The sequence below is a fragment of the Emticicia sp. CRIBPO genome, from assembly GCF_009905725.1.
Classification (GTDB): Bacteria; Bacteroidota; Bacteroidia; order Cytophagales; family Spirosomataceae; genus Leadbetterella.
On record NZ_JAAAKV010000004.1, the window covers coordinates 115,343 to 171,506 of the forward strand.

Annotated in this window: 59 protein-coding genes and 1 pseudogene (1 of these 60 only partly in view); 33 read left to right on the forward strand and 27 right to left on the reverse strand. The window is 43.8% G+C overall.

The features are described 5' to 3' along the window. Positions 1–176 precede the first annotated feature (176 nt). Entirely contained in the window at positions 177–1,190 is a 1,014-nt protein-coding gene (locus GVN16_RS09460) for a 2-hydroxyacid dehydrogenase (RefSeq protein ID WP_166563641.1), read from the reverse strand. A gap of 10 nt (positions 1,191–1,200) precedes the next feature. Further along, positions 1,201–1,461 (reverse strand): hypothetical protein, encoded by a 261-nt coding sequence (locus GVN16_RS09465; RefSeq protein WP_166563642.1) that lies wholly within the window; start codon positions 1,459–1,461, stop codon positions 1,201–1,203. Between the two features lie 886 nt (positions 1,462–2,347). Here GVN16_RS09465 and ppsA point away from each other — a divergent pair. Both ppsA and GVN16_RS09475 read left to right on the forward strand, forming a co-directional pair. Further along, on the forward strand, positions 2,348–5,017 hold the full coding sequence (gene ppsA, locus GVN16_RS09470; protein WP_229244112.1) for a phosphoenolpyruvate synthase: 2,670 nt from the start codon (positions 2,348–2,350) through the stop codon (positions 5,015–5,017). A gap of 207 nt (positions 5,018–5,224) precedes the next feature. Continuing rightward, positions 5,225–6,418, forward strand: coding sequence for a PQQ-dependent sugar dehydrogenase (locus tag GVN16_RS09475; RefSeq protein ID WP_166563643.1), 1,194 nt, complete (start codon positions 5,225–5,227; stop codon positions 6,416–6,418). Between the two features lie 295 nt (positions 6,419–6,713). Here GVN16_RS09475 and GVN16_RS09480 read toward each other — a convergent pair whose 3' ends face one another. Beyond that, positions 6,714–7,631 (reverse strand): AraC family transcriptional regulator, encoded by a 918-nt coding sequence (locus GVN16_RS09480; RefSeq protein ID WP_229244113.1) that lies wholly within the window; start codon positions 7,629–7,631, stop codon positions 6,714–6,716. Positions 7,632–7,759: 128 nt separating this feature from the next. Here GVN16_RS09480 and GVN16_RS09485 point away from each other — a divergent pair, with 128 nt between their 5' ends. Continuing rightward, a complete protein-coding gene (locus GVN16_RS09485; protein ID WP_166563644.1) occupies positions 7,760–9,049 on the forward strand; it encodes an MBL fold metallo-hydrolase in 1,290 nt (429 codons plus the stop codon). A gap of 70 nt (positions 9,050–9,119) precedes the next feature. Further along, positions 9,120–9,485: a putative quinol monooxygenase gene (locus GVN16_RS09490; RefSeq protein ID WP_229244114.1), complete on the forward strand. Its 366-nt coding sequence runs from the start codon at positions 9,120–9,122 to the stop codon at positions 9,483–9,485. 5 nt (positions 9,486–9,490) lie between these two features. Here GVN16_RS09490 and GVN16_RS09495 read toward each other — a convergent pair whose 3' ends face one another. After that, the gene (locus GVN16_RS09495; protein ID WP_310587423.1) at positions 9,491–10,378 is read right to left on the reverse strand and encodes a helix-turn-helix transcriptional regulator; all 888 of its coding nucleotides are present in this window, start codon (positions 10,376–10,378) and stop codon (positions 9,491–9,493) included. Positions 10,379–10,605: 227 nt separating this feature from the next. Here GVN16_RS09495 and GVN16_RS09500 point away from each other — a divergent pair, with 227 nt between their 5' ends. Genes GVN16_RS09500 through GVN16_RS09515 form a run of 4 tightly spaced genes read left to right on the forward strand, consistent with a single transcriptional unit; the run spans position 10,606 to position 14,384 of the window. Beyond that, positions 10,606–11,115 (forward strand): (2Fe-2S)-binding protein, encoded by a 510-nt coding sequence (locus GVN16_RS09500; RefSeq protein ID WP_166563646.1) that lies wholly within the window; start codon positions 10,606–10,608, stop codon positions 11,113–11,115. Between the two features lie 4 nt (positions 11,116–11,119). Further along, the gene (locus GVN16_RS09505; RefSeq protein ID WP_166563647.1) at positions 11,120–13,303 is read left to right on the forward strand and encodes a xanthine dehydrogenase family protein molybdopterin-binding subunit; all 2,184 of its coding nucleotides are present in this window, start codon (positions 11,120–11,122) and stop codon (positions 13,301–13,303) included. Next, positions 13,300–13,869 carry a sugar O-acetyltransferase gene (locus GVN16_RS09510; RefSeq protein WP_166563648.1) on the forward strand — a complete coding sequence of 190 codons (570 nt, stop codon included), beginning with the start codon at positions 13,300–13,302 and terminating at the stop codon, positions 13,867–13,869. The genes GVN16_RS09505 and GVN16_RS09510 overlap by 4 nt, the downstream gene beginning before the upstream one ends. Positions 13,870–13,907: 38 nt before the next feature. Continuing rightward, positions 13,908–14,384: a cyclophilin-like fold protein gene (locus GVN16_RS09515; RefSeq protein ID WP_166563649.1), complete on the forward strand. Its 477-nt coding sequence runs from the start codon at positions 13,908–13,910 to the stop codon at positions 14,382–14,384. 502 nt (positions 14,385–14,886) lie between these two features. On the opposite strand, the gene GVN16_RS09520 is transcribed toward GVN16_RS09515, so the two are convergent. Continuing rightward, positions 14,887–15,828 (reverse strand): alpha/beta hydrolase, encoded by a 942-nt coding sequence (locus tag GVN16_RS09520; protein ID WP_229244115.1) that lies wholly within the window; start codon positions 15,826–15,828, stop codon positions 14,887–14,889. Positions 15,829–15,886: 58 nt separating this feature from the next. Continuing rightward, on the reverse strand, positions 15,887–16,801 hold the full coding sequence (locus tag GVN16_RS09525) for an AraC family transcriptional regulator (protein ID WP_166563650.1): 915 nt from the start codon (positions 16,799–16,801) through the stop codon (positions 15,887–15,889). A 179-nt stretch (positions 16,802–16,980) separates the two neighbouring features. On the opposite strand from GVN16_RS09525, the gene GVN16_RS09530 reads away from it, so the two are divergent. From GVN16_RS09530 to GVN16_RS09580, 11 genes are all read left to right on the forward strand, one after another. Continuing rightward, positions 16,981–18,612: a carboxylesterase/lipase family protein gene (locus GVN16_RS09530; protein WP_166563651.1), complete on the forward strand. Its 1,632-nt coding sequence runs from the start codon at positions 16,981–16,983 to the stop codon at positions 18,610–18,612. 66 nt (positions 18,613–18,678) lie between these two features. Further along, on the forward strand, positions 18,679–19,530 hold the full coding sequence (locus GVN16_RS09535; RefSeq protein ID WP_166563652.1) for an aldo/keto reductase: 852 nt from the start codon (positions 18,679–18,681) through the stop codon (positions 19,528–19,530). A 42-nt stretch (positions 19,531–19,572) separates the two neighbouring features. Beyond that, the gene (locus GVN16_RS09540) at positions 19,573–20,004 is read left to right on the forward strand and encodes a nuclear transport factor 2 family protein (RefSeq protein ID WP_166563653.1); all 432 of its coding nucleotides are present in this window, start codon (positions 19,573–19,575) and stop codon (positions 20,002–20,004) included. Positions 20,005–20,042: 38 nt separating this feature from the next. Beyond that, a complete protein-coding gene (locus GVN16_RS09545) occupies positions 20,043–21,104 on the forward strand; it encodes an alpha/beta fold hydrolase (protein ID WP_166563654.1) in 1,062 nt (353 codons plus the stop codon). Positions 21,105–21,288: 184 nt separating this feature from the next. Continuing rightward, positions 21,289–22,293, forward strand: a complete 1,005-nt coding sequence (locus GVN16_RS09550) for a sensor histidine kinase (protein WP_166563655.1) — start codon at positions 21,289–21,291, stop codon at positions 22,291–22,293. A 6-nt stretch (positions 22,294–22,299) separates the two neighbouring features. Then, positions 22,300–23,052 (forward strand): LytTR family DNA-binding domain-containing protein, encoded by a 753-nt coding sequence (locus tag GVN16_RS09555; RefSeq protein ID WP_166563656.1) that lies wholly within the window; start codon positions 22,300–22,302, stop codon positions 23,050–23,052. Between the two features lie 249 nt (positions 23,053–23,301). Further along, the gene (locus GVN16_RS09560) at positions 23,302–23,751 is read left to right on the forward strand and encodes a nuclear transport factor 2 family protein (RefSeq protein WP_166563657.1); all 450 of its coding nucleotides are present in this window, start codon (positions 23,302–23,304) and stop codon (positions 23,749–23,751) included. Positions 23,752–24,040: 289 nt separating this feature from the next. Then, complete coding sequence (locus tag GVN16_RS09565; RefSeq protein ID WP_166563658.1) at positions 24,041–24,496, forward strand: (2Fe-2S)-binding protein; 456 nt, start codon at positions 24,041–24,043, stop codon at positions 24,494–24,496. 45 nt (positions 24,497–24,541) lie between these two features. Then, positions 24,542–26,788: a molybdopterin cofactor-binding domain-containing protein gene (locus GVN16_RS09570; RefSeq protein ID WP_166563659.1), complete on the forward strand. Its 2,247-nt coding sequence runs from the start codon at positions 24,542–24,544 to the stop codon at positions 26,786–26,788. 41 nt (positions 26,789–26,829) lie between these two features. Then, on the forward strand, positions 26,830–29,079 hold the full coding sequence (locus GVN16_RS09575; RefSeq protein WP_166563660.1) for a xanthine dehydrogenase family protein molybdopterin-binding subunit: 2,250 nt from the start codon (positions 26,830–26,832) through the stop codon (positions 29,077–29,079). Between the two features lie 127 nt (positions 29,080–29,206). Beyond that, positions 29,207–29,833 carry a flavodoxin gene (locus GVN16_RS09580; protein WP_166563661.1) on the forward strand — a complete coding sequence of 209 codons (627 nt, stop codon included), beginning with the start codon at positions 29,207–29,209 and terminating at the stop codon, positions 29,831–29,833. 131 nt (positions 29,834–29,964) lie between these two features. On the opposite strand, the gene GVN16_RS09585 is transcribed toward GVN16_RS09580, so the two are convergent. Together GVN16_RS09585 and GVN16_RS09590 are read right to left on the reverse strand one after the other, a co-directional pair. After that, entirely contained in the window at positions 29,965–30,579 is a 615-nt protein-coding gene (locus GVN16_RS09585; RefSeq protein WP_166563662.1) for a bifunctional 2-polyprenyl-6-hydroxyphenol methylase/3-demethylubiquinol 3-O-methyltransferase UbiG, read from the reverse strand. An 11-nt stretch (positions 30,580–30,590) separates the two neighbouring features. Beyond that, positions 30,591–30,839 carry a hypothetical protein gene (locus GVN16_RS09590; protein WP_229244116.1) on the reverse strand — a complete coding sequence of 83 codons (249 nt, stop codon included), beginning with the start codon at positions 30,837–30,839 and terminating at the stop codon, positions 30,591–30,593. Between the two features lie 305 nt (positions 30,840–31,144). Here GVN16_RS09590 and GVN16_RS09595 point away from each other — a divergent pair, with 305 nt between their 5' ends. Both GVN16_RS09595 and GVN16_RS09600 read left to right on the forward strand, forming a co-directional pair. Next, a complete protein-coding gene (locus GVN16_RS09595) occupies positions 31,145–31,564 on the forward strand; it encodes a response regulator (RefSeq protein ID WP_166563663.1) in 420 nt (139 codons plus the stop codon). 103 nt (positions 31,565–31,667) lie between these two features. Then, entirely contained in the window at positions 31,668–33,290 is a 1,623-nt protein-coding gene (locus GVN16_RS09600) for a PAS domain-containing sensor histidine kinase (protein ID WP_166563664.1), read from the forward strand. An 83-nt stretch (positions 33,291–33,373) separates the two neighbouring features. Here GVN16_RS09600 and GVN16_RS09605 read toward each other — a convergent pair whose 3' ends face one another. Next, positions 33,374–34,105 carry a DUF72 domain-containing protein gene (locus tag GVN16_RS09605; protein ID WP_166563665.1) on the reverse strand — a complete coding sequence of 244 codons (732 nt, stop codon included), beginning with the start codon at positions 34,103–34,105 and terminating at the stop codon, positions 33,374–33,376. Next, complete coding sequence (locus tag GVN16_RS09610) at positions 34,102–34,833, reverse strand: DNA-formamidopyrimidine glycosylase family protein (RefSeq protein ID WP_166563666.1); 732 nt, start codon at positions 34,831–34,833, stop codon at positions 34,102–34,104. Before GVN16_RS09610 ends, GVN16_RS09605 begins: the two co-directional genes overlap by 4 nt. Positions 34,834–35,000: 167 nt before the next feature. On the opposite strand from GVN16_RS09610, the gene GVN16_RS09615 reads away from it, so the two are divergent. The 3 genes from GVN16_RS09615 to GVN16_RS26100 all read left to right on the forward strand — a co-directional run bounded on the left by GVN16_RS09615 (position 35,001) and on the right by GVN16_RS26100 (position 38,613). Further along, positions 35,001–36,500 carry a serine hydrolase gene (locus GVN16_RS09615; RefSeq protein ID WP_166563667.1) on the forward strand — a complete coding sequence of 500 codons (1,500 nt, stop codon included), beginning with the start codon at positions 35,001–35,003 and terminating at the stop codon, positions 36,498–36,500. A gap of 648 nt (positions 36,501–37,148) precedes the next feature. After that, complete coding sequence (locus GVN16_RS09620; RefSeq protein ID WP_166563668.1) at positions 37,149–38,405, forward strand: hypothetical protein; 1,257 nt, start codon at positions 37,149–37,151, stop codon at positions 38,403–38,405. 19 nt (positions 38,406–38,424) lie between these two features. Further along, on the forward strand, positions 38,425–38,613 hold the full coding sequence (locus tag GVN16_RS26100) for a hypothetical protein (protein ID WP_229244117.1): 189 nt from the start codon (positions 38,425–38,427) through the stop codon (positions 38,611–38,613). Between the two features lie 138 nt (positions 38,614–38,751). On the opposite strand, the pseudogene GVN16_RS26330 reads toward GVN16_RS26100, so the two are convergent. Further along, positions 38,752–38,868, reverse strand: a pseudogene (locus GVN16_RS26330) (winged helix-turn-helix transcriptional regulator); the annotation flags it as partial. Positions 38,869–39,133: 265 nt separating this feature from the next. Here GVN16_RS26330 and GVN16_RS09630 point away from each other — a divergent pair. Then, positions 39,134–39,652, forward strand: a complete 519-nt coding sequence (locus GVN16_RS09630) for an ester cyclase (protein ID WP_166563669.1) — start codon at positions 39,134–39,136, stop codon at positions 39,650–39,652. A gap of 268 nt (positions 39,653–39,920) precedes the next feature. Further along, positions 39,921–40,775 (forward strand): pentapeptide repeat-containing protein, encoded by an 855-nt coding sequence (locus GVN16_RS09635; protein WP_166563670.1) that lies wholly within the window; start codon positions 39,921–39,923, stop codon positions 40,773–40,775. A gap of 49 nt (positions 40,776–40,824) precedes the next feature. On the opposite strand, the gene GVN16_RS09640 is transcribed toward GVN16_RS09635, so the two are convergent. Beyond that, positions 40,825–41,304 (reverse strand): VapA/VapB family virulence-associated protein, encoded by a 480-nt coding sequence (locus tag GVN16_RS09640; RefSeq protein WP_166563671.1) that lies wholly within the window; start codon positions 41,302–41,304, stop codon positions 40,825–40,827. 259 nt (positions 41,305–41,563) lie between these two features. Here GVN16_RS09640 and GVN16_RS09645 point away from each other — a divergent pair, with 259 nt between their 5' ends. Genes GVN16_RS09645 through GVN16_RS09660 form a run of 4 tightly spaced genes read left to right on the forward strand, consistent with a single transcriptional unit; the run spans position 41,564 to position 44,192 of the window. Next, a complete protein-coding gene (locus GVN16_RS09645; RefSeq protein WP_166563672.1) occupies positions 41,564–42,070 on the forward strand; it encodes a hypothetical protein in 507 nt (168 codons plus the stop codon). Positions 42,071–42,089: 19 nt separating this feature from the next. Continuing rightward, complete coding sequence (locus tag GVN16_RS09650) at positions 42,090–42,743, forward strand: hypothetical protein (protein ID WP_166563673.1); 654 nt, start codon at positions 42,090–42,092, stop codon at positions 42,741–42,743. Beyond that, positions 42,719–43,531: a sensor histidine kinase gene (locus GVN16_RS09655; protein ID WP_166563674.1), complete on the forward strand. Its 813-nt coding sequence runs from the start codon at positions 42,719–42,721 to the stop codon at positions 43,529–43,531. The genes GVN16_RS09650 and GVN16_RS09655 overlap by 25 nt, the downstream gene beginning before the upstream one ends. After that, on the forward strand, positions 43,524–44,192 hold the full coding sequence (locus GVN16_RS09660; RefSeq protein ID WP_166563675.1) for a response regulator transcription factor: 669 nt from the start codon (positions 43,524–43,526) through the stop codon (positions 44,190–44,192). The genes GVN16_RS09655 and GVN16_RS09660 overlap by 8 nt, the downstream gene beginning before the upstream one ends. An 18-nt stretch (positions 44,193–44,210) precedes the next feature. On the opposite strand, the gene GVN16_RS09665 is transcribed toward GVN16_RS09660, so the two are convergent. The 14 genes from GVN16_RS09665 to GVN16_RS09730 form a co-directional block, all read right to left on the reverse strand. After that, positions 44,211–44,774, reverse strand: coding sequence for a dihydrofolate reductase family protein (locus GVN16_RS09665; protein ID WP_166563676.1), 564 nt, complete (start codon positions 44,772–44,774; stop codon positions 44,211–44,213). Positions 44,775–44,804: 30 nt separating this feature from the next. Next, positions 44,805–45,185: a hypothetical protein gene (locus GVN16_RS09670; protein ID WP_166563677.1), complete on the reverse strand. Its 381-nt coding sequence runs from the start codon at positions 45,183–45,185 to the stop codon at positions 44,805–44,807. 106 nt (positions 45,186–45,291) lie between these two features. Next, entirely contained in the window at positions 45,292–45,795 is a 504-nt protein-coding gene (locus tag GVN16_RS09675) for a VOC family protein (protein WP_166563678.1), read from the reverse strand. 158 nt (positions 45,796–45,953) lie between these two features. Beyond that, positions 45,954–46,667, reverse strand: a complete 714-nt coding sequence (locus tag GVN16_RS09680; RefSeq protein WP_166563679.1) for an NRDE family protein — start codon at positions 46,665–46,667, stop codon at positions 45,954–45,956. A 5-nt stretch (positions 46,668–46,672) separates the two neighbouring features. After that, the gene (locus GVN16_RS09685) at positions 46,673–47,191 is read right to left on the reverse strand and encodes a hypothetical protein (RefSeq protein ID WP_166563680.1); all 519 of its coding nucleotides are present in this window, start codon (positions 47,189–47,191) and stop codon (positions 46,673–46,675) included. Between the two features lie 4 nt (positions 47,192–47,195). Next, positions 47,196–47,726, reverse strand: coding sequence for a YceI family protein (locus GVN16_RS09690; RefSeq protein WP_166563681.1), 531 nt, complete (start codon positions 47,724–47,726; stop codon positions 47,196–47,198). A gap of 26 nt (positions 47,727–47,752) precedes the next feature. Further along, positions 47,753–48,457: a hypothetical protein gene (locus tag GVN16_RS09695; protein ID WP_166563682.1), complete on the reverse strand. Its 705-nt coding sequence runs from the start codon at positions 48,455–48,457 to the stop codon at positions 47,753–47,755. A 6-nt stretch (positions 48,458–48,463) separates the two neighbouring features. Then, positions 48,464–48,913 carry a DM13 domain-containing protein gene (locus tag GVN16_RS09700; protein WP_166563683.1) on the reverse strand — a complete coding sequence of 150 codons (450 nt, stop codon included), beginning with the start codon at positions 48,911–48,913 and terminating at the stop codon, positions 48,464–48,466. Positions 48,914–48,998: 85 nt separating this feature from the next. Continuing rightward, positions 48,999–49,583, reverse strand: a complete 585-nt coding sequence (locus GVN16_RS09705; RefSeq protein WP_229244119.1) for a Crp/Fnr family transcriptional regulator — start codon at positions 49,581–49,583, stop codon at positions 48,999–49,001. A gap of 126 nt (positions 49,584–49,709) precedes the next feature. Beyond that, positions 49,710–50,732, reverse strand: coding sequence for a hypothetical protein (locus GVN16_RS09710; protein ID WP_166563685.1), 1,023 nt, complete (start codon positions 50,730–50,732; stop codon positions 49,710–49,712). A gap of 16 nt (positions 50,733–50,748) precedes the next feature. Further along, on the reverse strand, positions 50,749–51,156 hold the full coding sequence (locus GVN16_RS09715) for a DoxX family protein (protein ID WP_166563686.1): 408 nt from the start codon (positions 51,154–51,156) through the stop codon (positions 50,749–50,751). 14 nt (positions 51,157–51,170) lie between these two features. Next, complete coding sequence (locus GVN16_RS09720) at positions 51,171–51,632, reverse strand: YHS domain-containing (seleno)protein (RefSeq protein ID WP_166563687.1); 462 nt, start codon at positions 51,630–51,632, stop codon at positions 51,171–51,173. Between the two features lie 4 nt (positions 51,633–51,636). Next, entirely contained in the window at positions 51,637–52,083 is a 447-nt protein-coding gene (locus GVN16_RS09725; RefSeq protein ID WP_166563688.1) for a YHS domain-containing (seleno)protein, read from the reverse strand. Between the two features lie 71 nt (positions 52,084–52,154). Further along, positions 52,155–52,784: a LysE family translocator gene (locus tag GVN16_RS09730; protein ID WP_166563689.1), complete on the reverse strand. Its 630-nt coding sequence runs from the start codon at positions 52,782–52,784 to the stop codon at positions 52,155–52,157. Positions 52,785–52,970: 186 nt separating this feature from the next. On the opposite strand from GVN16_RS09730, the gene GVN16_RS09735 reads away from it, so the two are divergent. Then, positions 52,971–53,171, forward strand: coding sequence for a hypothetical protein (locus GVN16_RS09735; RefSeq protein WP_166563690.1), 201 nt, complete (start codon positions 52,971–52,973; stop codon positions 53,169–53,171). Here the strand turns inward: GVN16_RS09735 and GVN16_RS09740 are convergent. Beyond that, on the reverse strand, positions 53,165–54,484 hold the full coding sequence (locus tag GVN16_RS09740; protein WP_166563691.1) for an amidohydrolase: 1,320 nt from the start codon (positions 54,482–54,484) through the stop codon (positions 53,165–53,167). The two genes, GVN16_RS09735 and GVN16_RS09740, sit on opposite strands and share 7 nt — an antisense overlap. A 219-nt stretch (positions 54,485–54,703) precedes the next feature. Between GVN16_RS09740 and GVN16_RS09745 the strand changes: the two genes are divergently transcribed. Both GVN16_RS09745 and GVN16_RS09750 read left to right on the forward strand, forming a co-directional pair. Continuing rightward, positions 54,704–55,369: an ankyrin repeat domain-containing protein gene (locus GVN16_RS09745; RefSeq protein ID WP_166563692.1), complete on the forward strand. Its 666-nt coding sequence runs from the start codon at positions 54,704–54,706 to the stop codon at positions 55,367–55,369. Positions 55,370–55,983: 614 nt separating this feature from the next. After that, positions 55,984–56,164, forward strand: partial view of an AraC family transcriptional regulator gene (locus GVN16_RS09750; RefSeq protein WP_166563693.1) — the 5' portion only. Its footprint extends 698 nt past the window's final position; 181 of the gene's 879 nt are visible here — the first part of the coding sequence; it begins with the start codon at positions 55,984–55,986; its stop codon lies beyond the right edge, outside the window.

Here is a 56,164-nt window from a genome sequence, read left to right on the forward strand (position 1 = left end):
CAGAACAAGCCGGCGGCCCCCAGGGTAATTAAACAATTTGGGACAATTGTTTCCCGGTTTTTCTCTGTTTGCAGGTTTAATAAGAAAACAGTACGGTGCAGGCCATTGGCCTCGTGGCAAAATGTGTCATAGCTCCGGGAGGGCAATTCGGAGCATAAAACCTGATTGGAGATGGCTCAAAGTATTAAAGACGCTTTCTGAGCCTTTACCTCATTTTCAAGAGGCAACCCTGTCTCAAAATCCGTAAAGTTTTTGATGGTGACTTTAGCGATTTGTTCTACAGCTTCATGGGTGAAAAAGCCCAGGTGAGGTGTGATAAGGACATTGTTAAACGACATGAGTCTTTCGATGATATCATCCTGAACGATACTTCCGGATAAATCCTCGAAAAACAGGTTTTCTTCTCCCTCATAAACATCTATTCCGAGATATCCCAGCTGCCCGGTTTTCAGAGATTCGATAACATGTGAAGTTTTGATGACCGCACCCCGGCCTGTATTTATCAGCATGGCCCCTCTTTTCATTTTAGCCAGGGTTATGCTGTTGAAAAGGTGCCTGGTGTCTGGTGTGAGCGGTAAGTGTATGGAAACTATATCGGCTTCTTTTAATAATTCATCAAAAGATGTATACACAACACCTTTGTCCTTGAGAATATCTGACGGTTTAATATCATAAGCTATAACGTCACAACCGAAACCCCGGATGATATTCGCAAAAACCCTCCCTATTTTTCCCGTTCCGACCACCCCTACCTTTTTGCCTGACAGGTTGAACCCCATGAGGTTTTGTAAAGAAAAATTATTCACTCTGACTCTGTTGTAAGCTTTGTGGGTCTTTCTGTTTAAGGTCAGAATAAGGGCTACCGCATGCTCGGCAATGGCCTGTGGTGAGTAGGCCGGCACCCGCATTACTTTTATATTTTTCCCCGCTGCTGCTGCTACGTCTACATTGTCAAAACCGGCACTTCGCAGATCAATGAGTTGAATACGATTTGCCGATAATTTTTCGACGGTTTTCCTGTCAACCTTGTCTGAGACCAAAACGCACACCGCGTCAAATCCAGCGGTTAAATGGACAGTTTCTATATTCAGCTGCCCTTCAAAATAGGTGAGGTTATGCTTACCATCTGTGTTGAATTTATCCAGATAATCTCTTTCATAGTACTTGGTACTGAATACGGCTACTTTCATAATTGTATTGTTATCTTTCCTGTTGCGGATTGTCATGGTTATCTCTCCCCGGACTGTAATTATCCTTTTCGTCTTGACTCCCTACGCTTTCCTGTGCATTTTCTGATCCTGAATCAGGCAGGTCATCTTTATGATTTTGGGAGTAATTATTTACTCTGTTCCTTTTTCTCTTTTCGCCGGAAAGCTTCTCTCCGGGAGAGAAAGTGCTTTGGTGTTCCCGTTCCGGCAGAACTTCTTTGGTCTCAGTTTCGGTTATGGTCTTTTTTGTCATGTCAGATTCATGGTGTTCATTATCCTATTTCCGTAAAAGTGTTTTTAATGAATTCTTATAATCCTTTAAAATCTCAGGGTTTCAGAAGAAAGCGGATTTGGAATATCGTCATTCATAAAACGGCAACTGAACTCTTTCCCTGAATTAAATTTCTGAAGACTTTTATGCTTCATTTTGGCAGGAGTTTTCAATCAGATGCGAAGTTGACCCGTTTTTTCTCCTTAAGCATTACACAATTATGAGAAAGACTTATATGATTCACATGCTCCTCCTGACAACTGATATAATTTTCGAGGATGATCTGTAATGACAAATAGCACCATCAACCGTGGTGCATTTATCGACTAATACAATCACAGAGGGTATCTGTTAACTTCGCTTTATATAAATTTTACTTTTTGAATGCAGTGTCACGAAATAGAAATATCCGAAAAGAAAAGAACAGACCTTCCGGTTTTTGTAATATGGATTTTCTGATCTTTTTTCAGAATAATCAATTGGGAGTTTACCTTAATAATTTTATGTATAAATTTCTCCACAGCAATTGTATTAAATAAAAGTATTAATTGAAAGATGCTGAACTTTGACAAAATTGGGGCATAGTTCATGAATCACCGTTACATAATTATTGAATTTTATTACATTATTCACACTTTTTGGCGGGTGATTGATTTATCAGGGGCAAATTACCGCCCCTTGACTATTCACCGCTCTTGTAATAACCGGGGTCATGTTCTGGAAGGGAGTTCTTATGGATACCGGCTTTTTTATAAAGTCGTGTAAACAGGTTATAACTAATTGTTTAACGGAGGGGTTGTGACAAAATTGTGCGAAAAAAAATATAGTGGGAATAGTTTTTTTACGGCAGGCGACGTAGATATTTTTGATGAAAAATACCTGCCTGATTCCGTATCACAGGCAGAATGTTACATCGATAAAAGGGGAAAATATGGGTGTCTATGTGCTTGGTTTTAATGAAATTGACCGCTCAAAGTTAATGCTTGCAGGAGGCAAGGGGGTTAACCTGGGCGAACTGTCAGGGATTGCAGGCTTACACGTGCCTGAGGGCTTTTGTGTGACCACCGGGGCATATGAAAAAATAACTGCAGGCAACCCGGAGTTTAAGCACCTGCTCAATACATTAAAAGACCTCAGACCGGAAGAAAGATCAGCCGTCAGCGAAACCGGTGCAGCAATCCGTGCGATCATTGAAAATACAGTCATTCCGGAGGAAATAAAAGACGAGATTGGCGTTTATCTCAATATTTCAGGTGAAAAAGAGGCTTTTGCCGTGCGGTCCAGTGCTACGGCTGAAGACCTGCCCGGGGCCTCGTTTGCAGGGCAACAGGATACCTACCTGAACATTATCGGGAAAAAATCCATCCTGGAGCACATCAGCAGGTGCTGGGCTTCGCTCTTTACCGACCGTGCAATCATCTACCGGATGCAAAACGGCTTTGATCATCGACAGGTTTACTTGGCTGTGGTGGTTCAAAAGATGGTTTTTCCGCAGGCTTCAGGGATTTTGTTTACTGCTGACCCGGTGACTTCCAACCGGAAGCTGCTGTCTATTGATGCGGGTTTCGGACTGGGCGAGGCCCTGGTTTCAGGCCTGGTGTCACCAGATGGCTATAAAGTACAGGAGGGGAAAATCGTTGATAAGACAATAGCGGCAAAAAAACTGGCCATCTACGGACGGAAGGAGGGTGGAACCGTGACCCGGGAAATCAGCCCGGACCGGCAAAGGATACAGGTACTTTCTGATCCGCAAATCTTAGAACTGGCACGTCTCGGAAGGCAGATAGAAGCCCATTTCGGCAGCCCGCAGGATATTGAATGGTGCCTGGCCGATGATACATTTTATATCGTCCAGAGTCGTCCGGTGACAACATTATACCCGGTTCCTGAAGCCGGCGACGAGGAAAACCACGTGTATGTGTCTGTCGGGCACCAGCAGATGATGACCGACCCGATCAAGCCGCTGGGCTTGTCCTTTTACCTTGCTATAACGCCTGCAGCTATGCGAACGGCCGGTGGAAGGTTATTTGTCGATGTGACGGCAATGCTGGCTTCTCCGGTCAGAAGGCAGGTATTCATGGATACTTTGGGTAAGTCGGACCCGCTCATCAGGGATGCTTTCCTGACGATTACCCGGCGGGAAGGTTTTATCAGGATGTTGCCTGAAGAGGTCAAAGTTCCCGTTGCCCGAGATGAGGTTCCGCCCCTGGGTTTTCAGGCAAAAATTGAAAATGCTCCGTCCGTCGTTTCTGACCTGATCAGCCGCAGCCAGGCTTCCATAGCATTATTAAAGCAAAACATAAGCTTAAAATCAGGAACGGAACTGTTTGATTTTATCCGGGAAGACCTTCAGGAATTAAAGAAAATCCTGTTTGACCCGCAAAGCCACGCTGTGTTCATGACCGCCATGGATGCTTCTTCGTGGCTCAACGAAAAAATGATGGAATGGTTAGGTGAGAAGAATGCAGCAGATACCATTTCTCTTTCTGTAGCCAATAATATTACCTCTGAAATGGGTCTGGAGCTGATGGATGTCGCTGATGTGATCCGTCCCTATCCTGAAGTGATTGCTTATCTGCAGCAGACAAAAGAACGTGATTTTTTAGACGGCTTGCCCGGCCTGGAAGGCGGACAGGAAGCCCGTGAGGCTGTTTCAGGCTATCTCAGCAAATACGGGATGCGGTGTGCAGGGGAAATTGATATCACGAGGACCCGCTGGAGTGAAAACCCGTCGGTACTTATTCCGCTTATTATGGGCAACATCAGAAGCTTTGAACCCGGTGAAAGTAAGCGGAAATTTGAGCATGGAAGGCAGGAAGCTTTGAAAAAAGAACAGGAATTGTTGCATCGCCTCATGGAATTGCCGGACGGCAAAGAAAAAGCAGAAGAAGTAAAACGGGTGATCAGCCTGATCCGGAATTTCATAGGCTACCGGGAATATCCGAAATATGGCTATGTCAGCCGCTACTTTGTATATAGGCAGGCCATCATGAAAGAAGCCGGGAAACTGGCGGAATCCGGCCTTATTCATGAAAAAGAAGATATTTATTATCTCACTTTTGAAGAGCTTCACGAGGTTGTACGCACAAAACAGGTGGATTACCAGGTTATCAGCCGGCGGAAAGAGGCATACAAAATCTTTGAAAAACTGAGCCCTCCCCGTGTGATCACCTCTGACGGTGAGATCATTACAGGTGCTTATAGCAGGGAAAATCTTCCTCAAGGTGCCATTGCAGGCTTACCTGTTTCTTCAGGACTTATTGAGGGCCGGGCCAGGGTGATCTTAAACATGGAAGATGCGAACCTGGAAGAGGGGGATATATTGGTGACGGCATTTACCGACCCTGGCTGGACGCCCTTGTTTGTATCCATCAAAGGCCTGGTCACCGAAGTAGGGGGGCTGATGACGCACGGGGCCGTTGTTGCCCGTGAATATGGCCTGCCGGCGGTCGTCGGAGTGGATAACGCCACTAAACTGATCAAAGACGGGCAAACCATCCGGGTAAACGGAACAGAAGGCTATATAGAAATATTGTAAACCTCGTTGTCCGGATTCAGGCACTTCAGGAATAATAAAGAGCAACTGAAAATACCATTGCCGTGATAAACGTTATCATTAATGAATTTCCCTCCCTGTAATTTAATTGTCTTTTCGGGAATGAAAATCAGAATAATGCTGTATTAATGAAAGAAGTATCACAAACGATAGCCGGATACCAACCAATCTCAAAAAATAAACTCTGATATGAAAAAAAACGCATTATTTGCCTTAGCTTTTTCCGTGATCGCATTTGCTTCATGCGGTCAATCCGCCTCTGTTGAAACCAAAGCACCGAACTCTGATTATAAATCAGCTTTTCCCGGACAAACAAGAATCAAGGCTGTAAAAACCAAAACGGCTTACGATTTTAAAGTACTTACCGAAGGTTTGTCTTTCCCGTGGGGTGTGAAAAGCCTTCCTGACGGCAGACTGATCGTAACTGAAAAAGAAGCGGGCAGTTTGAGAATTGTCAACCAGAAAGGAGAATTAAGTAAACCGATTACCGGCTTACCTGCTGTAAACTCTAAAGGACAGGGTGGCTTATTGGGGCTCGTCCTTGACCCGGCTTTCGAACAAAACCGTATGATTTACTGGACTTTCTCGGAAGATGTTGATGGAGGAAACCATACTTCAGTAGCAAAAGGGAAACTTTCGGCTGACGAGTCAAAAATTGAAGGAGCTACCGTTATTTACCGTGCTACTCCTGCTTATAAAGGAGCCCTGCATTATGGAGGCCGTATTCTTTTTGATAAAAGCGGAAACCTTTTTGTCAGCACAGGTGAGCGTTCTGACCTGGCTACCCGCCCGCAGGCTCAGGATCTTAATTCAGCTTTGGGAAAAGTGATCCACATCACGACCGACGGTAAGGCTGTGGCCGGTAATCCTTTTGAAGGAAAGGCAGGAGCAAGACCTGAGTTGTATACTTACGGACACCGGAATGTACAGGGTTTAGCCTTGCATCCTGAAACCGGAGACCTGTGGGAAAATGAGTTCGGACCAAGAGGCGGTGACGAAGTAAACCGTATCCAGGCCGGAAAAAACTACGGCTGGCCGACCATCACTTACGGTATCGAATACAGTGGGAAAAAAGTAGGAGAGGCTATTCAGCAGAAAGCAGGTCTTGAACAACCGGTTTACTACTGGGATCCTTCAGTATCGCCGAGCGGTATGACTTTTTATAGCGGAAACGCCATTCCGGAATGGAAAAATAACCTTTTCATCGGCTGTCTGAGCGGTATGCACATTGCCCGTCTGATTATCCAGAACAATAAAGTGGTGGGAGAAGAACGCTTGCTTGCTGATGAACTTCAGCGTTTCCGTGATGTAACACAAGGAAAAGACGGAGCTCTGTATGCCATCACCGACCAGGGAAGGCTTTACAGAATTGCTAAGAAATAATTACACCGGCGAGGTTTTAAAACCCCAGATAAAAATTTATGAAACGGCTTTAGTCTGACTGACTGGAGCCGTTTTTTTGTGCAGACAGCAGGATGGCCTTGCCGGTTTTTCAAGCCTTGATTTGGCGAAGTTTATAAGGATACAGATATAAAAGAGGTACCGGAGCACTATCCGGTACTTCTGATCAGGGTTTCCGGTTTATGATATCGCCGGGCTTTCTTTCACAGAAATTTCTATGGAAATTGTTTGCAATATTTTATTAATCAAGTGTTTGTGGTCTGTTTAGGTTGACTTGTCACTTTGCCATTCGAAATTCAGTAGGAGACATGCCTACTTTTTGCCTGAACAGCCTGGTGAAGTGTTGCGGATGTTTATAGCCTATTTCAAAAGCTATTTCGCTTATTGATTTACTTTGATCAGATATCTTTTCTTTAGATATATCAATAACTTTGGCTTGTATATAGTCCAGAGCAGGTTTGCCGGTTTCTTTTTTTAATAAATCTCCGAAGTAGTTGGACGATAAATTTAACTGCCCGGCACAATAAGATACAGTCGGCAGGCCAAGAACCTGTGGCTTTTCGGATTGAAAGTAATCCCTGAGTAAGTTCTCAAAACGTATCAGGATATCTTTATTTATAGTTTCTCTTGTAATAAACTGACGATCATAAAAACGGGTGCTATAGTTTAATAGTAGTTCTATATTGCTAATAATCAGTGTCTTACTATGTTTGTCAATGCCGTGCTCAAGTTCTTCCCTGATTTTTTTGAAACATTCAATAACTATCTGCTTCTCTCTTGATGAAACATGAAGAGCTTCATTGGCTTCATAAGAGAAAAACCCGTAGTCATTGATTTTCTTCCCTAAAGCTGTGCCACGGATAAAGTCAGGATGAAATACCAGTACCCAGCCTGTAGGCCGGACCATTTTTTCTTCCGGGGCTTTTATGCCAAAAACCTGCGAAGGAGCAATGAAAAGCATGGTTTCTTCCTGGTAGTCGTATTGATTGCGGCCATACTTAAAATCTTCACACTTTAAGTCCTTCAGAAAAATAACATACAAATCTGAGATATAGCATCTTGCCGGAATCTCAACAGATTTTGACTGATCTAAGACACTCACAAGGGGGTGCAACGTTTCCTGTCCTCTCTGAGAATTAAATTGAGTTACATTGCTTAGCTTTTCGAATTTATGCATAATGATGTTGATCTTCATTCAAATTTAACCGAAATAGCCCAGCTTTCCATATTCTTGAGAGCCCATCCGTAAAACTGGTTTAGAATCCCGTAAAACAGGTAAGTGTAAATGAAAAATTAAGGAGGAACTTTGTAAAAAATCTAAAAATGAAAATTTCAAAACTTGTTTTGACCATTATTCTTTTGGGCGGCGGCCTTAAAATCCTGGCACAGGACACATCAGTTGTTTTTCAAAAGGGTGACAAAGCCCCGGGTAGTTTTTTTACAGGTAATGCCTGGGTCAACGTCCTGGCTCCTGCCGACACTATTTTTAATACACAGGTAGGTAGCGTTACTTTTGAGGCAGGGGCCCGGACGTTCTGGCATTTTCATGAAGGTGGTCAAATCCTTCTTGTAACTGATGGAAAAGGTTATTATCAGGAGAAAGGCAAAGCGAAGCAAACAATTAGAAAGGGAGATGTCATAAAATGTTTACCAGGTACAGAGCACTGGCATGGTGCTTCCAATGAAAGTTCTATGACTCACCTGGCTATAAACACCAACACACAAAAGCCTGTTGTAAGATGGTTGAATGCTGTCACCGACCATGAATACTTATATGGTAAAAAATATCAGGCAAGAGCTCCTGAAACACAGCCATTTGGTGTTGAGGCATTTGGTAAATCAAAAGAGACGGTCATAAGATGGACTGGAAATGCGGGGTTTCTGATTAATAGTCATGGAACCACATTAATGATTGATCCTTTATTAAAGGACTTTGACATGCCTGTAATGATTAATTATCCGATAGCTCCTGAGAATGTACCTCGTTTAGATGCTGTTTTAATTACCCATAGTGACAATGACCATTTCAGCATACCCACCAATAAAGATCTGGCAGCAAATACCAGGGCTTTTCATTCGACATTTTATGTAGATTCTTTAATGAAAAATCTGGGGTGGAAGTCATATGGTCATGCTATCGGAGAAACTTTCAAGCTGGGAAATGTGAAAGTGAAGCTTTCTCCGGCAGACCACCAATGGCAGAATGCTTATAAGGGAGCTGCAAACAGATTTTTCAAAAAAGAAGATTGTACCGGTTTCCTGATTGAAACGCCTGAAGGTACTATCTGGGCCCAGGGAGATTCAAAACTTATGCCTGAACATTTGAAAATGACACCTCCTGATGCAATTCTGTTTGATTTCTCAGATAGTGAGTGGCATTTTACTTTAGCGGGAGCGGTAGAAATTGCCAATGCTTATCCCGATACACCATTATTACTTTCTCACTGGGGAACAGTTGATGCCCCTGATTTTGCACCCTTCAACGGAGATCCTGAAAAGTTAAAAAAACTCATCAGTAATCCTGAGCGGATGGTAATACTTGCTCCGGGACAACCCTATAAATTAAGGCCCTTAAAAAAACAAAACAAAATACAGCAAAATGAAAAAAAGTAACTTCATTTTATTGATGAGTTGTTTACTTATCAGTAGTTATTCTTCAGCCCAGGGGGTTAAAAACAAAGTTATGGAAAGTCATAGGGGAGATTCTGCCAACAGGAAGATGATGATCCGGATTTCAGAGATTGAAATATATCCTGAGTTCCTTACCGAATATAAGAATATTCTGAAAGAAGAGGCAGGAGCATCCGTGAGACTGGAACCCGGAGTGGTGGCCATATTCCCGATGTATCAGAGGGAGGATTCTACCCAGATAAGAATACTCGAAATGTACAGCGACAGGGATGCCTATGAATCGCATCTGAAAACACCGCATTTCCTGAAGTATAAGACTACAACCCTTAAAATGGTCAAATCTCTGAAGCTGGTGGATATGGAAGGGTTTGATTACCAGGTCATACCCCTGATTTTTAAGAAAGCGAAGACTAAATGATCTGGTCAATTTGTTCCCCGGTATTCCAACGGAGAAACCCCTACTTTTTGTTTAAAAAGCCGGGAAAAATGCTGCGGGTATTTGAAACCCAGTTCATAGGCAATTTCACTGATGGATTTCGTGGTGTCCAGTATCCTGTCTTTTGCCGTTTCCAACAGTTTTAAATGGATGAAGTCCAGGGCAGACTTTCCTGTTTCTTTTTTTATCAGGTCTCCGAAGTAGTTAGAGGAAAGATGCAGCTGGTCCGCAAAATAAGAGACTGAGGGTAAACCATCTGTTTTATGTTTTTCGTTCCTGAAAAAGTCATTGAGGATTTCTTCAAATTGCTCTACAATACCATGATTGACATTCTCCCTCGTGATAAACTGCCGGTCATAAAACCTTGAACAATATTTTAACAAAAGCTCCAGATTAGCGACAATCAGCTTTTTGCTGTGTTTGTCAATGTTTTGCCTGATTTCACTTTCGATGTTGTCCAGGCAGATACTTACGGTTGCTTTTTCTTTTTCAGAAAGATGCAGGGCCTCATTTGACTTATAATTGAAAAAAGAATACTCGTTGATTTGTTTGCCTAAGGTCGTGCCTTTGATCATGTCTGCATGGAACACCAGTGCCTTGCCGTACGGCTGATGCCACTCTCCTTCGGGCTCATGCGTAATAACCTGTCCCGGAGCAAAAAACACCATCGTTCCATCAGCATAATCATAGTAATTGTTGCCGTACCGCATATCGCCGCACCTGGTTTCTTTGAGAATAACGGCATAAAACCCCATCATAAACCTGCTCCTTTTTAGCATCCCTGATTTATTCAGATCCACCAGGCTGATGAGAGGATGCAGGCACGGGTTGTTAAAGGTCTCGCTATATTGTCTGATCGTTTCGTATTTCAGCACTTTACTTACTTTTTAATTTAACAATGGTCGAAAATATCAAAATAGTTGATGGCTTTCATTTTAAGCAGTGAAATTGGTATGTAAACCTGTAAAATGTATAAAATATCTTCGTTTTGAATCTGGTAAATTTGCAATAGCTATAGTAAAGATAAGCATAATCAGGGAGAGATACGCGGTTGTGATTGACAGAAAGCAGAAGTAAAAGTTGAAAATAAAAAACAGGATAAATGAAAACATACCATTTGAATATCAATAACAAAGCAGTAAGGGTTGAGGCAGAAGCCGACACACCCATGCTTTGGGTTATCCGGGATTATGTCCATTTGAAAGGAACTAAATTTGGTTGTGGCATGGGGCTTTGCGGGGCTTGTACCATCCACCTGGATGGTCAGCCTGTCCGCTCCTGTCAGACGCCGGTTTCTTCAGTAAAAGCAACGGGTAAAATTACCACCATTGAGGGTATTTCAGCCAATATTGAACATGTGGTGCAGAAAGCCTGGATAGAAGAGCAGGTGCCTCAGTGCGGATATTGTCAGTCAGGCCAGATCATGTCGGCTGTGGCTTTATTAAATACGAATGCAGACCCCACCGATGAAGACATCGACAATTATATGGCAGGAAACATCTGCCGGTGTGGTACTTACCAACGCATCCGTTCGGCCATTCATCTGGCCGCAGCAAGAATGAAATCTGAGTCTGGCAGCCGTGAAAAAAACCTAAAACAATCCTCTCATTAACCTCATGTCAAAGATAAATAATATCCATGTTAACCGCCGTGATTTTTTACGGTATACGGGCTTGTCAGGAGCTGCATTGGTTTTAGGCATTGCCCCGGCCAATGCAGATGAATCTGTTGGGATCAGCAATTTAAGTCTTCTGGAAGAGGGCCATTCACTGAGCCCTTATGTCATTATTGAGAAGTCGGGAAAAATAACGCTTTTCAGCACGAGACCTGAAATGGGGCAGGGAGTCTACCAATCCATTCCGGCCCTGATCGCCGAAGAATTGGAGATTTCGCAGGACCAGTATACCGTTAAGCAAACCGGTGGAGAAAAACAATTCGGCGGAGCACAGTTTGCGGGCGGTAGTTTCTCGGTCCGTTCGGATTACTTTGCCTTAAGAAAAGTGGGAGCTGCCGCCCGGGAAATGCTTATCTCGGCAGCAAGCCGGCAATGGAACGTGCCGGAATCTGAATGCTATGCTGAAAACGCCAGGATTTTTCACAGACCCTCAGGCAAAAGTGCCGGATATGGAGAATTAGCCGAAAGTGCTTCCACGCTGGAAGTTCCGGCAAACCCCCGGCTGAAAGACGCAAAAGATTTCAAACTTCTGGGTAAATCCGTAAAACGTCAGGACATACCCCTGAAAGTGTCGGGAAGGGCCGTCTTTGGTATTGACGTGGAAATACCCGGAATGGTTTATGCTTCTGTAGAGCGTTGCCCGGTCTTTGGTGCCACCCTGAAGGATTATGACAAGTCGGCCAGCCTGAAAGTCCCCGGTGTTGAAAATGTGGTGGAGGTAGAAAAGGTCTTCGGTGTTTATAAAACCAAAGGGGTAGCCGTCATAGCAGGAAACTACTGGTCTGCTTTGAAGGGCCGGAGGGCATTGAAAATAAACTGGGATTACCAGGGAAAAGAGTATTTTAACTCACAGGATTATGCAGCATCACTAAGAAAACTGGCTGAGAAAGAAGGCGTGGTTGATGCAGCTGTCGGTGACTTCGACAAAGGTTTTGCTGAATCAACCAAAAAAATAGAGGCTTTTTATGAAACCCCTTTTGTGTCGCATTCCACGATGGAGGCCATGAATTGTACGGCACACTGGAAAGAGGAGGGCAAACTGGAGGTCTGGGCCTCTACCCAGGTACCTTCAGACACCATGCGTGATCTTACAGGTCGCTATAACTTAAAGGAAGAGAATGTTCTGATCCATACCTGTTTCAACGGCGGAGGGTTCGGCAGAAGGCTGGCCATAGATTTTATCATTGAAGCGGTAAATCTGTCCAAAAGCATTAAAAAACCGGTCAAGCTGATCTGGACAAGGGAAGATGATATGCAGTCAGGTCCTTTCAGACCACCCACTTTTTCATCACTGAAAGGAGGCATTTCAGGCGATGGTAAATTGCTTGCGTTTCAGCACAAAGTGATCTCACCTTCTATCATGGCCTTTTTAAATCCTGATTTTGATAAAACAAAGTTAGATGGCAACATGACGGAGGGAATCAGTCACCAGAAGTATGAAATCCCGAATATGAAAAACCTTTTTGTGTATTCGGATATTCATGTGCCTCTGTTGTGGTGGCGTTCGGTAACCAGTTCAACCCTGGCTTTTTCACATGAGTGTTTCATAGACGAGCTGGCTCACACGGCTGGTAAAGACCCCATGGCTTTCCGCCTGCAAATGCTTACCAAAGCTTCTGATGCCAGACGCGTATTACAGAAACTAAAAGAAGTGTCGGGCTGGGATGTTCCGATGGCAGAAGGCCGGGGCCGGGGCGTGGCACAGTGGGAGTTTTTTGCAGGTTTGGGCGGACAGGTGATTGAGGTGACCAGGCAATCTGATAAATCGGTAAAGATAGATAAAGTATTTGCGGTGATTGACCTGGGAACTGTCGTCAATCCCGATACCGTGAAAGCACAGGTGGAAGGTGCTGTGGTGATGGGCATTACGGCAGCCATTAAAAATGGTATAACCTTTGCCAACGGGAAAACAGAACAAAGCAATTTTCATGATAACCCCGTATTGAGGATCAATGAAATGCCGCCTGTTGAAGTGCATATCCTGGCTGAGGGAGGTGAAAATATCAAAGGCGTCGGAGAGCCGGGACTTCCGCCCGTTGCTCCTGCACTGGCCAATGCCATTTTTGCGGCTACCGGCATTCGTGTCCGCAAAATGCCTTTTGATATAGACAATTTAACATCATGAATACAGAAAAAGATATTTTTGACCGGATGATGAAAGGGGGCATTTTCAGATCCGATGACCCTGAATATCCAAAGATTTTTGAGGCAGTTAACGAAACCATGAAGTTGTCACAAAAGCTCAATGCCGCCACCGACACTAACGAAGTCAGGCAATGGCTAAGTGAAATTATCGGCAACAAAGTAGATGAAACCACTACTTTGTTTATCCCTTTTCATACCAATTTGGGGAGGAATATCAGAATTGGTAAAAATGTTTTTATCAATCATGGATGTACTTTCCTGGACCTGGGAGGCATCACCATTGAAGACGATGCATTGATTGGACCCAATGTACAGCTCATCACCGAAAACCACCCGGTTCACCCTGCAGAGCGGAAAGCACTGGATCTGAAGTCAGTCCTGGTAAAACGGAATGCATGGATAGGGGCCGGGGCGATCATCCTTCCGGGCGTCACTATCGGTGAAAACTCGGTGGTAGCGGCAGGGGCTGTCGTAAACAAAGACGTGCCTGATAACACTATAGCAGGAGGTGTTCCGGCAAAATTCATCAGATCCATTGAAATCTGATTTCAGTAAAAAGAACAGAATAAGCAAAATCAGGTACTATGAAATATTCATTTTTCATCTCTCTTTTGGCTTTCCCTTTTTTAACAGGCTTTGCTTCCTGTGAAAAAGACCAGCCGGCAACAAGCAACAGCAATTCCTCAAACAATGAAAATACTATTCCAATGGGCGGCAAAATAAGAATAAAGGTTGGTGCCGGTACATTTACTGCTACGCTTTTAAACAATGAAACGGCAAATAAATTCAGAGCAATGCTGCCTTTGACCCTCAAAATGAGCGAACTGAACGGTAATGAAAAGTATTTCGATTTAACCGCCAGTTTACCAGGCAACGCTTCAAATCCCGGAACCATACAGTCCGGAGATTTAATGCTTTACGGTGCCAACACCCTTGTACTCTTTTATAAAACTTTCCCTACTTCGTACAGCTATTCAAAAATCGGGCGAATTGATGATGCAACAGGACTTGGGCAGGCATTGGGTAGCAATAGTGTAACCATTACCTTTGAAGTGCAGTGAGGTCGTGATTCCACTGCTTCAATATCAGATAAATCTGCTGAAGCCGGTAAAAGGAGCTTAATAGCCTATGAATATACCTCCGGAACCTGTAAGAAGAGGTTATTAACCTATAATTATACCTTCCGGGCCTATATGGAGAGGTTTTGAACCTATATTTATACCCCCTGGGGCCTATAATTATACCCTCTAGGGCCTATAAGAAGAGGTTATTAACCTATAATTATACCTTCCGAACCTATATGGAGAGGTTTTGAACCTATATTTATACCCTCTGGGACCTATAATTATACCCTCTAGGGCCTATAAGAAGAGGTTATTAACCTATAATTATACCTTCCGAACCTATATGGAGAGGTTTTGAACCTATATTTATACCCCCTGGAACCTATAATTATACCCTCTAGGACCTATAAGAAGAGGTTGTTAACCTATAATTATACCTTCTGAACCTGTACTATGCGGTTCAGGGATGGTCTACTTCCTTCCGAAGCAATTATGCCGCTTACTTAAGAGCTGCATTGAGAAATGTAATCACTTTTGTTTTTAAGTCTTCTGTGTCAAACATCTTCCCGAAGTGAGGAGCGTCTTTTACAATAATCAATTCATTTTTTACCCCGGTCGCTGTCAGCCATCCTGATAATAATTTCGATTGACGGGGAGAAACCATGTCGTCTTTCTCGCCGTGTATGATAAGAAACGGCGGGTCGTTTTTGTCGACATAGGTGACCGGACTTGCGGCTTTTGCCAGATCGGGACGGGAAACAGGGCTTGCTCCCAATAAAATAGCTTCCGGTGCTTTAGGGTCTTCGCTGCTTCCCAATGAGGCCAGTTCGGAAGGCCCGTAATAATCAACCACAGCTTTTATGTTGAACTGCTGCACGGCGTTATGCATAAAAAAGGCCGGAACTTTATTGTTATTAGCCAGGCCCTGCAGAGAGGCCAGGTGTCCTCCGGCTGAGAAACCCATGATGGCGATCCTGTTCTTGTCCAGGTGGTACTTCTCAGCATTTTTACATAGAAATGAAAGGGCCTGGTTGCAGTCCTGGATCTGGGCCGGAAACTGAGCTTGCGAGGCAAAACGGTAATCAACGGACGCTACCGCAATGCCGTTATTGATCAAAGCCGAAATGGTATTGCCCATATAGCCGATGTCGGCATATTTATCGTTTACCAGCCAGCCCCCTCCGTGGATAAAAACCACAAAAGGCACATTGCCCTTTACATCACGGGGCAAATAGATATCTAAAAGATGCTTCTTCAGCGTGTCATTGTTGAAGGGGATATTGCCGTGCAGGATTGTTCCCTGCGGAAAGAGCTTGTACACCCGGTTTTCAGACTGGGAAAAAAGGTCAGATGAAAAGCAGTGAATGACTGCCAGGATGAACAGCAGCTTCCTGCTTGTCATGGCCGGTTTACTGTTCTGAAAAGGAACGTTGATTTTCATTGACTTAGGGATAAATGATTTTCTAAGGCTAAAATAGAAAGTATTTTCCGGATTATGGTCAGTTCAGATTTTTAAACTCATTCGGGGTATAACCCACCCGTTGCTTAAATACCCTCGTGAAGTGTTGCGGGTATTTGAACCCTAATTCGTAGGCAATTTCATTCACGGTTTTATCTGTACCGAACACCTTGTCTTTGGCCACTTCAATGATTTTGGTCTGTATGTATTCTTTTGCCGATTGCCCGGTTTCTTTTTTGATCAGGTCACCGAAATAGTTGGCCGACAAATGAAGCTCTTCTGCAAAATAGGCCACCGAAGGCAAGCCGATATTCTGAGGCTTTTCGGTCAGGAAATACGCATTCAGCAATTCTTCAAACCTCGCCAGAATGCCCTTATGGGGATGATCCCGGGTAATGAACTGACGGTCATAAAAACGTTCGCAGTAATCCAGGAACAATTCGATATTCGAAGCGATCAGCTTCTTGCTGTGCTTGTCAACCGGTTGTTTTAATTCAAATTCTATTTTGTGAAAGCAATCCATGATCATGTGTCTTTCGTCGTCAGACAGGTGCAGGGCTTCGTTGGTCTGGTAGTTGAAAAACTTATAATTCTGCATGGCTTTCCCAAGGGCTGTTCCATGCATAAAGTCGGCGTGAAAAACCAGTCCGTAGCCCATGGGCTGATAAGTCCCTCCCGAGGGATTCTTCATCTCAGCGACCTGTCCCGGAGCAAAAAACACCAGTGTACCTGCCTGATAATCATAATAATGACGGCCATAAACCATATCCCCGCATTTAACATCCTTCAAAAAGACGGTGTATAAACCATATTGAAACCTGATGCTCTCCACATCGCCCCAGGATCTTTCATGGGCTTTTGAAAAATCAATGACGCTTACCAGGGGGTGCAGCGTTTTGTGATTATTAAAGGTGTTGTAATCACTTACATTGTCAATATTTACAATAGTCTCCATAATGATGATGATGTTTCTGACTCAAATTTAAGCCATTATTTTCTCAATAACAGGAAGCCGCCCGGCAATCAGTAAAAATGGTAGAAATACCAGTAATTTTTCTACCTCATTGATAATTAAAACCTTAGACCTTTGTATCGGTAAAAAAAACGAAATCCGTTTCAAACTAAACCTTAAACATGAAAAAAATAATCATAACGTCTTTGTGCTTAATGGCATGTTCCGCATTTGGTCAGCCAACAGAAAACAATACTCCGAAAGTAAAGACAATATCCGGAGTTGTTCGTGGAACAACTGAAGGAGACGTATCTGTTTTCAAGGGCATTCCCTTTGCCTCCCCTCCGGTGGGTGAATTTCGCTGGCGGCCACCACAACCTGTAAAAAACTGGGAAGGAGAGTTAGATGCCAGCAAGTTTGGTCCGAATTGTGCCCAGGCAGGCTGGGGTGCGAAACCTGGTACTATTGCAGAAGGGTCTTCAGAAGACTGCCTTTATCTTAACCTATGGAAACCCGCCGGTGGAACAGCTAAGTCGAAATTACCGGTAATGGTTTGGATTCATGGAGGTGGATTTACCGGCGGGAGTGGTTCAAGTCCGCAAAATTTCGGACACGAATTGACCAGACAAGGTGTGATTCTGGTTAGTATCAATTACCGGTTGGGACGTTTGGGCTTTTTTGCCCACCCGGCTTTGAATGCCGAATTTCCGGGAGAATTGAAAGGGAATTACGGCTACATGGACCAGATTGCCGCTCTGCAATGGATTCAGAATAACATCGCCGCTTTTGGTGGCGACCCGAATAACGTTACTATTTTTGGTTTCTCAGCAGGTGGCGTTTCAGTTCACTCGCTTCTTACTATTCCTAAAGCGAAAGGTCTTTTTCATAAATTAATCGGAGAGTCCAGTGGTGGGCGTGATGGTGTTCTTACGGGAAGACCGATCAGTGGAGAAAATGCTGATGTTCTTTATCATGTTTCAGCAGAAACCATAGGGCTGAATTTTGCGAAAAGGCAAGGAATTGAAGGTAGTGATGCATCAGCATTAGCAAAATTGCGTGCATTAACGGTAGAAAAAATTGTAGATAGCGGCCAGGAAACTGATGGTCAGGGTGGTGTAAGAACCTATTCAGGCCCGATTCTCGATGGAAAACTGGTGGTCGAAACTGCCGAAAGTGCTTATATGGCAGGTCGTCAGTCAAAAATGCCTTTGATGATAGGAAACTGTAGTGCCGAAATCGGGGGAGCTTTTGTGAGCAATGCCAAAACAAAAGAAGCGTTGTTTTCTTCTTTTGGTGACCTGGAAGCAGAGGCAAAAGCCGCCTATGATGCCGATGGAAATAAAAGCTTTAATGAGGTAATCACTCAATTTAATACAGACTGGGTATGGGGAGAACCTGCACGGATGACTGCAAAAGCTTTCCTGGCGAAAAATGCCCCTGTTTATGTTTATCAGTTTGGATATGTACCGCCAGCCGCACAGGCACGTTCACCTTATGGAGCCGGCCATGGTTCAGAAGTTTCATTTGTTTTTAATACCTTAAACGCTCGTTGGGGCCCACCAGCTGAGCCAACCGCCACAGAAAAAGAATTGGCAGGGGTGATGAGCAGGTATTGGACAAACTTTGCTAAAACAGGCAATCCAAATGGACAAGGTTTGCCGGACTGGCCACTTTATGACAATCAAAAACAAAATATTCTTGATGTGGAATTAGATGGCAAAGTCGTAAAAAAACCGGACCCTCGTCAGGCAAGATTCAATGTCGTGGAGAAGGCGATGAAAAACAGAGCTAAAATTCAATCAAGAGGTATTTAAGAAATACCTCTGATTCACAAATTATTTTTTGAATTAACGGCGACCGACGTTTCGCAATAAACAATTATGCAAAAAGTAAAATTAAATAACGGAGTAGAAATGCCCGTTCTCGGGTTCGGTGTCTTTCAGGTAACTGACCTGGCGGAGTGTGAAAGGAGTGTGCTGGAAGCTATACAGACTGGGTACCGCCTGATTGACACCGCTGCTTCTTACAGAAACGAAGAGGCGGTAGGAAAAGCCATTAAAAAGAGCGGCGTTCCGAGGGATGAATTATTTATCACCACCAAGTTGTGGATCCAGTCAAATGGGTATGAAGGAGCTAAAAAAGCTTTCGAAAATTCCATGAGACAATTGCAGCTGGATTACCTTGATTTATACCTGATTCACCAGCCTTTCGGGGATGTTTACGGCTCATGGAGAGCAATGGAGGACTTGTATAAAGAAGGCCGGATAAGGGCCATTGGCGTCAGTAATTTTCAGCCCGACAGGCTTATTGACCTCATCGTTCACCATGAAATTGCACCGGCGGTCAACCAGGTCGAAACACACCCTTTCAATCAGCAAATTGAAAATCAGGATTTTATGGAACAAAACAAGGTTCAGATAGAATCCTGGGGGCCGTTTGCGGAAGGTAAAAATGATTTATTTCAAAATGAGTTATTGGCCTCTGTCGGAAATAAGTACAACAAAACGATTGCCCAGGTAGTGTTGCGTTGGCTTTCGCAAAGAGGCGTGGTGGCTATTCCGAAGTCGGTCCGTAAAGAAAGGATGGAAGAGAATTTCAAAATCTTTGATTTCGAACTGAGCAATGAGGATATGGAGGCCATCAAAACACTCGACACCCGGCAAAGCAGTTTCTTTGACCACCGTGACCCGGCTATTGTGAAATGGCTCGGTGAATACAGGCCGGGTTTATAATATCAATACATTTTAATTTATACTATTAAATATCAATCACTTATGAAAGTATCAATTTCAGGAATATTCGTTTTGCTGTTCGTTACGCAATTTTGTTTCGCACAAAATAAAGAGGAAGAGATCAAAAAACTCTCTAAGGACAAATGGCAATGGATGGCCGATAAAAATGTGGAGCCATTGGCTGCCCTTTTCGACGACAAAGCCGTGTTTGTACACATGGGCGGCTCGTGGGGCAAAGAACAGGAAGTAAACATCATCAAAAGCGGAGGAATACATTACAAAAAAGCAGATGTTCATGAAGTTTCTGTCAATATCATTGATAACACCGCCATTCTTTTGAACAGGATCACCTTGCTGGCAGTGGTAGGAGGCAACGAAGTTACCAACCCTTTTATGGTCACAGAAGTGTACATCAACCAAAAAGGCACCTGGAAACTGGGCTCACTTTCGTTCACAAAATTGATGACTCCCTGAAAAAAACTTATCTTAGTACAACATTATTCAGGATTACCATGAAAATTTATCATTCCCTGGCAGCTGCAACGCTGTTCTCCATACTTCTGAGCTCATGTGCTCAGCATAAAGGCCTTATCGTCATCAAAGAACAAGGCAGTTTTGCTGTCGGTGGTTCGGTCATTACCAACCCCGGCCAGTTTGATCCCATAAAACGGACGCCTGAAGGGCAGACTTTTCACGGCGACCACGCCAATATTGTTTACCAGATTCCGGCAGGTGCCCGCAAACTGCCCCTGGTATTCTGGCATGGCATCGGGCAGTTTTCCAAAACCTGGGAAACCACACCGGACGGACGGGAAGGGTTTAATAATATCTTCCTGAGAAGGAAATTCGGGGTTTACCTGATCAATCAGCCTCGCAGGGGCAATGCCGGCAGAAGCACGGTTGAAGCCACGATTACGCCCACACCTGATGAGCAAACCTGGTTCGGGACTTTCAGGGTGGGTATCGGCTCGGAATATTTTCCCGGGGTGCAATTTGCCAAAGACCCGGAAACTTTAAACCAGTATTTCCGCCAGATGACCCCGAATATCGGTAGTTTTGATACGGAGGTGATTACCAATGCGACGTCTAAGCTCTTTGATAAAATCGGAGCGGGAATCCTGGTGACCCATTCCCATTCAGGAGGATTCGGCTGGGCCACCGCCGTTAAAAACAGCAATGTCAAAGCCATCGCCTCTTATGAGCCGGGAAGCGGCTTCCTTTTTCCGGAAGGAGAAGTGCCTGCACCCATCGCCAGTTCTGCGGGGCCGGTGGCGGCAATAGGAGTTCCCTTGTCTGACTTTATGAAGCTCACAAAGATCCCAATTGTCATCTATTACGGTGATTTTATCCCTGAAAAACCTGATCCTAATCCGGGAGCCGACGGCTGGCGGGCGAGACTTGAAATGGCAAGGCTATGGAGAGATGCCGTAAACAAACATGGCGGCGATGTTACCGTCATTCATTTACCTGAAACAGGTATCAAGGGAAATACCCACTTTCCGTTCTCCGATCTTAACAATATTGAAATAGCAGATCTGCTGTCAGAATGGTTAAAGAAAAAAGGCCTGGATTGATTGGATTCAAAAACAGATATAAGCCCAAAAAGAATACTAAGAGCGAATTAAGGTCTTCCGGACTTTCAATTCGCTTTTAGCGTCAATTTTTCGCTTTAGTGGGCTTACATTAGAATTTCAGACCGGAAGGGTATAAATTTACAGTTATTTTAAGTGGATAAATCATTGAAAACTCCGGAATAAATTGCTGAAGAAATACACTTCATACGAATTACTGCTGATCAGCCTGGTGTCTGCCTTGTTTATTTTATACATTGACCTGACCTGGCTGCCTTTTGAACTACGGGGGCTTGAAAAGCCCGAATGGGTAAAACCTGTAGGGGTTTTCATTGTCCGGTACACCTTCTTTGCCAGCCTGATTTTCATATTGGTGAAGATGAACCTGGAGAATTTAAGCTCTTCAACCTTTAACAAAAGGGTGCTTTACAGTTCATTGATCACCGCCGTTTTTTATGCAGTTTATGGCGGGATTTCATTTTTGATTTTCAGAAAAGTCAGGCATTATGGCAGCCTTGTACTGTTTCAGTTTTTTGTTATTGCTCTTTTAAGCATCCTGATCGGGCACATCATCAGCCTCTATACCGAGAAAAGAAAAAAGGAACAGCAGATTGAGGAATTAACGATTAAAAACCTGCAAAGCCGCTACGATGCCCTGACCAACCAGATCAACCCGCACTTTTTCTTTAATTCACTTAACGGCCTTACTTCACTGATCCGGAAAGGAAATGAAGAAATGACGCTCACTTATGTCAACAAGCTTTCGGATGTTTTCAGGTATATCCTGCAAAGCGACAAAAAAGGGCTCATTACCTTGGGGGAGGAACTCGACTTTGTAGAGGCGTTCCGTTATATGATGGAGGTACGCTTTGCCAACAAATTAAAATTTACGATCAATACCGGTCAGAATACCCTGGTTCACAAATTGCCCGTACTCTCTATTCTTCCTCTTCTTGACAATATTGTGGTGCATAACAGGATAGACAGCGATCATAAAATGGTCGTTAAAATATACATCAATGAACAGAACGAACTGGTGGTTTCCAACCCCATTTATCCGAAACTATCCGTACCCGTAACCAACGGCACCGGCCTGAAAAACCTGGAAAGCCGTTACCTGTTATTGGTCGGTAAACCGGTCAGAATTGAGGATGACGGGAAATTATTCACTGTTTATTTACCACTAAACTAGCCGTTTATGAAGGTGCTGATTGTTGAAGACGAAACCTCTGCCTATGACAGTATAGTGGCTATTCTGAAAGAAATTGATTCGGCTATACAAATCGCAGAAAACACGGAAAGCGTGAGCCAGACCGTTAACTGGCTGAAAGAGAATGCTGCCCCAGACCTTATTTTAATGGATATTCATTTATCAGACGGATCTGCGTTTCTGATATTTGACTACATCGAGGTAGCTGTGCCTATCATTTTTACGACGGCTTATGATGAATACGCGATTGAAGCCTTTAAAGTCAACAGCATCGACTATTTGCTTAAGCCGGTAAAAACGGACGATCTCCGGAGGGCACTTATTAAATTCAGCAGGTGGTCGCCCACTGACCTGGTAATCTATTTGTCCAGGGTATCTCAATTGACTGCCCCCAAACGTTATAAGGACAGGATCTTAATTCCTGTCAGGGATACATTACTCCCTGTAGAAGTGGATAATATCGCTTACTTCTATACCTCAGATAAAACCACATTTATCTGTCTGAGGGATGGTTCCCAATTTCCTTATTCCAGCACTCTGGATCATATCTTTTCTTCTTTGGATCCTGCTCAGTTTTACCGGGCTAACAAACAATACATCGTTACCCGAAGCAACGTTAAAAATATTACGATCTGGTTTGATAACCGCTTACTTTTAACGCTGGATACTGCCGTACCGGAGCCGGTCTACATCAGCAAAAACAGGGCGGCAGATTTTAAAAACTGGATGGTAAACGGGTAAACAAAGAAACCGAAGGAACACAAATTCGTTTTCAGTACCTTTTTTTTCGCTTTAATTCCCTGCTGTATATAGGTAGTGTTTAATTTATTGATATTGCATTAAATACCCGTGATAGCTGAGGGAACAACCATCTGTAAAAATGGTAGGAATATCAGTAATCCGTGTACCTTATTGACAATTAAAACCTTAGAACTTTGTAGCTGTGTAACAGCCTTCAAAACAAGTACAACAATTTTATCTTCTTTTATTATGAAAACATCAGTTTTAGTTTTATCCGCTTTCTTATTCAGTGTACAATTTTGTTTCGCTCAGCAAAATGTGGAGGACGAGATCAGGCAACTTTCCAAGGACAAGTGGCAATGGATGGCGGATAAGAACGTCGACAAGCTTGAACCATTATTTGACAGCAAGTCAAAATTCGTCCATATGAGCGGCACCTGGAAAAAGGACGAGGAACATGACATTATCAAGACCGGAAGGATCTGGTACAAGAACACTACGGTCCATGATACAGCGGTGGAAGTTTCAGGAAACACAGCCATCATCTGGAGCCGGATTACCCTTGAGGCTATCGTCAGGGGAGCTGAGGCAAAAACCGAATTTACGGTTACTGAAGTGTATCAAAAACAAGGCAAAAACTGGAAAATTCTGGCCCTGACCTTCAGCAGTGTGCGGGATACGCATGAGATTAAGAAGTGATTTTTAGAGGAGAAGGGATAAAGGAAAAGGAGAAAGCAGGAGGGAGAAGTGAGAACCAGAAAAGGACAGGGTGTAAGGAAGGGGCGTGGAAAAAAGGGGGCTTTGCTGGGATCATCAATATGGGGTTAATATTCAGGGTTTTTAACCTTTGTGCTTTAAGTTTTATCCTTTTTGAATTAAAAAATAACGGTTTGAAAATCGTAATCAATTGTTTGATTATCATAATTTGTAGTTAGAGTTATTTTGTATCTTTATTAGATTTTATTGAACAATACTAAACATTACCACCTTGGCTAAATTTAATTTAAAAATCAACCAAAAAAACCTTAGTGTGGATGTTGATCCGTCTACCCCGGTTCTCTGGGTCTTACGTGATCATATCGGATTGACCGGCACTAAGTTCGGGTGCGGGATGGCTCAATGTGGAGCTTGTACCATTCATCTGGATGGCAATGCGGTCCGTTCCTGTGTGCTGCCTGTTTCGGCCATAGGCAAACAGGCCATTACGACCATCGAAGGTTTATCTGCTAACGGAACACACCCCGTACAGAAAGCGTGGATCGAACATGACGTGCCTCAATGCGGCTATTGCCAGGCAGGCCAGATCATGAGTGCTTCGTCATTATTGAAAAGTAATCCCAAACCAACAGACGAAGAGATAGATGCTGCCATGAGTGGTAACATCTGCCGTTGCGGAACCTACTTAAGAATCAGGGAAGCCATTAAGACTGCTGCCTCAAAATAACCAGCGGCATATATCTTATACACCATGTAAACAGCTGATTAAAAAATGAAAACAGTTAAAACGACTTATGACAGACGCTCCTTTCTGAAAGCTTCTTTACTTTCAGGCGGCGGAATGCTATTGAGCATAGGCTCTTTGTCAGGTTTTAAGTCTGACGACATTTTTAACAGCGATGATCCTCAAAAGGGCTGGAACGAACTTAACGGGTTTGTAAAAATTACGGCGGATAACGTGATAAAAATCATGTCACCCAATCCGGAAGGAGGGCAAGGTGTGAAAACGTCGATGCCCATGATCGTGGCAGAGGAGCTTGATGTTGATTTTTCGAAGATCATCATCGAACAGGCGGATTTAAATACCAAGCATTTCACCCGGCAATTTATCGGAGGCAGCCAGGCCATTCATCAGGGCTGGCAACCACTGCGTATGGCAGGAGCTACGGCCCGGCATATGCTCAGGGAAGCCGCTGCAAAAACATGGAATGTGCCGTTTGAAGAAGTAAGTACCGGATCCGGCGTTTTGTATCATAAAAAATCCGGAAAATCAGCTACATATGGCGAAATGGCCACTGCTGCTGTCCAAATGCCGGTTCCTAAAGAAGTAAAGTTGAAAGATATCAAAGACTTCAGGATCATCGGAAAGAGCCAGCACAATGTTGATCTGAAAAAAATTGTTTCCGGCCAGCCTTTATTCGGGATCGATACCCGGAAAGAAGGGATGATGATTGCGATGATCATACACCCTCCTGCCTTTGGCCTGAAGTTTAAATCAATAGCAAACGGCAGTGCAGTAAGTAAAATGAAAGGGGTTGCAGACATCTTTCCTGTGAAGATTTATAATGAGGGTTACGAAAGAACCTTTTTTGATACTGCGACATTCAATGAAGTGGTTGCCGTTGTTGGCAAAACCACCTGGGAAGTAATACAGGCGAAAAAAGCCCTGAAAATTGAATGGGAGCCTTTTGAAAGCTACACCCAGCCCAGGAATATGCTGGGTAGAAAGCAAATGGAAAATGTACCCGGTGGGCTGGAAGATTCTACGCAGCATACGGCTGTGCTGGCAGAGCGTTTAAGTCAGCCTGCCACTGTCCGCCGCAAAGACGGAGACGTGGAAGCGGCGTTTAAAGGTGCTGCCAAGGTTATAGAACGTGTGTATAACGCCCCTTTTTTAGCCCATAATTGTATGGAGCCGATGAATTTTTTCGCTCATGTAACGAATGAAAAAGCTGAATTGTCGGGACCACTTCAAAAACCTGAATTTACAGAACAGGCTCTTTCGGCACGTTTGGGTATGCCGCTGGAGAAAATTGACATTCAAATGACCCGTCTGGGCGGGGGATTCGGCAGAAGGTCATATGCCCACTGGCTGATTGAAGCCGCTCTTATTTCACAAAAGGTAAAAGCACCCGTCAAGTTGATTTATACCCGTGAGGACGACATGACTTCGGGCATTTACCGCTCGACCTATACCGCCCGTTATCGGGCAGCCCTTGACGCTAATAATCAACTGATCGGTTTTCATGTCAAAGCAGGGGGAGCACCCGAGTCTCCTTTGTACCCTAACCGTTTCCCTGCAGGAGCAGTGGATAATTACCTGGCTGAAGATTTTACGGTGGATTCGAATATCACCGTTGGTTCATACCGTGCCCCGCGATCTAATTTCATGGCAGCAGCCGAGCAATCATTTCTTGATGAAGTGGCTGAAACGGCCGGCAAAGACCCAATAGCCTTCAGGCTGGAATTACTGAAAAGGGCCAAAGAGAAACCCGTCGGTAAAAACAATGACTATGAGCCCGAACGCTTTGCCAATGTTTTAAACCTGGTCAGAGAAAAAGCAGATTGGGACAACCTAAAGACCTCAAAAAAACTAGGGTTCTCAGCTTATTTCTGTCATGATTCCTATGCCGCTCATGTGCTGGATTTAGAAATGAAAGACGACTCTGTACTGATTAATAAAGTATGGTGTGCCATCGACTGCGGCATTGTTATCAATCCTGATGCCGCCAAAAACATGGCAGAGGGAGGTATTGTTGATGCTGTAGGAGCCGCTATGTATGGCAAAATGACTTTTACCAAGGGAGTTCCGGATGCTGATAATTTTCACAATTTCAGGATGATCCGTCATAACGAAGCCCCAAAGCAAATAGAAGTTCACTTTGTAGAAAATGACATTGACCCATCGGGCATGGGTGAACCAGCCTATCCGCCGGTATACGGAGCCCTGGCCAATGCTTTGTATAAAGCCACCGGAAAGCGTTTTTATAATCAACCTTTCAATGACTATATTATTTAAGAATAAGAAGTACCAAAACATTAACCTTAATCTGATCAGAAATGGAAAATAATAACCAATATAGCAGGCGTTCCTTTTTAAAGTCTTCTGCCCTTACAGGCGGTGGATTTCTCTTGAGCATGACCTGGTTTGCCAAAGTCAGTGCTGCGGGCAAGCCTGGTGAAGCAGCCCTGATGCCCGAGTGGCAGGAACTGAATGGATACATAAAAATTACGCCGGATAATGTCATCAAGCTCATTTGTCCCAATCCGGAATTCGGACAAAACGTGATGACTTCGCTGCCGATGATGGTGGCTGAAGAACTGGACGTAGACTGGAAAAATGTAGTGGTGGAAATGGGCCCTCATGACAGTGTCAAATTAGGTCCGCAGTTTACAGGCGGAAGTAACTCGATAAGGATGTACTGGAAACCCTTGCGGACTGCCGGTGCTTCAGCCAGGCAAATGCTCATTGAAGCCGCTGCCCAAACCTGGGGTGTTCCGGCCGGAGAAATCACCACAAAAGCAGGTGTTTTATCTCACAAGGGTGGAAAATCAGCGAAATATGGAGAAATGGCCGCGAAAGCAGCTACTATCCCTGTGCCTAAGGATGTAAAACTGAAATCTCCTAAGGATTTTACCATCATCAGAAACTCAAAGAAAAACAGTGAAGGACAAAAAATAATCACCGGTAAACCTCTTTTTGGAATGGATTACAAGGTCGATGGTATGCTGATCGCTATGATTCAGCATCCGCCTGCCTTCGGAATGAAGCTTAAGTCGTTTGATGCTTCACAAGCCCTTAAAATGCCGGGCATCAAAGATGTTTTCACCATAAGATTATATGAAGAAGGTTTCGAACAAGGCGGTTTTGATACCCGTACCTTCAATGAATTACTGGTTATCACCGGCAAAACAACCTGGGAAGTGATGAACGCCCGTAAAAAGCTGCTGGCTCAGTGGGAGCCTGCCGGCGACATTAAAGAAACCATGATGGGCAGGGGCGGAAAGAGAGAAGTTGTTGTGCCCGGAAGGCTTGAAAATACAGGTGCCCAGCTTGAAATGATGCAGGAATATGCCAAAAAACCGGCTCAGTTGTTAAGAAAAGACGGTGATCCTGAAACGGCCTTCAAAAATGCGGCTCAGATCATCGAACGCACCTACAACGCCCCGTTTCTGGCCCATAACTGTATGGAGCCGATGAACTTCTTCGCTCATGTGACCGATGAAAAAGCTCTGGTGGCGGGTCCTTTGCAGGCACCGGGCTGGGTGGAGCCCACTTTATCGAAATTATTGAAACTTCCGCCTGAAAAGATCGAGATACAGATGACACGTATGGGTGGCGGATTCGGTCGCCGGGCCTATGGTCAGTATGTTTATGAAGCAGCGATGATCTCCAAACACGCCAAGGCTCCTGTCAAACTGATGTACACCCGTGAAGATGATATGACTTACGGCATCTACCGGCCGATGTACACGGCTACTTACCGTGCCGCCCTGGATGAAAATAAAAACCTGATTGGTTTTCATGTGAAAGGTGGTGGGATTCCTGAGAACGCCATACATGCCAACCGTTTTCCTGCCGGGGCTGTGGACAATTACCTGGCCGAAGGCTGGGAGATTTCTTCCAACATCACCATTGGAGCTTTCCGTGCACCGCGGTCTAACTTCAACGCAGCGGCTGAGCAATCATTCTTGGATGAAGTCGCTGAGGCCATGGGTAAAGACCCGATAGCCTTCCGCCTGGAGCTATTAAAACGTTCCAAAGAAAATCCGGTAGGAAAAAACAATGAATATGATGCGGGCAGGTACGCAGGTGTGCTGGAACTGGTAAGAGATAAATCCGGTTGGGGCAAGCCCGAAAACAAAGGTAAAAAAAGGGGCGTGGCGGCTTATTTCTGTCACAACTCTTATGCCGCACACATCGTGGACATGGTGGAGAGAGACGGCGAGCCTTACGTGGAAAGTGTAACCAGTGCCATTGACTGCGGCATTGTGATCAATCCGGATGCGGCTGCCAACATGGTGCAGGGAGCTGTGGTGGACGGTATCGGCAATGCACTTTACGGGGCTTTAACGCACAAAAACGGTGCTGCAGAGCAAACCAATTTTAATAATTATCGCATCATTCGCTATAATGAGGCTCCGAAGAATATCGATGTGCATTTTGTTCAGAACGACATTGACCCGACAGGTCTGGGAGAACCGCCTTTCCCGCCGGTGTTCGGGGCTGTGGCCAATGCATTGTACAAATCAACAGGAAAAAGGCATTATAACCAGCCGTATGCGGGCGAGTTTCCTAAGAATAGTTAAAGCCATTTCTGTCACGAATACATAGTATAGTTTGTGTTCGTGGCATTTACTTTACTGGAATAAATTCAAGCAGGTTATACATTTTTGTCGTTAAATATTCAGACATCTTCAAAAAGACGGTATAGCATTGAAAAGATTAAGATCATTTACAGCCTTAATTGTAAGTTCTTTATGCGTCATTTCATCCTGCGTTAAGGCTCAGGATTCTGCGGAGAAAATACAGCCTGTATCTTCAGACAAAATACTGATCGTGTATTTATCAAGGACCAAAAATACCAAAGTCATAGCCGGAATGATAAAAGGCAATGTGGGCGGCAGGATGGTCGAACTGGAACTACAGACGCCCTATCCGGAAGATTATAAGGCTATTGTGGACCAGGTAGCCGCCGAAAATGCCAGTGGTTTTCTGCCGCCGCTCAAAACTCAGATAGAAGACATCAGTCAATACGAGGTCATCTTTGTCGGCTTTCCGACCTGGGGAATGCAGCTGCCACCGCCCATGAAAAGCTTTTTAAAGCAATATGACCTGAGCGGAAAGACCGTTGTGCCATTTAATACCAATGCGGGTTACGGCACCGGTAGCAGTTTTCAGGCGGTAAAAAACCTGGCCCCGAAAAGTAAAGTGCCGGAAGGATTTACCACCAGAGGCGGTATCGAAAGAGATGGGATACTGTTTGTGATGGAAGGAGAGCGGGAGGTACAGGCACAAGCTGAAGTGAGAAAATGGTTACAAAAAATCGGTGCGTCGAAATAGGAGAGTTCAGAGCTGAGGTGCATACTTTAATTTTATGAGAGGAAGTTTTAACCTGATTTAAGAAACCAGGTTAAAATTGTAAAAAAAGAGAACACTTCCCCGGTTTCCGGGGAAAGTGTTTTAAAGTTATATCAAACCTGCGGACTGCTTTTTTTACATTTTACTAAGAAGAAGGGGTAGGTCTCATCGACTTCCATGATTTCAAACAATCCGGCTTTTTTAAATTCGGCATCGACAGATTCCCTGTCATAAAAGAACATTTTAACACCGTCAAATACCTCATAACGGTTCCTGCTGATCTTCTTACCCCGGCCATAAGTGCGGGCTGCTTTCGAAATGGCTGTAAACACCATGTAACTATTCTCGGCTAACTGATTATAGCAGTCGCGGATGAGTTTTCGCCTTTCACCGGCGTTCAGCAGGTGAATCAGGGCGTAGCAGAATATGCCGTCATATTGGTGATGGTCAAACGGCATGTCTGTTACTGATCCGTGGTGAATGGTCATCTCTTTGCCGTAATGCTTCCGGGCCATTTCAATGGCTGTTTTTGAGATCTCAATTCCCGTTACGGCTATCCCCTGGTCTCTGAAAACCTGTGCGTTCCGCCCGTAGCCGATTCCGGGAATAAGGATGTTTTTCACTGATTCCCGGACAAAGAAATCTTTGGTCAATACCGCAGACCTGGAGGGCTCAAAACCCCACATTTCCTGATTTTTGATAAAACTGGATTCCCAGAATTCTGTCATCACTTTGCCGTTTATTGACATACTTTGTCTTCCAAAATACCGCTGCTAAACCCTAAGTTGTTTACCAGTGATATGATATTTTCCGGATTGATGACAGGCCCTCCCACCCTCAGAATGTTATGTCCGCAGGGAAAGGGAGCTTCTGAAGCACCCGCATCAAAATTAATAATCAATTCAGGAAAGCTCTCTTCAAGAATTTTCAGCACACTTTCTGCCTGGATCTGGTCCGGGATATTGGTAATAAAAACTTCTGTCATCATTGAATCCGGATTAAAATGGCCCCTTTGGGTGTTATTTTTTACAAAAAACTCCTGCAAAGTTAAGGATTGGTTTTATTTGTGCAACATTGTTGCATATTAATTCTTCTTACCAACAGAAATAGAATGTGCTGCAGAGTTAAGGCCGGCAATCTGTGCTTCTGTCAGGCCTCCTGAATTGATCAGTACATGATTATTCATTCCGGCTTTTATCTGACCTGTATCTTAAACTGTTTGTAAATATTCTGAATATCAATGTATATTTACACACTAATTCTCTGGACCATTGTTGAATATTAAAGAAACCGATGAATAAAATCACTTGTTTCCTCGTGGATGATGATCCGGACGACCGTGATCTTTTTGGAATGGCACTGAAGGATGTCGATGAGTCTATAGAACTTATGCATGCTGAAAATTGTGTGGAAGCTCTTAAAATACTGAAAGCAGACAATGTGAAAATTCCTGATTTTATATTTCTGGATCTCAATATGCCGTTTATGAACGGGAAGGAATGTCTGGATGAGCTGAAAAAAACCGCTCATCTGAAAGATATTCCTGTGATCATCTACAGCACCTCATCGTATGCAAAAGACCTGGAGGATACCCGCAAGAAGGGGGCTACACACTTTCTCAGCAAAACTTCGAACTTTGATGATCTGATAAAGATATTGATGGCCCTTTTCAGAAAAGAACCGTTGCCGTTTTCTTTGACTTACAGAAACTGACAGGCTAAACGACAGTTCATTCATTTAAAATCTCCGTTTGAGCGGGGCTTTGTGCTTTATATTACATATCTTTATATAAATCTTCATCGGTTAATATAGCTTTATGAAAACTCTGGCCACAGCTTTGCCTTCAACCTATCAGAATTTTGACGGGAATGACGCCTCTCTTCAGGAGTATCAGACCTGGGATATTATTCAGACATTACCCGCTGCCATTTATACCTGTAATGCCAAAGGTGTGATTACTTCTTACAATCAGGCAGCGGCAGACCTGTGGGGAAGGGAACCTGTCATAGGGAAGGAGCTCTGGTGTGGCTCCTGGAAGATTTATCATGAAGATGGCTCTCCCATGGACCTTGATTCGTGTCCGATGGCTGTTACGCTGAAAGAAAAGAGGGCAGTTTGCGGCGAAGAAATCATCATCGAACGTCCCGACGGCCTCCGGCTGAATATCCTGCCTTTTCCGAGTCCGGTCTTTAATGCAGAAGGAGAATTAAGCGGTGCGGTCAACATGCTGGTTGATATCACCGAAAGAAAAGCCAGCGAAAGAAGACGGATCGAAAATGAAGAAAAATATGAAAGTCTCAGCAATGATTTTGAGACCCGGGTAAAGGAAAAATTAACTGACTTCAGAGAAGATTACGACCGTTACAGTAAAATGATCGAAGAAGTGCAGGATTATGCTATCCTGATGCTTGACCTGGATGGCAATATTCTGAACTGGAACAAGGGAGCAGAGCGGATAAAAGGCTATACCGAAGCTGAAATTATAGGGAAGAACTTCAGCGTGTTTTACAGGGAAGAAGACAAGGAAAGCAAATTGCCTTTTCAGCTCATTCATGAGGCTGCAGAGTTGGGAAGGGCCATGCATGAAGGATGGAGAAAACGAAAAGACGGAACTCTCTTCTGGGGCTCTGTGGTCATCACTGCTCTGCATGACGACAAAAATCAAACTATAGGTTTTTCGAAAGTGACCCGTGACCTGACAGAAAGGAAAATCGCTGAAGACCACCTCCGGGACTACGCCAGGGACATTGAATTGCGGAATAAAGAACTGGAAGAGTATGCTTTTATTGCCTCTCATGACCTGCAGGAGCCTCTTCGGAAAATCCAGACTTTTGCCAATCTTCTTGAAAAGAATATGCATGATAAAGAGCTCATTATCAAACATATTGAGAAAATAAATTCTTCTGCCAAAAGGATGTCCATGCTCATCAAAGATGTTCTTTCTTATTCCCAGCTCCTGGACCCGTCCGAACTTTTTGTCGACACAGACCTGGGTGAGGTTTTGGGGGATGTTCTGGAGGACCTTGAGCTGCTGATAGAGGAAAAACAGGCCCGGATAATTTTGCCTGATTTGCCGGTTATCAAAGCTATCCCTATTCAGATACACCAGTTATTCTGCAACCTGGTCAGTAATTCTCTCAAGTTCACCTATGCCGATCCGGTGATTGAAATCACCTGTACAACGGCTGAATACAAACACCCGGATCTTGATCCTGATAAAAACTATATCAAATTGTCATTTAAAGACAATGGAATAGGTTTTGACCAGGCTTTTGCCGACAAAGCATTCAAGTTGTTCCAGAAACTTCATTCCAATATCAGCGGGACAGGAATAGGATTGGCTATTTGTAAAAAAGTGGTCGAAAATCACCAGGGACTCATTGTGGCTAGCAGCCAGCCGGATCATGGTGCCACCTTTGATATTATACTTCCGGCTTGATTTCCAAGCGGAATAGCCTGATAAAGTTGCATTTTTCGGTTATTCTGACAAACACCTGCCGTTCAGAAAAACACCTTAAGCCATTAAGAACTGTTCTGTGTTTTCAACCGAAATTCCAGGGCATTTAATATCCCGGCAGTGCCGGCTGTGTTGTTAAAATAAACATACGCTTCTCTGATCGTTGGATCATTTCTGACCGTCTTCAAAAGCTGATCCATAAAACCGGAAGAATAATCCGAATAAAATAAGCGGGGATTGCCATGCAGGCGGATGTAAAAAATATCCGTATTTGAAATGATCGTATCCGGCAATTGAGGATGGTTTACGTTGCAGAAGGTAATGTTGCTCAGGGCCAGTGCTTCATACACTTTTTCGTTCCACCAGCTTGTGTGCCTGAACTCCACCACGTTTTTAAATCCCGGTTTCAGTTGACTGGTGATCAGCCGCAGGTTTTCTTCGCTGTAATGAAATCCCGGAGGCATCTGAAACAAAACACAGCCCAGTTGGTGCCCCAGACCCTCCCTGCAAACCTCGTAAAAATCATGGATGAGTGTTTCACAATCTGCGAACTTACTGAGATGAGTGATGATTTTCGGAGCTTTTACCGAGAAAATAAAATTTTTAGGAGTTTTCTCAGACCAGCCTGCCAGGCTTTCTTTGGTGGGGAATTTATAAAAAGTGGAGTTGATTTCAACGGTGCTAAGCTTTGCAGCGTAAAACGCCAGCCATTGTTTTGCAGGCAGTTTTTCAGGATAGAAAACGCCTTTCCAGTGACTGTTGTAATAGCCCGAGCAACCGGTTTTAAAAAGTATCATGGGTATAGTAATTGACAGTTTTCACAAAAGAAACTTCTTCGTTTTTTTACTCCCGTGTGTTTCCTGATGATCGGCAGGTTACATCTTAAACACAGGGTTTTAGTGTGGGCCAGCCAATGTTTTTTTAACTCAAAATTCCTTTTCCATTCCAGGAACCGGAAGCTGTATTGACGGGCTTCTTCTATGAGCATTTTTAATTTTGCCTCCGGGATTTTCCCGACCTTCGACTCAGGATGGACACAGACGCGGTAAAGTACCTCGTTCTTGATGATGTTACCGACGCCTGAAAAGATATCCTGCTCCAGCAAAGCATCGCAAATGAGTTTTTCGGGCACTTTATTTAACCTGGTTTCTGCTTTTTCAGGGTCCCAGGTGTCATTCATGACGTCGCCTGACCAGTCGTAGTGCGTGTTCACATCTCCTTCCAGCATTTTTACAGAGCAGGTATAGAAATTGATCTCACCGTTTTTGAAAGTGAGGCTGAGCCGGACGGGCGATTCTTTTCTTTCGTTGATGCGGTAGGTCCCGAACATCAGGAAGTGGATACGCACGGTAAAACCTTCAAAACAGACCAGGAAATGTTTTCCCCAGCTTTTGAAAGCGATGACTTCCTGACCCCGTATGCGTTCGATATCCACTTTGGCGTTGCCTTCTGCGGCAATGACCCGCTTGCCGGTAAATTGCTGCACTTCTTCTTTTAACAAAACGACGGTGGGGCCTTCTGGCATGGCATTGATCATTTAAGTTGTATGTTCGTCAAGTACAGCTAAAAAAATCGTTCCCTGCGACGTGTGCAGCCCTGTTGTGAGTAAAAAAAATCCCGATGATGCTGTAACCATTCTGTTCCGGGTCAGTTTACAGGCGGAAATCAAAACCGTTTCACATCTTATTCATTATGAAAAAAAATATCGGAAAAGCACTTATCATTTTCATTACTTTTGGCTTAAGTTACTCATTATCTGCACAATCAGGAAAATATGAGGTGAGTGAAAAGCAGATTTTCACCTCTATGGATAAAACTGCCGGGACGTTTCTGGAGGAATCCGGAGCCGGTTCTTTTTCTATCGGTATCGTCAAAGACGGCAAAACCTATACCCGCCACTATGGTGAAACAGACAAAGGGAAAGGAAATAAAGCGACTGACAACACCTTATTTGAAGTCGCTTCCATCACCAAACTATTTACCGGGACGCTCATGGCAAAAGCTGTCCTGGATGGCAGGATCAGCGTGGATGATGATATCAGGAAGTACATTACGGGTTCCTACCCTGATTTGGAATACCACGGCACACCGATAACGATTAAAGACCTGGTTTCACTAAAAGCCGGATTTAACAAAGACCTGCCCGACAGAAGTGAGATAATGAAAGATAAAAACGAGAGGACGCCATTCATCCTTAAAGCATTCGAAGAGTCGTATACCAAAGAGCAGTTTTTTAAAGACCTGGGGCTTATCAGGCTTGATACCTTGCCGGGCAAGGTCTATAAATACAACAACGGGACCATTCAGTTAGCCGCTCATATCCTCGAAAATGTGTACCGGAAAAGCTATGAAACGCTTCTGAAAGAGCAGATCCTTTCACCGTTGAATTTAAAGAATACAAAATTGCATTTAAATAAAAATGAGACCCTTGCGAATGGCTATGACGAAAACAATGTTTTAATGCCCACCCTGCCCAACACCCTCTGGGGTGCTTCCGGTTCTTTAAAATCAACACTGGGGGACCTTACCCGCTTGCTGAGTTTTGAACTGGACCGGAAAAACCCTGTCGTTCAGGAGTCGCAGAGGGATTTGCTGAACGATGTCAACTACTGGAACGGCTATTTCTGGGATGAAGTAACCACCAACCATAATGGCCTGAACAGCCGGAAGCATGGCGGTGCTTTTGGTACCCAAAACCTGTTCTGGGTATTTCCGGATTACAAAACAGGTATTTCTGTTATTGTCAACCAAAGCGGTGATCACACCTATGAGCATTTATACTATGCCGTACAGGCATTGATAGATGATTTAAAACCTTTCGGGAAAAAATCCATCAGAAGAGCCATACTGCAGAAAAGCATTGAAAATGTTGACGCGGGCATTTCATACTACAAAGACCTGAAGGCGAATCAACCGGACGCCTATAATTTTTCAGACGAATCGGAATTGAATGTGCTTGGGTATCAACTGCTGAGAATGGGCCGGGCCGCTGCTTCTATAAAAATATTCCGGTTGTATGTATCGGAGTTCCCGGCGTCTGGAAATGCCTATGACAGCCTGGGAGAAGCCTATTTTAACAACAAAGAATATGACCTTTCCAGGCAAAATTACCTAAAATCACTCGAACTGAACCCTGATAATACGAATGCAAAGGATATGCTGAAGAAAATCGGGGAGCTGGCAGAAAAATAAACCCATTTAACGTGTAAAACCCCGGGTTTCAACCCCCGGGGTTTCTGATGAGTTACAAAGCAGATGAAAACCTGGTGATGATTTCCCTGATAAAATGCAGGTGCTGGCCTGGTTCAAAAAGAATTTTGCAGGATGCAACAGTGTGTGGCAAGCATTGCTTGAGAATGCCGGCACACCTTTTATTCCCCGCCCGGTATACAGTATGCCTCCTGACCACACCTGACAGACTTTGCCCAATCTCACCCTGACCGGCGAAGGATTCAACATGGCCACGCAGGATGCCTTTGAACTGACGGATTGCTTAACCGGCAGTACATTTCCGGATGTTCAGACAGCACCGGCTCATTTTGAAAAACAAATGCTGAAACGCACTGAAAGGCCGTACAACAAAATGATAGAACTGTCATCACCTTTTTACAAAGTTTATCGCATCATAAGGTGGAATAGGTTTTATTTAACCTATCTTTGAAGGTATATGTACACTTTAGCAGGCATATAACAGAGAACTGCTATTCAGATAAAAGATGAATCGGAAAAGTGCGTCATGGCAGGAGGAATTGACAAGGTTAATGACGGCAGCTTAAAATCAAAATCTCGCAGGTAATTTCACGGTAAGTACTCTACCCCAAATACTATAAACATTCATTTATGACAGCAGTTGTTGCCATACTCAATAAACAAGCTATCGCCATTGCAGCTGATAGTGCAGTTTCAATCAGTAATTCGGTAGAAAAAGAAAAAAGAAAAATTCTTCATAAAGCGAACAAGATTTTCACCTTGTCGAAGGTTCATCCCGTTGGCCTGATGATCTATAACAGCGGCTCTTTCATGTCTACACCCTGGGAGACCATCATAAAAATATACAGAAAGAAAATAGGGGAGGCTTCTTTCCCGACCATTAAAGAATATAAAGATGATTTTCTGTCCTTTTTGAGGAACAACAATTATTTCACGGATGAAGAAACCCAATTGTTGTTTTTAGAAAACTTTATCGTGAATGTCATTGATTCTATTCTGCGGGAAGCCGGCGGATTTAGCCATGAACCGGCGTTTTTAAATAAGATAGAAGAATTGATAGATGGACTGATCAGTTATTGGGGTACAAACACCAAACATTGTGAGGATTTCGAAAACTATTCCTTTGACATGTTTCATACTTATTCGGCCGAAACGCTGGAGAAAGTCACCAAAAAGATATTGCCGGTTGATCCGTCCGTTATCGCAAAGCTAGAGCAGGTAATTTACTATATTTTAATAGCCAAAGAAAACAGGTCTGATTTCAGCGGGCTCATTTTTACAGGCTTCGGCGAAGATGAGATCTACCCGCAACTGTGTACCATAAATATTTCAATAGTAGTAGACGACAAACTCAAGTGTTATGATGATGACCGGTATGCCGCCTCTATTTCCAATAAAAACAATGCGGTAATCTGCCCGTTTGCCCAGGATGATGTTATTCAGACCATTCTTACCGGGATTGACCCGACCCTGAAAAGCACTTTTATACAGAATGATGTCAAGTCATTCGATAAAATATTAAAGTTAATAACCTCGGTGGTTATAAAACAAAACCCCGAACTGGCATCACAGATAGAAAGAATAGACCTGAAGCCGATTATTGATGAGCTGATAGAGTTAAACAGGAAGAATATTGCAAAAAACTATACGGATCCTCTCATAAATGCGGTAGCAAGTTTATCTAAAGAAGACCTGGCTGAAATGTCTGAAAGTTTAATCTACCTGACCTCATTGAAAAGGAGAATTACTTTTGCCGAAGAAAATGTAGGCGGGCCTGTGGATGTGGCCATCATATCCAAAGGCGACGGTTTTATATGGATCAAACGAAAACAATATTTCAAGCCCGAACTGAATCAGAACTTTTTCAATTATTATTTTAAACGCTAGGTAAACTGCATGATCTGATATGGAAGCCCGAAAAACAATAGACACCGGCAGGAATGAGTCTTCTGAACTCAGAAATAAAATTGAGAGCACGGGCAGAATAGAACGGGGGATGAGCCCCGAAGAAGTTTCTGAAGTAATTTCGGACCGGATTGTCGAATTGGTAAAAAGACAACTGGAAGAAATTCAGAAGCGAGACAACGAAAAATGAGTTCGGCGGAGACACCCTCATTTTCAGTAAATCATCTTCACGCCTAATGGTTAGGGCTGCTGAAAAGTATCGCCTGCCCGACTGACACACGCCAAAATGCTCAGTGAGCCGGCATGATGTATTTAAATTTCCCCCTTTCGTAATATTGTACTCTGCTCGCGGCGGAACTTCCGGGAAAATAGTCCGTCTCATCAGGGCATCTGCTTCTGAAGTCCTTAATGTTTTTGGGATAAATCTGCTATGGATTTGTGCAATTCATCAAAACGCACCTTTTCTCCAACTTAATATAACAACAGACCATTTGTCTCCAAACCTGCCGGGCACGGTTCTGACAGGGCGATTTTCAGCTTTTGAATCGTTTTTCAGATTGTTTTTCGTGTTCAATGATCAATAATGATTACCTCAGGGTAAGCAGAGAACCTCCAGCTGCCTTCTTGTTTGAAGAGATTTACTATTCTATCTTTGAATTACAAAAGGAACGTATTGAAATCAATCACTCATATTTAAATTACCCCCTCATATGAAAAACATTGTTTCCATTTTTGCGGTCATTATTCTTTTTATTGCTGCAACAAAAGTAAATGCACAGGATTTACAAAATGCCGGATCACTCCCTGTTATCCCGCTTGCACCCCAGGGTCAACTGCTGAAGAGTAACGATAAGAAACTCGAAAAGAACAAAAAACTCGTTTATGATATGTGGCGGGAATTCCTGGAAGGCGGCCACATGGAAGTTGCAGACAAATACTTCGATGAAAACTATATGCAACACAATCCGAATGCGGCCACAGGCAGAAAAGCCGTTGTAGATTTCTTTTCAAAATTTACAAAGCCGCAAGCCATAGCGGATACCATCAAATCATCGGTAGTAGCAATCATTGCAGAAGGAGACCTGGTGATGTTGAGTTTTGTCAGGGAAATGCCCGACCCGGTTGATAAATCTAAAAAATACACGACCACCTGGTTTGATCTTTTCAGGATTGAAAACGGAAAAATTGCGGAGCATTGGGACTGTGCAGAAAAGATAAAAATGAACTGAAGGCCAAGCGGAAACGCCTTCTGATGAGATTGTTTTTTAAAAGGATAGTGGAAGTGTTTTCTGTTTAACCGGTTACCTGATCGGGGAGCCGGATCACTTCTTTTTACGGATATAAAATTGTATTAACTTTCCACCATCATAAATACCACCCATGGTTGTTGAATAACAACAAAAAGTAGCGTAATTACAACTAAGAGTGGCCTGGTTTTTAATGATGCAGAAAATGAACCTCAATAACTTTGCAGTGTCAAAATAAACAGATACTACTATGTTAAATACTAAAATGATCGGCAATAAAATTGCTGAAGCACGCAAAAAAACAAACATTTCACAGGCCCAGCTTGCTGAGGGCCTGTTCATCAGCTCGCAGGCAGTAGGGAAATGGGAAAGGGGAGAATCAATGCCGGATATCATTACACTAAACCGCCTCGCGGAAATTCTGAAAGTTGATCTTAACTATTTCTCTGAAAGTTTCCGGTCTGTGGCGGCACCCACAGGGCCCTTGGGCGTACAAACCGGGGAAATGCCACCGGTAAAACAGATGAAAAACCTTAACACGGATATGTCGGGGTGGAATTACGCAGCCGCTGACTTCTCCGGCACAGACTTAACCGGCAGCTCATTCAGGAGCAGCGATTTGCGGGAGGCTAACTTTGATCGAGCCAATCTGACCAACTGCAATTTTTCGACCCTTGACCTTGCCGGGGCAAGCTTCAACAAATCAACGCTTGTAGGTACCAGCTTCAGCAAGTCGGGGCTGGACGGGACAAAATTCACAGATATAAACCTGGTTGACGTCAGGTTGACGATGGTTGATCTCAGGAAAACAATCTTTGAAAATTGTGTTTTCAGCGGCGTGGATTTTGAAAAATCAGATATGCGGGGACTTTGTCTTGACGGGCAGACGTTTACAGGGGTCAGTTTTGACAATGCGGCACTGAACGAAGTCAGTTTCAGAGGAGCAACACTCAGGAATGTGTCTTTCCGCTCGCCCTATGCCCTGACCAATAAATATTACCGTGCCCTCAAAACCATCTGCTTTGAAGGGGCTGTGATGGATAAGCTGCTTTATGCCCTGCTCAAAGGCATGGAGATTGATTTGTCAAAGGTTACGGTGGTCTAAGGGGAAAGCCATACGGCAAATCCCGTATGGCTTCCTGATGATGGGTTGATTATGACCAGCTGCCTGATCCTGCACCACCGCCGTTAACGGTAGAAACTGATCCCGCCTGGAAACTGCCCAGATAATTGTTATTTTTATCATAAAAATAAAAGGCAGTGTACACCGAAGTGGCAGTAAGCACAAAGTTGGTCGTCTGGCTGTACAACTGATCTAAGCTGCTGCAGGTAGGACAATTGAGATACACATCACCGAACAGGGCTCCTCCTCCGGGAAACGAGATTCCCCAGACACTGCCGTTGAATGTTTTTCCGCCGGTTACGGTACATTGACAGCCCATGTAAAACACCGCACTCCAGACGCTGCCGCTTGCCCCGTAGCTTGGACAAGGGGCTGCAGTGGTGGCCAGGGTTTGGTTAGAAATAGATTTTACACTGGATTCAATCAGTTCTTCACTGACTTTTCCCTGTAAATACGTGCGAAAATCTTTGGCAAGTTGCTCGTTGCTGATGGTTGGTTTTTCATCTGCCATGACATTTTTTTGTTTTAAGTTTAAAAAATCGGGTTAAATGTTCAGTGATTCTGAACGGTACAAAATTGGAGGATCGGCCGTTCTCCGCTATACGCTTAAATACCCGTTTTATCAATCAGGCATTTAGGCCTGCAATGCCCCGTAGTTTTGCCTGGTATTTAAAAACAGGTAGTTTTACGTATTGTATTCCCCGGGAAGACGGCTAGCTTTGCGGGCTGTAGAGTACTTATATTTTTCAACCTTAAACCCTTCACCAAACATGGGACAAAACACCCTTATTTCCAATGAGCCGGAAAACGAATGGAAGGCCGTAGCAGTGCCTTTAGACGATGCACAATCGTGGGTAAACAATTGGATCAATGCCAACACCATCAGCAAAGAAGCTTTTAAGCCGACCGATCTGAGGGCGTTTGTGGTCAGGCGTTCTGACTTTGTGGAATTACTCAACCAGGTAGATACAGAGTACGTAAGAATGTACATCGGTCTGAAACCCGATTCAGATTCCGCCAGTGGTTTTGAGCCTTGCCTGGTACTGGCCAGTGCCGCAGTTAAATGGACAACCGTGCCCGAAACGACGGCTTATGATGGTCCTGACAGAGATAATATCATTGACCTGATCGGGGAAGAAAGTGTGTTTAGTATGAAGCAGCATCAAACGGTGACGTCTAATTACAACGTTTTTGACATCACACGTCCGTGTCCTCCTATCTGTGATCCTTCGAGCGACCTGTTTGTTCCCAGCACAAATGGTGATCAAAGCTGCTGATTTCAACTAAACAAGGGCGATGATGAAAAAATTTGTGGACTGGATACTTGACTATTCTTCTTATTTCCTGGCGTTTCCTGCGGTAATGGCTTTGTTCAGATTTAAATTCATTACCAGGGAGTTACGTTATATCCTGGCCCTGGTGGCCCTCAGTATATGCACCGAAACAGCCATGTACCTGATCGTAAAAAGCGGGATCCGTAACAATCTTTTCGTGGTCCATATTTATACTATCCTGCATTTCAACATCATCGCTTTGTTCTATTATACTCATTTCGGCTCTTTCTATCACCGTTATGCAGTGCCTTCCATGATGGTCTTTTTTACAGGTTTTGCGGTGATCAATTCGTTGTTTTTTCAGAAACTCACCGAATTCAATACCAAAGCACTGAGTCTGGAGTGTCTGCTGGTGGTCATTCTCTGTGTCATGTCCTATTATAAAATGATCACTGAACTGACGGTGAAAGAGCCTGAAAAAAAGCCGGTGTTCTGGATAAACACGGGTTTTTTGTTTTATTTTGCAGGAAATATCGTACTGTTTACCCTGAGCAATGTCGTACTAAAGGAGAATATGGATTTTAACTATTTGTCCTGGGGTTTACATGCACTTCTAACGGTTATTCTGCAAATTTTTATCGGAATCGGCTTATGGCACAGTCCTCATCAGAAGTAGACTTATATCTCGCTGTCTTCGGCGGGGCATTCATGATGATTTTGCTGGCTGGCTGCGTGGTGGGTTTTATTGTGTTGTATCAGAGGCGTTTGTTACGCCAGGAATTAACCTTTAAAAAAGTAGAATTGAATTATCAGCAGGAACTCATCAACAGTACCTTTGAGGGCATCGAATCGGAAAGGAAACGGCTGGCCCGCGACCTTCACGATGAAATCGGGGCCGCACTCTCGGTGATGCGGCTGCTGGTCGGACAAATGCCTGCCGAATCAAAAATATCCCCCGAAATTACCTTGCTGACGGATAAGTATAAGGTATTGATAGACAATACCATAGATAATGTCAGAAGGATATCCGACAATTTATTGCCTAACGGACTGGAGGAATTCGGACTTCATTACGCGATTGAAGGGCTCTGTGAAAAATCGCTTGAACTTACTGAGGCAGACATCAACTGGTCGGTAGAAGATGTGCCTGAGGCGGGGCCCCAGCTCAACCTGATGTTATACCGCCTGGTGCAGGAATTGCTCAACAATACGATCAAATATGCCGAAGCCTCTCAGGTCGATATCACCATCACCAGATCTGCCCGCCACTTACAATTACACTATACCGATAATGGCACGGGCTTTGACTACGATGAAGCTTACCGGAAGAAAAGCCTGGGACTGAAGAATATAGAAACCCGTACCCGGATGTTTGAGGGTACGGTACAATTTAAAACCCGGCCCGGCGAAGGTACGTCCGTCATGATCACCGTTCCGGTTCCAAACCCCCTTAACCATGATTAAAGTAGCCATCACCGACGACCAGGTGCTTTTCAGAAGAGGCATGGCTTCTATCATCCATGCTTTTGACGGTATTTCCATTGTGCTGGAAGCTGACAACGGCAGGATATTACTGGATGCCCTGCAAACGGCAGCAGAGCTGCCGGATGTGGTGCTGCTCGATTTGTCGATGCCCGAGCTCAACGGCATTGAAACTACCAAAATTCTGCACGTTAAATACCCTTCCGTCAAAATCATCATCCTGTCGGTTTATGGCGAAGACCGTTTTGTGACACATCTCATGGAGCTGGGCGTTAATGCCTACCTTTTCAAAAATGTTGAACCTGAGGAGGTGGAACGGGCCATCCATACGGTGATAGAGAAGGACTTTTATTTCAACGAGGCCTTTCTGAATGCGATGAAAAACCGCCTCAGCAGCAAGCGGCAGAAGATTCTCCTGACCGAGAACATCGCTTCTACACTCACTTCGCGGGAGGTTGAGGTACTTACCCTGATTTGTAAACAAAAAACCGCACAGGAAATTGCCGATCAGCTTTTTATCAGTGTGCGGACGGTAGACGGTCACCGCAACAACATCCTGGAAAAAACGGGTGCCAGAAATTCGGCAGGGCTGGTACTTTTTGCCATTAAGCACCGGCTGATTGATCCTACGGAGTTACTCTGAGTCTCTGTTTACTGAGTACTAGCTGTTTAAACGGTAGTGGAGCACAGTGACGCCGCTTTGGCCGGCTATGACACCCACCGGGAAAAGCGTCTGCCGCTTGTCCAGCAGGTCAAAAATTCTCATGCCTTTATTGATCAGTACGGGGTTGACAAAGAAATAAAACTCGTCAATATGCCCGCCGGCAATGAGCTCAGAAACAAAACGGGCACCTCCGTAAACCAGGATGTCTTTGCCTTCCTGATTTTTCAGTTTTGCAATTTCCTCTGCCAGGTCTCCTTTGGCAAGCGAGGTATTTTTGCCGAATGGCTGGTCTAATGTCCTGGTAAAAATGATTTTCGGAATGTCGACCATTTTCTGAGCGAATGCAGACTTCGGGCTGTCGGGGTCATGTCCTTCAAAATGGGGCAGAAACTTCTCTGCCATTTTCCGGCCGATCAGAAGGGTGTCCGAAGTATCGGCCAATTCATTGATGAGCTGCCAGAGTTTTTCATCCCCCGACCTGATGACCCAGTCTTCATCGCCATTTACCCCCGCCACATACCCGTCAACAGTGATCTGCATTTGTAACTTTAATTTCCTCATGGTTCCGGTTTTAAAGATTCATGAAAGCTGTTATTTCTTCCGGTTGATGGCAAATATCAGGGCCGAAGAAATGATACACATGACGACAGCACTGATAATAAGCGAATTCTCTTTTTGAGAAATACCAATCAGCAGGTCGCCGATAAACATTACCAGAAAGAAAACATAGGCGATGGTCAGCATAGGAGCAGATCTCTTGAATGTTGCAAAAGCAAAGATAAAGCCCAGGGCGAATTGGCGGGAAGCCCACATATAAGCCAGGTAATCAACGCCTTTTGCACTAAAATCAACGGTCTCCAGGACCGATTCCGGGGAGAAACATATGGAGAAACTCACGCCGATTTCAAGTAAGGCAAAAAGTCCGGATACAATGAGTATCCATTTGGGTAATGATTGCTGTTCTTCTTTCATAGTCAGGTTTATTTTTTGTTTCCTGTCTGCTCCGGTGACCGCTAAGGGTTCAAAGCCATGTAAATGTAGGAAATTGAAACAAGACAGACAATCCCCCTTATGAATATCAGACTGACTTCATTTGTTCGATGACTGCCCAGCCTTCGGGTGTTATGCCCATGATCTCCGTAGCTACGCCCAGTGTCTGGTAGGTGTCGAAAAAGGCCATACGGGCGATGGGGTGGTCTACTTTGCTGAGGAGCCTGTAACCCTGTTGACGTAAGTTGCCTGTGACCTGTTCAAATTCATCGACCGGCAGGCGAAAAGCATTGTGCTGTATGCCCCCTTCAGGATAGCGTAAGAGGTAATCATGAAACATGCTCCGGCCCGAAAGTGGCTGGACGAGTTCAATAAACACATTCCCATTATAGGTCTGGGTGGTCAGCCATTCGCCCGGCACCACCTCGTCATAATAAGTCATGTCCAGGTCCCGGGCACTGACATGCTGCGGAGGAGGGAAGCCTGTGACGCCTAAGTTGCTCTCCAGGAAATTGACGGCAGCATGGATGTCAGGAACCACCCAGCCGATCTGGGCGAGTTCTGATCCGGGGATGTTACGGTTACTATTCATCTTTGTTGGTTATCAGTTTGACAGATCAACAAAGATAGCAGGAAAATAACCGCTGTATATTTTTACAATGCTTAATATAGTTGTTAAAACAGAAGGAGAAATATCATCAGGATCCCGGCTTATTGTTCTTTTTTGAGGCCGTTTTAAAATGCGGCTTCCTATTTTCCGACAATTCTGAAATTATACGATTTTTTTGCAATAAGATCCTCATAATAGATTGTAAAAAACTCTTTATTGATGACATATTGTGTGGTAGAAATTGTCATTAGAATATCGTCACGATTCATTCTGATGTCGTCACGAATATCACCAAACCCGCCGTTAAGATGAAACTCGAGCATCTTTTCTGAGTTTATGGGTTGATGCAAAAAGTCATTGAACCACTGCTCTCTTTCCTGTATCACCTGCGGTGAGTAAAGCGTAACCGATGACCAGATATGTGGCTTGCAGGAGTCTGTTTTTGTATGAAAGATCTCCGTTCCGTCCCATCTCAGTTCATCGATATTCAAATTGTCAGAATTGTTTATAATGATCAACGTAAATGGCTCAATCCCACTAAAATCATATCGGCCGGTAAAGTCGCAGACGGTCTGGAAATTAAAAAAATCGGGAATTACCTTTCCACGGCTTTGCCTGTAGGGATGCCGCGGTATATGCCTGATGAATCCCCCGTTTAAAAGACAAAGTGTGATGTCCCCGCTGCTGGCAATCCATGTGCCGCCGCTCTGAGGATCTTTCGGGAAAAATACGTGCTGTCCGTTAATATTGTATTTTTTAGGAGGAACGGCTGATTGGCGGAACACTGCCTCATCCCGATTTGAGGTAAGAATAAAGCCATTATCCCCGGTTGGTATGAACGTCAGAACACACATAGTATTTATCGGGTTTTCTCACTTATCATCAGCTCCCTCTTGTACCGGACAGTAGAGTAGGCAACGCCAAATTCAGATTCAACAGGGATATGTTCGAAATTCTCCTGAATACCGATTCTGATCAAAGCAAAGTGATGGATGGAATGTTCTATCATATACACCAATTCACGCATGAAGTTTGTTTCAACGTATTCGGAATCTGCGTCATCATAACTTACTTTTATCAGCAAAGGAGAACAGGGATTTTTGACGACTTTGATGTCATTACACAGGTTTTTCAATAATCCGAGCGTGTACATCAGGTCGGTCTCGATCGTTATGTTTCGTTTTCTGGCTTCATAGTCAATGGTCCCGGTATTAAATCCTTCCAACAGACATTGAAAAAACTCAGTAATATGCCTTACATGCTGGCCGATACTGCTCCCGTTCAGGACCTCGAGTTTCCCGGTATATTCCTCTGTACTCAGCTCTGAGAGCAAGCTGTTTAATTGGTTAAGGACTGACAACGACGTATTTATTATCATTCTGTTACTGAACATTTAAAGTGATAGAAACTGTGGCAACATCTCCCAGAAGCGAACTTTTCTCACCCAGTTCATATTCTAATCTGTTCACCTTAAAGGTGCTTTTGAACTGACGCATTGTGCCGGTCTGAATAAAAACAAAAGGCACTTTAATGCTTTTGGTAGTCTTCTTTATTGTCAGATTGAAATATCCTGTGTATTCATTTTCCTTCAATCCCTTTTCGACCTTTGTTGATACCATGGAGATCTTAGGGTATTTTTCAATGTCAAAATAAGTGCTTCCCTTAAGTGTTTTATCACGTAAACCCAATCCGGTATCAATGGTTTTTACATCAATACTGGCTTTCATGCTTGCCTGGGCCAGGTTTTGAGGGTCGAAGACAATATTACCCGTAAACCCTTTGAATGAGCCGTCGGCAGTTGACCCCAAAGCATGTCTTATGGTAAAGGATACAATCGCTGTTTCAGTTTTCTGGCTTTGTGATAAAGCAGGTATACCCTGCAGGAAAAAAAGTATAAAAAAAATATTTCTCATAGGTGTAGCGGGTTTGCTGAAAAAACTCACTTAAAAGGCGAAAAACTGACGGCTAAAAACGGTAACAGGGCTTTGTGACGAAAACGGTCATTCTCAAAAGTCAGGAGGCGGTCGGTTTGGTATTCTATAAACTGGAAACTGGCACCTCCGCGTACCGCAAAACGCTTATTCACCCAGTACCTGAAGTATAGCTCAGAATTGAGACTACCAATATCACTATCGCTGATTAACAGCAGGTTGAATGGTGTGGGCTTTGCGTTCTGGTTTGTGTTATTCAGTGATTTTGATTCACTTGCGACAAACTTTCCGGATTGTTTTCCACCAAACGTAAGTCCGAAAGCATCAATATTAAACCCTATATCGAGCTTTCGGAAACTATATTGCAGTACTATAGTGCTGTTCAGGCTACCGGTCGCTGATCTGGTCAGCTGTAAGGTATCAAGGTTGCCGGCGATATTTTCGGTGAAAAAAGCAACTATGCTTTGTTTGCCTGAGGTAAGGCTTGCCGGTGCCGTAATGTAGTTTTTCTGCCCGCTGAAAAAAGTATTTAACCGGACTCCCCAACCGATTTTAAAACGATCAGATTTACCTATGCCATACAATTTCTGATAGGAAGCAGATGGTGAAACGGCCGGACCAAAAGCAACGGCTACATCCAGACTATGCTGCGTTTTGTTATACTGTGCAAACAGCGGACTGCTTAATAAGAGTAATACGAGAGTCTTTTTCATGTTCTATTATTTAGGTTGTTTCAAATGGGCGAAACCAAACAAGACTGAAAACTTTTTGCACCATATCAGTACATGGTTTTGTTTTTCCAGATCTGCGTTGACAGGAATATCCAACCTGATGTTTCCGTTTTGCACTTTATCGGTTAGCTGGATAAAATTTGTAACGGACCGGTCCTCGGCAAGATAGATTCGCAGGTCAGGGCCCGTATCGGTCTTAAAATTCTCAATCACCAAAGTGCGTTTTTTATCCGCATCTTCATAAATCTTTACATTGCCGGAGACGTCATGCACGGCATTTTCAAAGCTGCCCTGAAACAGCGTCTTCAAGCCTTCGGAATTGAGACTCATTCCTGTGCTGTCAGCCATGGAGTTCTCATCAGAAATCATTCTGCCGTCAACTTTTTCTTTCTCGCAAGCAGCTAGAGAAAGGCCTAAACATATGATAAGTATTCGCATAGTTTCCCTTTTTTTGGTAATACAAATATCAGGGATCAGGGAAATCCGGATTGTCGGCTGGACGACCTAACACGAAAGAAAGTTTTCAGGCAACTTTCTTTAGGACGATTTCAGTGCGGGAGTAGTCTAAAATACCCTTTTCTTTAAATTCATTGAAGAGTTGTGTAACAGTCTGGCGGGTGCTGCAGATAAGGCTGGCGATGTCCTGATGGGTCAGGTAGTTTTTCAAAATGACCTCACCGGCCGATTCTATGCCTTCTTTTGAGGCCCACTCATCCAAAAAGCCCTTAAACCGGGTCCGGACATCCTTAAACATCAGGTTTGAATACCTGTTTTGCAGTCGTCTGAATCTGAAACCCATCCATTTTGTATAGGAAAGTCCGAGCTGAGGATTTCTTTCCAACAGCTTTTCAAAATCTTCCATTTTAAAACTGCAGCAAATTACATTGTCGGATACGGCCACAGCGTATTCATCAGACTGGCTGTCGGTTAATGTGAATTCTCCGAAAATATCCCCTTTCAGGATAATGTCCTTTACGATTTCATTCCCTTTTTCATCTATTTCAACAATCTTCAGGGTGCCTTTTTTCAGAAAATATACTCTCGTATTTTCATCATGTGAAAACAGGATAATCTCTCCTTTCTTTGCGGTTTTGAAGTTCGTAATCATGCATATGGATTTCAATTCTGAAGATGAGAGTACACTAAAAAGTTTATGGTCTCGCAGATACCAGTATTTTGTATCAACATTCATAAGAATTCCGGGAATATTCTATGCCAATATACAGATTATCTGCTACATATGCATAAAATGCTTTTTGATAATTGTCCATACATCATGAAATGGCAGGGGCGAAAATCCTCTTTTTTGATTTTGAATACTTATTTCTGCACTGCGGCTCCAATGCCAGCTTAAATCCCGGTAAGCTTTCCAGAGGTAGTAATCAGGGTCATAGATATGTCCGGGGTCAGAACTTACCCCGTTCAGTTCCATAATCTTTATATTCTTACCGTTATACAAGTCTTCGATACTCATTACCTTCAAATCGAACCGCCCGTAATAGAATCCTTCAAAACCTGCTCCGATTTTGTTGAAAACAGCATCCAGCCTCTCATTGATCAGATGATTCGCGTTGGAAAACATGGTCCCGCGACAATGGTTACCAATGGGCTCCAGTAAGCGTTTTTCTCCCCTGGGGAGAATTTCGTTCATAGCATCCCCTAACTTTAAGGATAAGGATTCCAGCTGAAATCTTGCACGGGCAGAATTTCCGATCAGTTGGAAAACGGAAGATTTTCCGTCACCTACTACCGCAAGAAACTCCTTTATGGTGACAGAAGAAACCTTGCCTTTTGATTCATCTGGCAAACGGCTGAAAAGCACTCCCAGCTCGATGGGGTAGGTTATAAATTCCTGAATTATATAGTCTTCCCTGATTTGAGCGTGATACGATTTCAGTTCTTCAAGTGTTTCAATTTTAGCCACATTTGTACCTCTTTCACCAATATTTGGCTTGGCGATCAGCGGAAACACCAACCCGCTTGTCGTTAGCGAATCAATAACTCGTTGAAAATCAGATAAGCCATCAATAAAAACCGTCAGAGGGAGATATTCTGAACTGATTTTTTTCAGGATGTCTATTTTGCTTTCGCCGTAAAATCCCCCCGCCTCAATTCCCGGGTTTACAGACGTAAAATAAGTTAAAGAACGTGTTTTAATTGCCAGGTAAAGCCAATAGGGGGTCATCGGCAGGTAGAAAACCCACCACGGCCAGTATTCGTAGTTGAAAATTTTAATGATTGAAAGCGATACCCTCATGACTTTATTGTTAAAATTAGCTTCTGGTATTCGGAAATAACCTCCGGACAAGGTTCATTCCGTCTCTCCGATGAATGATCTGTATGACGATACAACACAGTAAAACAACTATCGCAAGTGTAAATAGCTGCCCTCCGTCACCATTCGATGCTATGCCGATGACGAAAAGGTGAGAGGCAATTGCACCAATCATCAGTACCATTCCTAAAAAGCCTCCTGTGAATGCAGCAGCAGGTAAGAGCAAAAGTATCCCGGTGATCAGTTCCAATACACCTGTTCCGATCCGTCCCCAGGGCTCAACACCTAATTTAGTAAATAATGCCACAGACTCAGGATGTGCTGTAAATTTAAAATAAAGGGTTTGTAATAAAATAACAGCAGCCGTGATCCGCAGTATCCATGAGAGAATATTCACTATTTTCATTGTTTTTGACATATTTAATGAAAGAAATTCATCCAGTTTTTTTCGGCCTTTGATTTGAGATTTGCCTCATCCCTGTTCCATTTCAGGAGTGTATTATTAGTCCATGAATGATAATAAAGATATAATTTCCCATTTAGAATCTTAAAGGTTTCAGGGTCAATCTCTACTTTTTCACCGGTGGCACCCATCGCATAAGCACACCATCCTCCATATTGAGGCTCGTATTTTTTAGGGTCTTTTAGAAACAGCTCTTTATTAGAGGCGGAAGCAAAATAATAAGTAACGCCTTCAAAGTTTGTCGCAAACTTCTTATTACCCTCAACTGCCTTTTGCAGGGTAAAGTAAGCAACAGGGTCAAATCCCTGAATTGCCACACCACTTTCAAGATTAAACTGCTTGCTTCGGATAGCAGACTGAGCCATTCCGTCTATCGTAAAAACAGACACCAGGATCAGGAAAAAGATTTTTGTCTTCATTTTATTAATTTGGTTTATTGAGAGCCGGCCAAAGCTCATTGGCTTTTTGTATTCGGGTAGGAATATCCTTCGACCATAATTCCTTCACTTTTGGGTTATAATTAAGATACAGTTTATTATCCACTATGGTCCAGGCAGCCGGGTCGGTTGGAGATTTATGGTTTTCACTGACACCATAGGCACAAAACCCGCCAAATTGCGGAGCATATTTTTCAGGATCGGCCTTAAACATTTCAAGATTTGCCTGTGAGCTGAAAAACCATTTTGCATTATTCCAGCTGTAAACAAAGTTTTCTTTGCCCTCAACCGGCTTATTCTCGACAAAATAGCTTACAGGGTCATAGCCGTTAATGGCTTTTCCGTTTTTTTGATAAAACGACTTTTCCTGGGCAATTATACTGCCCGAAAAAAGTAAGATCAGGATACTTATCTGAATAACAAGGTTTTTCATTTTGAAAGAAATTTTAAGTTTCGTTATTATACAACAAAGATGCTGCCTCGTCAGGAATTGATATGTCGGCTTCATGACATTCTCAGAATAATTTTACAAGTCTGAAACAGCGACATTGAAATAAAAAATAAGCCAATCACTTTATTTAACGGATACCGGCTAAAAAGACCAGGTAATTTTTCTTGAAAACGATGGGCCAGGTACGCAAAAAGCAACAGGATCAGGAATGCCCCCATAGCCGCCCCGAAGACGAATGAAAGCTGCGAACCGAACGTTTCCATTCTGAAAAAAGAATTGAGATAAACCAGAACTACCAACCAGAAAGGCAATAGCTGCGGATTGAGAATCCCTGCGGCAAAACCTTTGAAAACCTCTTTTCTGCCGGTGCTGACAGTCCTTTTTTGATCCGACTCCGGGGAACTGTAAAAACTGTAAAAACCGGCTATCAAAAAGAACGGGATGGTAGCCAGGTCCAGCACCTCAAAGATCACCTGGTGTTTTGCTAAAAAGGCGTAGCTCTTGAGGGCTGCAATGGTGTAAATGATTTCCGGAAACGTTCCGCTCAGAGCAACCCAAACACCCGTTTTAAAATTACGGGTCAACGTGGTCTGCACAACGGCCAGATTAACCGGGCCGGGTTGTACAGAGCCGGCAAAGCTGATGAGCGTTGTCAGCAGTAAGATCGTAACAGATTCGTACATCTTTTATTGTTTTATGCAACAAATCTAACAGCAGGTCAGACAGCGGATTGTCGGGACGCCGACACTTGGGAGAAATGGAGGTTTTCAGTTTATTTATGACTGAACCCAATATCTCTGATTATTTATTGAAACCAATTGGTTTTGAACGTTTTCTAAAAGCAGTTAATAAAACTTTTAGTCAGGCCGATGCCCGGGTTGCTCAGCCATCAGAAAACAATTTTAAACCTGATTTTCATCGAACCTAAACTGTCGCCTGAAGATCCGGAAATTGCCGGGCGTGTAGAGGAGCCGGACAAGAACTCCGGACTAACTTATATCCTGAAAAAAATACGGCCTGGGCTGATGAAAGCCCAGGCTGAGAGGTTCATGCGGGCAAAGACTCAGTAAACAATATTCCCTTTGCTGATCAGCGATTTTACCGGGGATATCCTGGCTACGGCTTCTGCCGAGCAACTGGCATCGATAAGCACCACGTCCGCCGCATCACCGGCTTTGGGCCATTGTTGTATGCCTTTGTCGTTCAGTGGAAGTACGTTTCCTGTGGCCAGTTTCAGACTTCTTGACAATAAAAACTCTGTAGAATAACCATAGAGATGTGCCATCAGGTTGGCTTTCTGCAGTACACTACCGCTTCCAAAGGTGTTCCAGTGGTCAATGATGCTGTCGTTACCCGTCAATACAGTTACGTTATGTTTGTATAAAGCAGGGATGGGCATGATCAATCCGCCAAAAGGTATGGTAGACACAATACCAACGCCCGCAGCTCCCAGTTGTTCTGCGATCTCTTCCTGCTTTGCATTGTCCAGTTTACCCAGCACAAAACAGTGACTGACGAAAGTCTTTTTCTTTAAAATCGGATTTTCATTTACTTTTTTAATCAGGTATTCCACGGTTTTTAACCCCGATTCTCCCGATTCGTGCAGGTGTATGTCTATTCCTTTGTTGTGATCCAGGGCCAGCTGAACCGTAAAATCGATGGTTTTTTCAATGGCCCCGTCGATGCTGAAAGGATCCAGACCACCGATAAAATCAATATCCATCTGTGCCGCTTCCTTTAAATAAGGCACAGTATCGGTATAAAAAACACCATGCTGGGGAAAGGCCACGAGCTCGACTCCGAAACCGTCCTTTTTGTTCTCGATGGCTTTTTGCAGGTTTTTGAGGGGCTGCAGTTTTGAAGTCGGTTCAATGTTGACATGACTCCTGGCAAAAGACGAACCTTTGGACTGAAGTAACTCAATGAGTTTTTCTGCACGGGCGGTGGAGGTTTTTAGCATATCCGGCAGGATTTTCTGCTCCAGGACGATCATCCCTTTTACACCGCCTGTTCTTCGCCTGGTGGCCTGCCATGAGCCGCCGTAAAATGTCTTGTCCAGGTGAATGTGCATGTCTTTAAACGCAGGCAGCATCAGCCAGCCTTTGGCATCAATGGCACGGGAGTCACCCGGTGCGTTGGGCGAAATACTTTTGATCTTTCCATCGCTGACGGCCACTGAAAATAAGCCGGTTCTGGTATGAACAACGTCTTCACCTTCGTAATCAAACCCGGTTTCCAACCTTACGTTTTTTAAGGTATAGTCTTGTCCTTTGCCGGCTGTAAGGCCCTGGGCATTCAATACTTCAGGCACCATGGCCATTCCGGCCAAACCTAATCCGGATTTTTTCAAAAAGTCTTTACGGGATATTTCTGATCTGCTCATTTATTGAAAATATTTGATACAAAGCTAGTTAATGTTGCTCTTTGCCAGGTGTAAGATTCATGATAAGCCTTGAAAAATTTATTACTTTCAGGGTCAGCAGTGATAAATCTTTCAAGTAACAGCATAGATTCAGCAAAAAAATGGCCGCAAAAATACTTTACTTTGCTGTTGTGACGGTTTACAGAAATCAGAAAAGATCACATTGATAAAAACATACAGATGAAAACATTATTGCTGTTATTGACGGGCATGTTCCTGTCGTGTGAGGCAAAGAACCAGCCAGCCATGAATGAAATGATAACACAAAAAGAAAACCTGTTTGAGCTGCTGAAGCAAAACGATGTAGCCGGTGTTAAAAATGCCCTGGAGAAAGGAGCGAATGTCAATATGCAGGACAAAAACAAGCGGTCTTTGCTGCTGCTGGCCACCCTCGGCCAACAGGTGGAAATGGCAAAGCTCCTGGCTGAAAAGGGGGCAGACGTCAATCTGCAGGATGAAATCCACGACAGCCCGTTTCTGTATGCCGGGGCAAGCGGTCAGACGGAACTGGTAAAACTGTTCCTGTCAAAAGGAGCCCGGTTTGATGTCTTCAACAGGTATAACGGTACTGCACTGATCCCAGCCTGCGAACGTGGTCATGTGGAAACAGTAAAAGTACTGGTCAACACCAAAGGGTTTCCGGTCAATCATGTCAATCGTCTGGGTTGGACCGGCCTGATGGAAGCAATTGTGCTGGGCGACGGCACAAAAAGGTACCAGGAAATTGTACAACTGCTCAAAGACGGCGGTGCCGACCTCAGCATCCCTGACCGTGACGGTATTACCGCACTTCAACACGCCCGGAAACGTGGTTTTGCTGAAATTGCAGAGATTTTAGCCAGATAAGCTGCAGGGATCAGAGCCAATTAAGCGGCTTTTGATCCCTTAAAACCCTTTCAGACACCCTAAACCATGTGATACAAGCCGGAACATATAAGCCGGAGCTAAAAGCTCGGGCGGATAGGTTCGGCGTGTATAAGTTGGAGCTAAAAGCTCGGAGGTTACAACTTTGAGCAGACCAATCGGGCTTATTAGCTAAGATGGATGGAGTCAGAGACTCAACGTTGTGTATTTCCATGACTTAAGAAGATGATAAAGCCGTTGTTACAGAAGAAATTACTTCATCAGATACCCTTTTATCGTGAAAAAAGGCTGTTTGAACAGAATAAGAGAGGCATTAACTTCAAAATAACCATGAAGAAGTGAAGGTCATGAAGAAGGCATTAAGTTAACCGACGCGGATAGTGTAACTTCTGCCCCCTGAATCCTTTGTATGTGCGAAGTCTGGGAATGATAAATAGCCACAAAGCCATAAAGAAAGCACGAAGACTGTTAGCGATAAAAGAGAAATCTGACAAATGAATATCCGATCTCAAAATTCTCTGTTTGAGCAAAGCTAAAAATTCCCGGGAGAAGAACCATTTTTTTATTAATTTCCCTCCTATTTTAATAAAGTCCGGATGACAAGGCCTTCAGCTGAAAATAATTACGTGCCCCTGATCGGTATTCAGGAATTCCGGAAAGGCCAGCTGGCAGGCCGGGACGAACTGCTGTTCAACGAGTTGCACGGAGAAAGGCACATCGATAAGCCGCATCAGCATGATTTTTTTATCATCATGTTATTTGAAAAAGCCCGGGGGA

What these genes read in the sequence shown, in the direction of transcription:
- GVN16_RS09460 (WP_166563641.1), bottom strand. Translation starts at nt 1,190, where the DNA reads ATGAAAGTAGCCGTATTCAGTACCAAGTACTATGAAAGAGATTATCTG.
- GVN16_RS09465 (WP_166563642.1), bottom strand. Translation starts at nt 1,461, where the DNA reads ATGACAAAAAAGACCATAACCGAAACTGAGACCAAAGAAGTTCTGCCG.
- ppsA (WP_229244112.1), top strand. Translation starts at nt 2,348, where the DNA reads ATGAAAAATACCTGCCTGATTCCGTATCACAGGCAGAATGTTACATCG.
- GVN16_RS09475 (WP_166563643.1), top strand. Translation starts at nt 5,225, where the DNA reads ATGAAAAAAAACGCATTATTTGCCTTAGCTTTTTCCGTGATCGCATTT.
- GVN16_RS09480 (WP_229244113.1), bottom strand. Translation starts at nt 7,631, where the DNA reads ATGAAGATCAACATCATTATGCATAAATTCGAAAAGCTAAGCAATGTA.
- GVN16_RS09485 (WP_166563644.1), top strand. Translation starts at nt 7,760, where the DNA reads ATGAAAATTTCAAAACTTGTTTTGACCATTATTCTTTTGGGCGGCGGC.
- GVN16_RS09490 (WP_229244114.1), top strand. Translation starts at nt 9,120, where the DNA reads ATGGAAAGTCATAGGGGAGATTCTGCCAACAGGAAGATGATGATCCGG.
- GVN16_RS09500 (WP_166563646.1), top strand. Translation starts at nt 10,606, where the DNA reads ATGAAAACATACCATTTGAATATCAATAACAAAGCAGTAAGGGTTGAG.
- GVN16_RS09505 (WP_166563647.1), top strand. Translation starts at nt 11,120, where the DNA reads ATGTCAAAGATAAATAATATCCATGTTAACCGCCGTGATTTTTTACGG.
- GVN16_RS09510 (WP_166563648.1), top strand. Translation starts at nt 13,300, where the DNA reads ATGAATACAGAAAAAGATATTTTTGACCGGATGATGAAAGGGGGCATT.
- GVN16_RS09515 (WP_166563649.1), top strand. Translation starts at nt 13,908, where the DNA reads ATGAAATATTCATTTTTCATCTCTCTTTTGGCTTTCCCTTTTTTAACA.
- GVN16_RS09520 (WP_229244115.1), bottom strand. Translation starts at nt 15,828, where the DNA reads ATGAAAATCAACGTTCCTTTTCAGAACAGTAAACCGGCCATGACAAGC.
- GVN16_RS09525 (WP_166563650.1), bottom strand. Translation starts at nt 16,801, where the DNA reads ATGGAGACTATTGTAAATATTGACAATGTAAGTGATTACAACACCTTT.
- GVN16_RS09530 (WP_166563651.1), top strand. Translation starts at nt 16,981, where the DNA reads ATGAAAAAAATAATCATAACGTCTTTGTGCTTAATGGCATGTTCCGCA.
- GVN16_RS09535 (WP_166563652.1), top strand. Translation starts at nt 18,679, where the DNA reads ATGCAAAAAGTAAAATTAAATAACGGAGTAGAAATGCCCGTTCTCGGG.
- GVN16_RS09540 (WP_166563653.1), top strand. Translation starts at nt 19,573, where the DNA reads ATGAAAGTATCAATTTCAGGAATATTCGTTTTGCTGTTCGTTACGCAA.
- GVN16_RS09545 (WP_166563654.1), top strand. Translation starts at nt 20,043, where the DNA reads ATGAAAATTTATCATTCCCTGGCAGCTGCAACGCTGTTCTCCATACTT.
- GVN16_RS09555 (WP_166563656.1), top strand. Translation starts at nt 22,300, where the DNA reads ATGAAGGTGCTGATTGTTGAAGACGAAACCTCTGCCTATGACAGTATA.
- GVN16_RS09560 (WP_166563657.1), top strand. Translation starts at nt 23,302, where the DNA reads ATGAAAACATCAGTTTTAGTTTTATCCGCTTTCTTATTCAGTGTACAA.
- GVN16_RS09570 (WP_166563659.1), top strand. Translation starts at nt 24,542, where the DNA reads ATGAAAACAGTTAAAACGACTTATGACAGACGCTCCTTTCTGAAAGCT.
- GVN16_RS09575 (WP_166563660.1), top strand. Translation starts at nt 26,830, where the DNA reads ATGGAAAATAATAACCAATATAGCAGGCGTTCCTTTTTAAAGTCTTCT.
- GVN16_RS09585 (WP_166563662.1), bottom strand. Translation starts at nt 30,579, where the DNA reads ATGACAGAATTCTGGGAATCCAGTTTTATCAAAAATCAGGAAATGTGG.
- GVN16_RS09590 (WP_229244116.1), bottom strand. Translation starts at nt 30,839, where the DNA reads ATGATGACAGAAGTTTTTATTACCAATATCCCGGACCAGATCCAGGCA.
- GVN16_RS09595 (WP_166563663.1), top strand. Translation starts at nt 31,145, where the DNA reads ATGAATAAAATCACTTGTTTCCTCGTGGATGATGATCCGGACGACCGT.
- GVN16_RS09600 (WP_166563664.1), top strand. Translation starts at nt 31,668, where the DNA reads ATGAAAACTCTGGCCACAGCTTTGCCTTCAACCTATCAGAATTTTGAC.
- GVN16_RS09605 (WP_166563665.1), bottom strand. Translation starts at nt 34,105, where the DNA reads ATGATACTTTTTAAAACCGGTTGCTCGGGCTATTACAACAGTCACTGG.
- GVN16_RS09610 (WP_166563666.1), bottom strand. Translation starts at nt 34,833, where the DNA reads ATGCCAGAAGGCCCCACCGTCGTTTTGTTAAAAGAAGAAGTGCAGCAA.
- GVN16_RS09615 (WP_166563667.1), top strand. Translation starts at nt 35,001, where the DNA reads ATGAAAAAAAATATCGGAAAAGCACTTATCATTTTCATTACTTTTGGC.
- GVN16_RS09620 (WP_166563668.1), top strand. Translation starts at nt 37,149, where the DNA reads ATGACAGCAGTTGTTGCCATACTCAATAAACAAGCTATCGCCATTGCA.
- GVN16_RS26100 (WP_229244117.1), top strand. Translation starts at nt 38,425, where the DNA reads ATGGAAGCCCGAAAAACAATAGACACCGGCAGGAATGAGTCTTCTGAA.
- GVN16_RS09630 (WP_166563669.1), top strand. Translation starts at nt 39,134, where the DNA reads ATGAAAAACATTGTTTCCATTTTTGCGGTCATTATTCTTTTTATTGCT.
- GVN16_RS09635 (WP_166563670.1), top strand. Translation starts at nt 39,921, where the DNA reads ATGTTAAATACTAAAATGATCGGCAATAAAATTGCTGAAGCACGCAAA.
- GVN16_RS09640 (WP_166563671.1), bottom strand. Translation starts at nt 41,304, where the DNA reads ATGGCAGATGAAAAACCAACCATCAGCAACGAGCAACTTGCCAAAGAT.
- GVN16_RS09645 (WP_166563672.1), top strand. Translation starts at nt 41,564, where the DNA reads ATGGGACAAAACACCCTTATTTCCAATGAGCCGGAAAACGAATGGAAG.
- GVN16_RS09650 (WP_166563673.1), top strand. Translation starts at nt 42,090, where the DNA reads ATGATGAAAAAATTTGTGGACTGGATACTTGACTATTCTTCTTATTTC.
- GVN16_RS09655 (WP_166563674.1), top strand. Translation starts at nt 42,719, where the DNA reads ATGGCACAGTCCTCATCAGAAGTAGACTTATATCTCGCTGTCTTCGGC.
- GVN16_RS09660 (WP_166563675.1), top strand. Translation starts at nt 43,524, where the DNA reads ATGATTAAAGTAGCCATCACCGACGACCAGGTGCTTTTCAGAAGAGGC.
- GVN16_RS09665 (WP_166563676.1), bottom strand. Translation starts at nt 44,774, where the DNA reads ATGAGGAAATTAAAGTTACAAATGCAGATCACTGTTGACGGGTATGTG.
- GVN16_RS09670 (WP_166563677.1), bottom strand. Translation starts at nt 45,185, where the DNA reads ATGAAAGAAGAACAGCAATCATTACCCAAATGGATACTCATTGTATCC.
- GVN16_RS09675 (WP_166563678.1), bottom strand. Translation starts at nt 45,795, where the DNA reads ATGAATAGTAACCGTAACATCCCCGGATCAGAACTCGCCCAGATCGGC.
- GVN16_RS09680 (WP_166563679.1), bottom strand. Translation starts at nt 46,667, where the DNA reads ATGTGTGTTCTGACGTTCATACCAACCGGGGATAATGGCTTTATTCTT.
- GVN16_RS09685 (WP_166563680.1), bottom strand. Translation starts at nt 47,191, where the DNA reads ATGATAATAAATACGTCGTTGTCAGTCCTTAACCAATTAAACAGCTTG.
- GVN16_RS09690 (WP_166563681.1), bottom strand. Translation starts at nt 47,726, where the DNA reads ATGAGAAATATTTTTTTTATACTTTTTTTCCTGCAGGGTATACCTGCT.
- GVN16_RS09695 (WP_166563682.1), bottom strand. Translation starts at nt 48,457, where the DNA reads ATGAAAAAGACTCTCGTATTACTCTTATTAAGCAGTCCGCTGTTTGCA.
- GVN16_RS09700 (WP_166563683.1), bottom strand. Translation starts at nt 48,913, where the DNA reads ATGCGAATACTTATCATATGTTTAGGCCTTTCTCTAGCTGCTTGCGAG.
- GVN16_RS09705 (WP_229244119.1), bottom strand. Translation starts at nt 49,583, where the DNA reads ATGATTACGAACTTCAAAACCGCAAAGAAAGGAGAGATTATCCTGTTT.
- GVN16_RS09710 (WP_166563685.1), bottom strand. Translation starts at nt 50,732, where the DNA reads ATGAGGGTATCGCTTTCAATCATTAAAATTTTCAACTACGAATACTGG.
- GVN16_RS09715 (WP_166563686.1), bottom strand. Translation starts at nt 51,156, where the DNA reads ATGAAAATAGTGAATATTCTCTCATGGATACTGCGGATCACGGCTGCT.
- GVN16_RS09720 (WP_166563687.1), bottom strand. Translation starts at nt 51,632, where the DNA reads ATGAAGACAAAAATCTTTTTCCTGATCCTGGTGTCTGTTTTTACGATA.
- GVN16_RS09725 (WP_166563688.1), bottom strand. Translation starts at nt 52,083, where the DNA reads ATGAAAAACCTTGTTATTCAGATAAGTATCCTGATCTTACTTTTTTCG.
- GVN16_RS09730 (WP_166563689.1), bottom strand. Translation starts at nt 52,784, where the DNA reads ATGTACGAATCTGTTACGATCTTACTGCTGACAACGCTCATCAGCTTT.
- GVN16_RS09735 (WP_166563690.1), top strand. Translation starts at nt 52,971, where the DNA reads ATGCCCGGGTTGCTCAGCCATCAGAAAACAATTTTAAACCTGATTTTC.
- GVN16_RS09740 (WP_166563691.1), bottom strand. Translation starts at nt 54,484, where the DNA reads ATGAGCAGATCAGAAATATCCCGTAAAGACTTTTTGAAAAAATCCGGA.
- GVN16_RS09745 (WP_166563692.1), top strand. Translation starts at nt 54,704, where the DNA reads ATGAAAACATTATTGCTGTTATTGACGGGCATGTTCCTGTCGTGTGAG.